The 54,923-nt window shown below is 61.4% G+C and carries 57 protein-coding genes, 1 tRNA gene and 1 other annotated feature (2 of these 59 cut by a window edge); of the genes, 35 read left to right on the plus strand and 23 right to left on the minus strand.

The window, feature by feature from the left end; translation table 11 throughout:
* The 4 genes from AC2CHD_RS17450 to AC2CHD_RS17465 all read left to right on the plus strand — a co-directional run.
* Window positions 1-60, plus strand: partial view of an ElaB/YgaM/YqjD family protein gene (locus tag AC2CHD_RS17450; protein WP_229449754.1) — the 3' portion only. Its footprint begins 279 nt before the window's first position; the window shows 60 of its 339 coding nt (coding positions 280-339); its start codon lies beyond the left edge, outside the window; its stop codon occupies window positions 58-60.
* Between the two features lie 24 nt (window positions 61-84).
* A complete protein-coding gene (locus AC2CHD_RS17455) occupies window positions 85-510 on the plus strand; it encodes a hypothetical protein (RefSeq protein WP_229449755.1) in 426 nt (141 codons plus the stop codon).
* Window positions 511-599: 89 nt separating this feature from the next.
* Window positions 600-794, plus strand: a complete 195-nt coding sequence (locus tag AC2CHD_RS17460) for a hypothetical protein (protein ID WP_484554672.1) — start codon at window positions 600-602, stop codon at window positions 792-794.
* 46 nt (window positions 795-840) lie between these two features.
* Window positions 841-1,350 carry a Dps family protein gene (locus AC2CHD_RS17465; RefSeq protein ID WP_229449757.1) on the plus strand — a complete coding sequence of 170 codons (510 nt, stop codon included), beginning with the start codon at window positions 841-843 and terminating at the stop codon, window positions 1,348-1,350.
* A gap of 54 nt (window positions 1,351-1,404) precedes the next feature.
* Here AC2CHD_RS17465 and AC2CHD_RS17470 read toward each other — a convergent pair whose 3' ends face one another.
* The gene (locus AC2CHD_RS17470) at window positions 1,405-2,322 is read right to left on the minus strand and encodes a diacylglycerol/lipid kinase family protein (protein WP_484554673.1); all 918 of its coding nucleotides are present in this window, start codon (window positions 2,320-2,322) and stop codon (window positions 1,405-1,407) included.
* Window positions 2,323-2,535: 213 nt separating this feature from the next.
* Between AC2CHD_RS17470 and AC2CHD_RS17475 the strand changes: the two genes are divergently transcribed.
* From AC2CHD_RS17475 to AC2CHD_RS17490, 4 genes are all read left to right on the plus strand, one after another.
* On the plus strand, window positions 2,536-3,567 hold the full coding sequence (locus AC2CHD_RS17475) for a PRC-barrel domain-containing protein (RefSeq protein ID WP_229449759.1): 1,032 nt from the start codon (window positions 2,536-2,538) through the stop codon (window positions 3,565-3,567).
* Window positions 3,568-3,739: 172 nt separating this feature from the next.
* Entirely contained in the window at window positions 3,740-4,672 is a 933-nt protein-coding gene (locus AC2CHD_RS17480; RefSeq protein ID WP_484554674.1) for a ring-cleaving dioxygenase, read from the plus strand.
* Between the two features lie 3 nt (window positions 4,673-4,675).
* Window positions 4,676-5,296, plus strand: coding sequence for an alpha/beta hydrolase (locus AC2CHD_RS17485; protein WP_484554675.1), 621 nt, complete (start codon window positions 4,676-4,678; stop codon window positions 5,294-5,296).
* A 2-nt stretch (window positions 5,297-5,298) separates the two neighbouring features.
* Complete coding sequence (locus AC2CHD_RS17490; RefSeq protein ID WP_484554676.1) at window positions 5,299-5,592, plus strand: GNAT family N-acetyltransferase; 294 nt, start codon at window positions 5,299-5,301, stop codon at window positions 5,590-5,592.
* A 123-nt stretch (window positions 5,593-5,715) separates the two neighbouring features.
* On the opposite strand, the gene AC2CHD_RS17495 is transcribed toward AC2CHD_RS17490, so the two are convergent.
* The 5 genes from AC2CHD_RS17495 to ectA all read right to left on the minus strand — a co-directional run bounded on the left by AC2CHD_RS17495 (window position 5,716) and on the right by ectA (window position 10,581).
* A complete protein-coding gene (locus AC2CHD_RS17495; RefSeq protein ID WP_484554677.1) occupies window positions 5,716-7,200 on the minus strand; it encodes an aspartate kinase in 1,485 nt (494 codons plus the stop codon).
* 21 nt (window positions 7,201-7,221) lie between these two features.
* Window positions 7,222-8,157 carry an ectoine hydroxylase gene (thpD, locus tag AC2CHD_RS17500; RefSeq protein WP_484554678.1) on the minus strand — a complete coding sequence of 312 codons (936 nt, stop codon included), beginning with the start codon at window positions 8,155-8,157 and terminating at the stop codon, window positions 7,222-7,224.
* A gap of 87 nt (window positions 8,158-8,244) precedes the next feature.
* On the minus strand, window positions 8,245-8,637 hold the full coding sequence (locus tag AC2CHD_RS17505) for an ectoine synthase (RefSeq protein WP_007010253.1): 393 nt from the start codon (window positions 8,635-8,637) through the stop codon (window positions 8,245-8,247).
* A gap of 5 nt (window positions 8,638-8,642) precedes the next feature.
* A complete protein-coding gene (gene ectB / locus AC2CHD_RS17510; protein ID WP_484554679.1) occupies window positions 8,643-9,932 on the minus strand; it encodes a diaminobutyrate--2-oxoglutarate transaminase in 1,290 nt (429 codons plus the stop codon).
* Between the two features lie 46 nt (window positions 9,933-9,978).
* Entirely contained in the window at window positions 9,979-10,581 is a 603-nt protein-coding gene (gene ectA, locus AC2CHD_RS17515; protein ID WP_484554680.1) for a diaminobutyrate acetyltransferase, read from the minus strand.
* A gap of 220 nt (window positions 10,582-10,801) precedes the next feature.
* On the opposite strand from ectA, the gene AC2CHD_RS17520 reads away from it, so the two are divergent.
* Window positions 10,802-11,278, plus strand: coding sequence for a MarR family winged helix-turn-helix transcriptional regulator (locus AC2CHD_RS17520; protein WP_223021846.1), 477 nt, complete (start codon window positions 10,802-10,804; stop codon window positions 11,276-11,278).
* 8 nt (window positions 11,279-11,286) lie between these two features.
* Here AC2CHD_RS17520 and AC2CHD_RS17525 read toward each other — a convergent pair whose 3' ends face one another.
* The 3 genes from AC2CHD_RS17525 to AC2CHD_RS17535 form a co-directional block, all read right to left on the minus strand.
* Window positions 11,287-13,278: a DUF4139 domain-containing protein gene (locus AC2CHD_RS17525; protein ID WP_484554681.1), complete on the minus strand. Its 1,992-nt coding sequence runs from the start codon at window positions 13,276-13,278 to the stop codon at window positions 11,287-11,289.
* Window positions 13,279-13,472: 194 nt separating this feature from the next.
* Window positions 13,473-13,549 (minus strand) — tRNA-Arg (locus tag AC2CHD_RS17530).
* Between the two features lie 74 nt (window positions 13,550-13,623).
* Window positions 13,624-14,787 (minus strand): M20 aminoacylase family protein, encoded by a 1,164-nt coding sequence (locus AC2CHD_RS17535; protein WP_484554682.1) that lies wholly within the window; start codon window positions 14,785-14,787, stop codon window positions 13,624-13,626.
* A 399-nt stretch (window positions 14,788-15,186) separates the two neighbouring features.
* On the opposite strand from AC2CHD_RS17535, the gene AC2CHD_RS17540 reads away from it, so the two are divergent.
* Together AC2CHD_RS17540 and AC2CHD_RS17545 are read left to right on the plus strand one after the other, a co-directional pair.
* The gene (locus tag AC2CHD_RS17540) at window positions 15,187-16,302 is read left to right on the plus strand and encodes a D-alanyl-D-alanine carboxypeptidase family protein (protein WP_229449769.1); all 1,116 of its coding nucleotides are present in this window, start codon (window positions 15,187-15,189) and stop codon (window positions 16,300-16,302) included.
* Window positions 16,303-16,307: 5 nt separating this feature from the next.
* Entirely contained in the window at window positions 16,308-17,408 is a 1,101-nt protein-coding gene (locus tag AC2CHD_RS17545) for a CobW family GTP-binding protein (RefSeq protein ID WP_484554683.1), read from the plus strand.
* Here the strand turns inward: AC2CHD_RS17545 and AC2CHD_RS17550 are convergent.
* Window positions 17,405-17,635: a sulfurtransferase TusA family protein gene (locus AC2CHD_RS17550; protein WP_484554684.1), complete on the minus strand. Its 231-nt coding sequence runs from the start codon at window positions 17,633-17,635 to the stop codon at window positions 17,405-17,407. The genes AC2CHD_RS17545 and AC2CHD_RS17550 overlap by 4 nt on opposite strands.
* Window positions 17,636-17,637: 2 nt before the next feature.
* Window positions 17,638-18,915 (minus strand): L,D-transpeptidase family protein, encoded by a 1,278-nt coding sequence (locus AC2CHD_RS17555; RefSeq protein ID WP_484554685.1) that lies wholly within the window; start codon window positions 18,913-18,915, stop codon window positions 17,638-17,640.
* A gap of 447 nt (window positions 18,916-19,362) precedes the next feature.
* Between AC2CHD_RS17555 and AC2CHD_RS17560 the strand changes: the two genes are divergently transcribed.
* Genes AC2CHD_RS17560 through AC2CHD_RS17570 form a run of 3 tightly spaced genes read left to right on the plus strand, consistent with a single transcriptional unit; the run spans window position 19,363 to window position 21,538 of the window.
* Window positions 19,363-20,106, plus strand: coding sequence for an amino acid ABC transporter substrate-binding protein (locus AC2CHD_RS17560; RefSeq protein ID WP_484554686.1), 744 nt, complete (start codon window positions 19,363-19,365; stop codon window positions 20,104-20,106).
* Window positions 20,107-20,135: 29 nt separating this feature from the next.
* Entirely contained in the window at window positions 20,136-20,810 is a 675-nt protein-coding gene (locus AC2CHD_RS17565; RefSeq protein WP_229449774.1) for an amino acid ABC transporter permease, read from the plus strand.
* Entirely contained in the window at window positions 20,807-21,538 is a 732-nt protein-coding gene (locus AC2CHD_RS17570) for an amino acid ABC transporter ATP-binding protein (protein WP_484554687.1), read from the plus strand. Before AC2CHD_RS17565 ends, AC2CHD_RS17570 begins: the two co-directional genes overlap by 4 nt.
* 15 nt (window positions 21,539-21,553) lie before the next feature.
* Here AC2CHD_RS17570 and AC2CHD_RS17575 read toward each other — a convergent pair whose 3' ends face one another.
* Both AC2CHD_RS17575 and AC2CHD_RS17580 read right to left on the minus strand, forming a co-directional pair.
* Window positions 21,554-22,210 (minus strand): copper chaperone, encoded by a 657-nt coding sequence (locus AC2CHD_RS17575; protein ID WP_484554688.1) that lies wholly within the window; start codon window positions 22,208-22,210, stop codon window positions 21,554-21,556.
* Window positions 22,197-22,973: a DUF899 domain-containing protein gene (locus tag AC2CHD_RS17580; RefSeq protein ID WP_484554689.1), complete on the minus strand. Its 777-nt coding sequence runs from the start codon at window positions 22,971-22,973 to the stop codon at window positions 22,197-22,199. The genes AC2CHD_RS17575 and AC2CHD_RS17580 overlap by 14 nt, the downstream gene beginning before the upstream one ends.
* Before the next feature lie 111 nt (window positions 22,974-23,084).
* Here AC2CHD_RS17580 and AC2CHD_RS17585 point away from each other — a divergent pair, with 111 nt between their 5' ends.
* Both AC2CHD_RS17585 and AC2CHD_RS17590 read left to right on the plus strand, forming a co-directional pair.
* On the plus strand, window positions 23,085-24,305 hold the full coding sequence (locus AC2CHD_RS17585; RefSeq protein WP_484554690.1) for a helix-turn-helix domain-containing protein: 1,221 nt from the start codon (window positions 23,085-23,087) through the stop codon (window positions 24,303-24,305).
* Between the two features lie 35 nt (window positions 24,306-24,340).
* Complete coding sequence (locus AC2CHD_RS17590; RefSeq protein WP_229449779.1) at window positions 24,341-24,988, plus strand: Vgb family protein; 648 nt, start codon at window positions 24,341-24,343, stop codon at window positions 24,986-24,988.
* Window positions 24,989-24,995: 7 nt separating this feature from the next.
* Here the strand turns inward: AC2CHD_RS17590 and AC2CHD_RS17595 are convergent, their stop codons facing one another.
* The 3 genes from AC2CHD_RS17595 to AC2CHD_RS17605 all read right to left on the minus strand — a co-directional run bounded on the left by AC2CHD_RS17595 (window position 24,996) and on the right by AC2CHD_RS17605 (window position 27,131).
* Complete coding sequence (locus tag AC2CHD_RS17595) at window positions 24,996-25,946, minus strand: acetyl-CoA carboxylase carboxyltransferase subunit alpha (RefSeq protein WP_229449780.1); 951 nt, start codon at window positions 25,944-25,946, stop codon at window positions 24,996-24,998.
* A gap of 100 nt (window positions 25,947-26,046) precedes the next feature.
* Complete coding sequence (locus AC2CHD_RS17600) at window positions 26,047-26,973, minus strand: site-specific tyrosine recombinase XerD (RefSeq protein ID WP_484554749.1); 927 nt, start codon at window positions 26,971-26,973, stop codon at window positions 26,047-26,049.
* Window positions 26,974-26,981: 8 nt separating this feature from the next.
* On the minus strand, window positions 26,982-27,131 hold the full coding sequence (locus AC2CHD_RS17605; RefSeq protein WP_223021831.1) for a histidine kinase: 150 nt from the start codon (window positions 27,129-27,131) through the stop codon (window positions 26,982-26,984).
* Window positions 27,132-27,280: 149 nt separating this feature from the next.
* Here AC2CHD_RS17605 and AC2CHD_RS17610 point away from each other — a divergent pair, with 149 nt between their 5' ends.
* From AC2CHD_RS17610 to AC2CHD_RS17630, 5 genes are all read left to right on the plus strand, one after another.
* Window positions 27,281-27,880, plus strand: a complete 600-nt coding sequence (locus tag AC2CHD_RS17610) for a shikimate kinase (protein WP_484554691.1) — start codon at window positions 27,281-27,283, stop codon at window positions 27,878-27,880.
* Window positions 27,877-29,004, plus strand: a complete 1,128-nt coding sequence (gene aroB, locus AC2CHD_RS17615) for a 3-dehydroquinate synthase (RefSeq protein WP_484554692.1) — start codon at window positions 27,877-27,879, stop codon at window positions 29,002-29,004. The genes AC2CHD_RS17610 and aroB overlap by 4 nt, the downstream gene beginning before the upstream one ends.
* On the plus strand, window positions 29,001-30,266 hold the full coding sequence (locus AC2CHD_RS17620; RefSeq protein WP_229449783.1) for an HlyC/CorC family transporter: 1,266 nt from the start codon (window positions 29,001-29,003) through the stop codon (window positions 30,264-30,266). Before aroB ends, AC2CHD_RS17620 begins: the two co-directional genes overlap by 4 nt.
* Before the next feature lie 125 nt (window positions 30,267-30,391).
* Window positions 30,392-30,631, plus strand: coding sequence for a type II toxin-antitoxin system Phd/YefM family antitoxin (locus tag AC2CHD_RS17625; RefSeq protein ID WP_484554693.1), 240 nt, complete (start codon window positions 30,392-30,394; stop codon window positions 30,629-30,631).
* On the plus strand, window positions 30,613-31,026 hold the full coding sequence (locus tag AC2CHD_RS17630; protein ID WP_484554694.1) for a type II toxin-antitoxin system VapC family toxin: 414 nt from the start codon (window positions 30,613-30,615) through the stop codon (window positions 31,024-31,026). Before AC2CHD_RS17625 ends, AC2CHD_RS17630 begins: the two co-directional genes overlap by 19 nt.
* A 9-nt stretch (window positions 31,027-31,035) precedes the next feature.
* Here AC2CHD_RS17630 and AC2CHD_RS17635 read toward each other — a convergent pair whose 3' ends face one another.
* Window positions 31,036-31,317 carry a BolA family protein gene (locus AC2CHD_RS17635; RefSeq protein ID WP_459440136.1) on the minus strand — a complete coding sequence of 94 codons (282 nt, stop codon included), beginning with the start codon at window positions 31,315-31,317 and terminating at the stop codon, window positions 31,036-31,038.
* Window positions 31,318-31,462: 145 nt separating this feature from the next.
* Between AC2CHD_RS17635 and AC2CHD_RS17640 the strand changes: the two genes are divergently transcribed.
* The 4 genes from AC2CHD_RS17640 (at window position 31,463) to AC2CHD_RS17655 (ending at window position 36,386) form a co-directional block, all read left to right on the plus strand.
* Entirely contained in the window at window positions 31,463-32,080 is a 618-nt protein-coding gene (locus tag AC2CHD_RS17640) for a J domain-containing protein (protein ID WP_229449785.1), read from the plus strand.
* A gap of 126 nt (window positions 32,081-32,206) precedes the next feature.
* Complete coding sequence (gene cobS, locus AC2CHD_RS17645) at window positions 32,207-33,193, plus strand: cobaltochelatase subunit CobS (RefSeq protein ID WP_229449786.1); 987 nt, start codon at window positions 32,207-32,209, stop codon at window positions 33,191-33,193.
* Window positions 33,194-33,223: 30 nt separating this feature from the next.
* A complete protein-coding gene (cobT, locus tag AC2CHD_RS17650; protein WP_484554695.1) occupies window positions 33,224-35,110 on the plus strand; it encodes a cobaltochelatase subunit CobT in 1,887 nt (628 codons plus the stop codon).
* A gap of 301 nt (window positions 35,111-35,411) precedes the next feature.
* The gene (locus tag AC2CHD_RS17655; RefSeq protein WP_484554696.1) at window positions 35,412-36,386 is read left to right on the plus strand and encodes an esterase-like activity of phytase family protein; all 975 of its coding nucleotides are present in this window, start codon (window positions 35,412-35,414) and stop codon (window positions 36,384-36,386) included.
* Window positions 36,387-36,534: 148 nt separating this feature from the next.
* Here the strand turns inward: AC2CHD_RS17655 and AC2CHD_RS17660 are convergent, their stop codons facing one another.
* Both AC2CHD_RS17660 and AC2CHD_RS17665 read right to left on the minus strand, forming a co-directional pair.
* Complete coding sequence (locus tag AC2CHD_RS17660) at window positions 36,535-38,286, minus strand: hydantoinase B/oxoprolinase family protein (RefSeq protein WP_484554697.1); 1,752 nt, start codon at window positions 38,284-38,286, stop codon at window positions 36,535-36,537.
* On the minus strand, window positions 38,283-40,364 hold the full coding sequence (locus tag AC2CHD_RS17665) for a hydantoinase/oxoprolinase family protein (RefSeq protein WP_484554698.1): 2,082 nt from the start codon (window positions 40,362-40,364) through the stop codon (window positions 38,283-38,285). The genes AC2CHD_RS17660 and AC2CHD_RS17665 overlap by 4 nt, the downstream gene beginning before the upstream one ends.
* A 195-nt stretch (window positions 40,365-40,559) precedes the next feature.
* Here AC2CHD_RS17665 and AC2CHD_RS17670 point away from each other — a divergent pair, with 195 nt between their 5' ends.
* The 9 genes from AC2CHD_RS17670 (at window position 40,560) to AC2CHD_RS17710 (ending at window position 50,541) form a co-directional block, all read left to right on the plus strand.
* Complete coding sequence (locus AC2CHD_RS17670; RefSeq protein ID WP_367717437.1) at window positions 40,560-41,387, plus strand: ferredoxin--NADP reductase; 828 nt, start codon at window positions 40,560-40,562, stop codon at window positions 41,385-41,387.
* A 928-nt stretch (window positions 41,388-42,315) separates the two neighbouring features.
* On the plus strand, window positions 42,316-42,648 hold the full coding sequence (locus tag AC2CHD_RS17675) for an ArsR/SmtB family transcription factor (RefSeq protein ID WP_484554699.1): 333 nt from the start codon (window positions 42,316-42,318) through the stop codon (window positions 42,646-42,648).
* Window positions 42,649-42,660: 12 nt separating this feature from the next.
* The gene (locus AC2CHD_RS17680; protein ID WP_484554700.1) at window positions 42,661-43,185 is read left to right on the plus strand and encodes an arsenate reductase ArsC; all 525 of its coding nucleotides are present in this window, start codon (window positions 42,661-42,663) and stop codon (window positions 43,183-43,185) included.
* Window positions 43,182-44,261, plus strand: a complete 1,080-nt coding sequence (gene arsB / locus AC2CHD_RS17685) for an ACR3 family arsenite efflux transporter (RefSeq protein ID WP_484554701.1) — start codon at window positions 43,182-43,184, stop codon at window positions 44,259-44,261. The genes AC2CHD_RS17680 and arsB overlap by 4 nt, the downstream gene beginning before the upstream one ends.
* 11 nt (window positions 44,262-44,272) lie before the next feature.
* A complete protein-coding gene (arsC, locus tag AC2CHD_RS17690; protein WP_484554702.1) occupies window positions 44,273-44,671 on the plus strand; it encodes an arsenate reductase (glutaredoxin) in 399 nt (132 codons plus the stop codon).
* A gap of 165 nt (window positions 44,672-44,836) precedes the next feature.
* Complete coding sequence (locus AC2CHD_RS17695; protein ID WP_484554703.1) at window positions 44,837-46,639, plus strand: DEAD/DEAH box helicase; 1,803 nt, start codon at window positions 44,837-44,839, stop codon at window positions 46,637-46,639.
* 69 nt (window positions 46,640-46,708) lie between these two features.
* Window positions 46,709-46,764, plus strand: a sequence feature (sul1 is cis-regulatory element that is thought to sense ions involved in sulfur or methionine metabolism; They are found in Alphaproteobacteria).
* A gap of 72 nt (window positions 46,765-46,836) precedes the next feature.
* Window positions 46,837-48,321: a SulP family inorganic anion transporter gene (locus AC2CHD_RS17700; protein WP_484554704.1), complete on the plus strand. Its 1,485-nt coding sequence runs from the start codon at window positions 46,837-46,839 to the stop codon at window positions 48,319-48,321.
* Between the two features lie 111 nt (window positions 48,322-48,432).
* Window positions 48,433-49,287, plus strand: coding sequence for a universal stress protein (locus AC2CHD_RS17705; protein WP_484554705.1), 855 nt, complete (start codon window positions 48,433-48,435; stop codon window positions 49,285-49,287).
* An 87-nt stretch (window positions 49,288-49,374) separates the two neighbouring features.
* Window positions 49,375-50,541 (plus strand): diphosphate--fructose-6-phosphate 1-phosphotransferase, encoded by a 1,167-nt coding sequence (locus tag AC2CHD_RS17710; protein WP_484554706.1) that lies wholly within the window; start codon window positions 49,375-49,377, stop codon window positions 50,539-50,541.
* Window positions 50,542-50,592: 51 nt separating this feature from the next.
* Here AC2CHD_RS17710 and AC2CHD_RS17715 read toward each other — a convergent pair whose 3' ends face one another.
* The 4 genes from AC2CHD_RS17715 to AC2CHD_RS17730 all read right to left on the minus strand — a co-directional run bounded on the left by AC2CHD_RS17715 (window position 50,593) and on the right by AC2CHD_RS17730 (window position 54,139).
* Complete coding sequence (locus AC2CHD_RS17715; RefSeq protein ID WP_223021810.1) at window positions 50,593-50,895, minus strand: alkylphosphonate utilization protein; 303 nt, start codon at window positions 50,893-50,895, stop codon at window positions 50,593-50,595.
* Window positions 50,896-51,030: 135 nt separating this feature from the next.
* Entirely contained in the window at window positions 51,031-51,480 is a 450-nt protein-coding gene (locus AC2CHD_RS17720) for a DUF305 domain-containing protein (protein ID WP_484554707.1), read from the minus strand.
* Window positions 51,481-51,620: 140 nt separating this feature from the next.
* Complete coding sequence (locus AC2CHD_RS17725) at window positions 51,621-53,183, minus strand: serine hydrolase (RefSeq protein WP_484554708.1); 1,563 nt, start codon at window positions 53,181-53,183, stop codon at window positions 51,621-51,623.
* A 74-nt stretch (window positions 53,184-53,257) separates the two neighbouring features.
* Window positions 53,258-54,139, minus strand: a complete 882-nt coding sequence (locus tag AC2CHD_RS17730) for a LysR family transcriptional regulator (RefSeq protein WP_484554709.1) — start codon at window positions 54,137-54,139, stop codon at window positions 53,258-53,260.
* 145 nt (window positions 54,140-54,284) lie between these two features.
* Here AC2CHD_RS17730 and AC2CHD_RS17735 point away from each other — a divergent pair, with 145 nt between their 5' ends.
* Window positions 54,285-54,923: the 5' portion of a CoA-acylating methylmalonate-semialdehyde dehydrogenase gene (locus AC2CHD_RS17735; protein ID WP_229449803.1), read on the plus strand. It continues 858 nt past the right edge of the window; the window shows 639 of its 1,497 coding nt (coding positions 1-639); it begins with the start codon at window positions 54,285-54,287; its stop codon lies off the right edge, out of view.

Genomic DNA, 54,923 nt, shown 5'->3' on the forward strand with positions numbered 1-54,923 from the left:
ACCTCGCTTGCGCTGGCCGTCGGAGCCGGGTTTCTCATCGCCCTTGCCACCCGCCGCTAGGCCTTCGCCATGATGGCAAGGCTGTTGGCTTCACTCGCCGCCGGAGAGTTTTCGGGCGTGTTCAAGCGCATGAAAGTCGCAACCGGCTTTTATGCGCTGGCTGCACTGCTTGGCCTTTTCGGCCTCGGCTTTCTGGTGCTGGCCGGGTTCATTGCGGCATCACGGCAATGGGGCGTGATCGAGGCCTCGCTTGGCTTCGGTATTGCTTTCATGGTCATGGCGATCATCGTCCTCGTCGGCCTCAAGGTGTGGAGCCGGATTCAGGCTCGCCGCGCGCGCCGTCGCCGCGTCGCTGATGCAGGCGTGCTTGCCGGCACTGCGGCTCTGACCCTTTTGCCGTCGGTTCTCGCGCGGACGGGACGTCTTGGCGCGGTGGCGCTGCCCGTTCTGGCTGTTCTTGGATATGCGATTTACCGGGAGAATAGCGGTCAGGATCCGGACGACCGTTAACGCAAGGATTTCAGCGCAGCTCCTGCATTTTCATGGAACTCTCCTCTGACCTTGGCATTGATTGAGGCACAGAAACAGGAGCATTGACCATGCCCGAAACCAATCGAAAGACAACGCCGCAGGACGCTCGTCAAGGGCGTCGAGGCTTTCCAGTGCTGATGGTGCTGGTGTGCGGTCTCCTGCTGGCTGCCCTGGTCTGGTGGGGCGTCGAAGTCTACGGCCTGATGCTGGATGAACAGCAGGCTATAGAGCTGCCGGCCGCACAGGATGAACCGACGAGCTGATCTGCCTGATTACCTCGTCAAAACCCTTCAACCAAAGGAGTACCCCATGAGCGATGCTGCTGAAGTTCTCAAACCCAAAACCCATGCCGAGAAGATGGATATCGGCCTGACCGCAGCAGACAGAAAGGAAATTTCTGCCGGGCTTTCGGAGATCCTTGTTGATACCTATAGGCTCCTGATCAAGACACATATCTACCACTGGAACGTGGTGGGGCCGCTTTTCCATTCGATCCATGTGCTGACCGAAGAGCAGTACAACACGCTGTTCGAGGCGACCGACATCATTGCCGAGCGGGTGCGCGCCTTGGGCCATCACGCTCCCATCCTGAGTGGCAAGGGTGTCGACACATCCATTGAGCTTCGCGCCTCCGGTCGCTCGGCGCTGGAAATGGTTCAGGATCTGGTTGAAGACCATGAAGAGGCTGTGCGCAAGATGCGCGAGATCGGTACCAAGGCCGACGAGAAGGGTGACCTTGTCACCGCGGACATGCTGACCGATCGGCTGACCTTCCACGAAAAGGCGCTGTGGATGCTGCGTGCTCTTATCGCGGACTGATAATTTAACCTCCTCCCAAGACTACCCGGCCGGTTCGTTCCGGCCGGTTTTTTGTCAGGAGAGGCTGCTCTCCTGTTTCGGCGCCAGAACGCGCAGCGCCTTCGGATGAAGGACGATCCGTGTTTCTCTCGGCAATGGCCGCAATTCGCCGTCGATGGCGCATTTGAAGCGCTGGGTCCCGGAGCGAACGCGCACCGTCACCTCGCTTGCCTGATGGATCTCCACCTGCTCGTTTTTCCGCCAGCGGCCGATACCCATATTCAGAAAAAAGAGAAGCATCTCGGCGCGGGTCCGCGCGTGGGTTATGTATATGCCCAGTTGGCCGCCGTCAGGGCGGTCGGTGAACGGCAGCCGCTGACCTTCTCCGTAGAGATTGTTGGTTACCGCCAGGTTCGAGGTCGTGGCGAGCATCTTCGTCTCGGGCAGTTCCAACTCGAGCTCCAGCTTCGGGGGGCGAACCATGGTTGCGATTGCCGCGCGCACTGAGGCGAAAATCTTGCCCACTCGGGATCGGAACTCCATGCGTTCGCGCAGGCGGATAAGTTGCGGATGCATACCGATCGACAACTGGTGCACATAAAAAGTGCCATCCGCTTCCGCTATGTCGACACGCCTGATCGAGCCCTGGGCGAGAGCCTGCATGGCCGCCTGCAGGTCTTGCGGAATGCCAAGACTGCGGGCAAAAAGGTTCATCGTGCCGGCGGGGAGGATGGCAAGCGCCTTTTCGGAATGGGCGAGCAGGCCGGCAGCAAGCGAGATCGTGCCATCACCGCCGCCTGCAAGAAGAACATCCGCGTTCTCATCACTGGCCGCCTCTTCCATCATCGACACGATATTCTTGCCGGAGCAAAGCCTGACCTCGATGGAATGGCCGGCTGTTTCGAAAATATCTCTTATCTCTTCCGCAAGCGCGTCCGTGTCGAGAGTTCGGAGTGTTCCTCCGTTGCGGTTGAGAACGGCCAGAACATGCATCGGGGTTTTCCTAAAGGTTTCTCTGCGGTCCGACTTTAAGGGGAGGCGGAAAGAATGGTTCCCGAAAGAAGACTGTCAGAGTGAGAAGAAAATCGCGGAACAAGAATCGGGGCGGCGCGTTCTAAGGGTGCAAACGGCCACACACCAATCCTCCCTGGCAGGTTCGGTTCGGTGCGTGGCCTGTACAGAAACACTGCACACGGAGAGCTTATCATGTTCCGCAACCTTTTGGCGACCACCGCAATTGCAACTCTTGTGGCGACCGGTGCGGTCGCGCAGACGTCGACCACGACGGGAACTGGCGCACCGGCAGCTGCACCCACCGAGCAGCCCACCGAAATGGTGGTGCGCGCTGACGGCCATCTGGCTACCGATCTCATCGGCAAGACCGTTTACAATGGCACCGGCGAAGAGGCCGAGAACATTGGCGAGGTCAATGATCTTGTTCTGGACGAAGAAGGCGAAGTCAGCGCCATTGTCGTCGGCGTGGGCGGCTTCCTCGGCATTGGTCAGAAGGAAGTTGCACTCGAGTATGATCTGGTCGAGTGGGCTGAGCAGGATGGCGAGCGCTGGCTCGTGGTAGAGACGACAGCCGAGGCGCTGGAGGCTCAGGAAGAGTTCGATCGCTCTGCTTATCGTCCGATGCCGGCTGATGCCGATGTGTCGGAGGCAAAGCCTGCGTCCAAGGATGATCTTGCCAAAGCTCCGGCCAAGGCCGACGACAATGCGGAAGAGACCGCTATGGCACCGGCCACCGATGCGGCAAGTGGCGATGAAGCTGTGAAGACCGATGATATGGCTGCAACGCCTGCTCCAGAGGCTGACGATGCTTCCAAGCCCGTCGATCAGGCCGCCGACACGCAGGATCAGGCGACCGACGATACGATGACCGCTGCAATCGACCGTTCCAGCCTTCAGGAAATGCCGGCGAATGAAATTCGCACCGAGGAACTCACGGGCACCACGGTTTACGGCGCCAATGAGGAGAACATCGGTGAAATCGGCGATGTCATCATCTCGCAGGACGGCAAGGTTGATGCCATCATCGTCGACGTCGGCGGCTTCCTCGGCATTGGTGAAAAAGAGGTCGCCATTGGCATGGACAATCTCGCTTTCATGAGCGACGGCAATGGTTCGCTCTACCTCTACACCGAGTTCACCGAGGAAGAGCTGGAACAGCAGCCGGCTTATGACGAGGCGAGCTATGGTGAGCGTCGCGACGAAATGCGGATGCAGGTTCAGTAATCTGCGCTTATCGCATTAGAACGAAGAGCCCCGTGCCAAGCGCGGGGCTCTTTGTTCATGGAGCGTTGACAATCCGTTTGATCGTTACAGCTTTCATCGACGCGTATTTGTCGCCATCTTGGCGTGAGAGGTCGTCGCAAACATGCGGTGGCCAAGTGTGAAAGGAATTGCCATGCTGACCCAGATAGAAGGCATTCACCACATCACTTCCATGGCCCGCGATGCGCTGGCGACGGACCGGTTCCTCACCGATACGCTCGGCCTGCGCCGTGTGAAGAAAACCGTCAATTTCGATGCACCAGATATCTATCATCTCTACTACGCCAATGGCTCCGGGCAGCCGGGGACAGTGATGACCTACTTTCCGTTTCCCAACATCGTTGCCGGGAAACGAGGAGCAGGGGAGGTGGGAACCACCGTTTATTCCGTTCCGAAAGGCAGTCTCGACTACTGGGCGAAACACCTGGAAGCGCAGGGCGTGACCGGGCTTTCGCGCGAGAGCCGTTTCGGCGAAGATCGCCTGCTTTTTGCGGGCGTAAACGGTGATGGCTTTGCCCTGAACGAGATGGAAGGCGATGCGCGTGAACCGTGGAATGGTGCGAAGGTCGACGATGATGCGGCAATTCGCGGCTTTCACTCCGCGTCGCTGGTCCTGCGCGACCGTGGGGGCACGGAAGCGCTTCTTTCGTTCATGGGTTACACACCGCTCGGCGAAGAGAATGGTGTGCTGCGCATGGTTAGGAAGGATGGCAACGGTGCCAACGTGATCGACCTCGAAACCCGGTCCGATGCACCCGTGGCGCGGCAGGGTGCGGGCTCGGTTCATCACATCGCCTTTGCCGTGGCCAATGATGAAGCGCAAATTGCCGTGCGCGAGGAACTGGTGTCACAGGGCTTTCAGATCACGCCGGTCATCGACCGGGATTACTTTCATTCGATCTATTTCCGCGCGCCAGGCGGCGTGTTGTTCGAGATCGCCACCAACGAGCCGGGCTTTGCCAGTGACGAAGACATGGCGCATTTGGGCGAGGCTTTGAAACTGCCCAAACAGCACGCGCATCTGCGTGAGCGGCTCGAAGCGTCACTTCCCAGGATCGGGAACTGAGCCATGACGACCGACCACTACGTCCATCACCTGGCCTCCGCGGGGCCGGGAAAACCGCTCCTGTTCCTCTTCCATGGAACAGGCGGCGACGAGCGTCAGCTCCTGCAGCTGGGTGCGGAGCTGGCGCCCGGAGCCGGCATTGTCGCCCCGCGTGGCGATGTGAGCGAACAGGGTGCGGCGCGCTTCTTCCGGCGCACTGGCGAGGGCGTCTACGACATGGACGATCTGGCGCGGGCGACCGACAGGATGCGTGAATTCATCGCCGCCCATGTGCAGCGGGAAAAGCCCAGCGCGGTGCTCGGTCTGGGCTACTCCAACGGAGCGAACATTCTCGCTTCCGTGACCTTTGCCGCGCCGCAGCTTTTCGATGCTGCCGTGCTGATGCACCCGCTGATCCCGTTTGCGCCGGTCTGGGGCGAGGGTGCAGTGCGGACGCGGTTTCTCGTTACGGCGGGGCGGAAGGATCCAATTTGCCCGGAACGGCTCACCACACGGCTTACGGATTATCTCGAGGATGCCGGTGCAGAGACCGAGATCGAATGGCATGAGGGCGGGCATGAAATACGCCCGAACGAAACCGTGGCGGCGGGGCGTTTTCTGCTGCCGTTTCTTGAGGGAGAGTGAAAATGAGCGTAAGCGAATCCATCGTTGTCGAAGACAATGACACCAAGGGGCGGTATCTTTATCGCGCCGAAGGCCACGAGGCCGAGATGACCTACTCCAAGATCGGAACGAGCCAGATTATCATCGATCACACCGATGTGCCGGACGCCTTTCGCGGGCAGGGAGTCGGCTTGGCGCTTGTCACGCGCGCCGTGGAAGACGCACGCGCCAATGGCATCAAGATCAGGCCGCTGTGCCCGTTTGCCAACGCTCAGTTTCGGCGCCATCCGGAATGGGCCGACGTTCTGGCGCGCTAGAGCAATTCCAGGAAAAGTGGGAACCGGTTTCCGTCCGGAATTGCGAAAAGCAATAAGTTAGAGCGCTTTCGCGATTCAACGAAAAGCGGAAGTGCTCTAGGGTCACGCTGAAGGAAACGGCGTTCAGGCCGCTTCCTTCAACGTTTCCTCCCCCTCCTCGATGAAGGCCCGGTGCAGTGCCTTGACGGCTTTTTCCAGGTCTTCACTGCGGACAAGAAACTGCACATCGACACCGCGTCCGGTCTCCTGCGAGGCAAGCGGCTCCACGCCGGAAGCGTCGAGCGCTTTCAGCCCTTCCAGCATGACGCCGAGCCCGGTGAGATCGCGCCCGATCACAGACACCATGCCTGCGCGACGCGCCGTGATGCGCGCGGCGGGGTAACGTTCTGCGAGATCGCGTTCCACGCGGCGCACGGATTTGAGCGTCGCCTCCAGATGGTGGACGATGGAATTCGCGTTCGAGCTTTTCGAGACGATGCGCACGCGGTGGCGGGTCAGCGATTCCAGGATCGCGGCGTCATAGCCTTTCACGCCAACCATGTCCTGCTCGAAGAGTTCGAGCGAGGTGACCGGCAGGCCGGTGACCATTTCCACGCCTGCCCCATCGGCCGGCTCTGCGTCGATCAGCGTGCCGGGATCTTCCGGCTCGAAAGCATTGGCAACACGCAGCGGCACACCTGCCTGACGCAGTTTCTTTGCCGCCTTCGGGTGGATCGCCTCCATGCCCATATTGGAGAGTTGGTCGGCGACATCGTAATTGGTGCGGCCGATCTTGCGCACATTCTCCGGTCCCACAAGGCGCGGATCGGCGCTCGAAAGGTGGAATTCCTTGTGAATGATCGCTTCGCGCGCGCCGGTCAGTGCCGCGATGGTGGCGAAGGTCACTTCGGAATAGCCGCGGTCGAATTCGCGCATCAGCCCTTCGCGGCATTGCGAGTAGCCGGTGACGATGGGCAGCTCGCGTGAGAGGTTGATCTCGGCAAACGCCTGCTCGATGCGTTCGTTGAGGCTCGGCTGCGTTTCATCGCGCCAGCCGGTTAGGTCGATAAAGCGTGCATTCACGCCCGAGCGACGCAGAAGCAGGGCCAGATTGTTGGCCGAATGCGCTTCACCCAGCGCCGAGAGAAGCTCGCGGATCGTCTGCATGTGCTCGCCGAGCTGGAAATGCCCGTAGGAGCAAAGACGCTGCAGGTCGATCAGGCAGCCGCGCGCACCCTCGATGCGCTCGCGCACAAAGTCGTCGGCGGCGTGCCGGTCGGCGGCCTCGTCAAACATCTCTTCATTGATCGCGTGCATGGCGCGGCTCACAGCGCTCAGCGCCTCCATCCACCCATGTTCGTTGTCGGCATGGGCGAACAATGCATAGACACCGGGTTCGCCTGACTTCTTGTGTTCCAGCAGCTTGTCCGTGATACCGCCGAACGCGGAAACGACGAAGACGCGGTTGTAGAGTGCATCGCCCTTGCGTTTGCCGATCAGGATCGTGTCGAGCAGCTCGCGCGCGCGGCTCATCGATGTGCCGCCGATCTTCTCGACGGTGTGGATGCCTCGTTGTTGCTGGTTGGTGCGGCCCTTTTCGGCCGCACCGCTTTCTAGTCGGTCAGTCATAATGTCCAGTTCGGTTGTGGCTTATGCCAGTTTCCCGGTCTTGATTTCGACGGGGGTGGGTTCGCCGCGCTCGGCGAGAAAATCGGGGCGAGCCTTTTTCGCGCCATAGGGTTCATCAAGCCGGTTCGATACGGCGTTGAACACGAAGAAGGCGTTGGAGCGCGGAAACGGCGTGATATTGCCGTTGGAGCCGTGCATCGTGTTGCAGTCGAACAGCACCAGCGTGCCGGCCTTGCCGGTGGCGGCGGTGATGCCGTGCTCGCTCGCGAGCTTGGTCAGCGCCTCGTGGGAGGGAACACCCACTTCCTGTTTTTTGAGCGAGGATTTGTGGTTGTCGTCGGGCGTTTCGCCGGCACAGGCGATGAACTGTTTGTGCGAACCCGGCATCAGCATGAGCGGGCCGTTCATTGCGTCATTATCGGTCAGAAGCAGCGAGGCGGAGACAGCGCGCATGCGCGGCATGCCATCCTCGGCGTGCCAGGTTTCGAAATCCGAGTGCCAGTAGAATTCCTTGCCGGTGAAACCGGGCTTGTAGTTCAGCCGCGACTGGTGGATGTAGACCTCGTCGCCGAGAAGGAAACGGGCGATGCCTGCAACGCGGCGGTCGCTGGCCAGACGATTGAAGAGGGAGCTCTGCTCGGGCAGCTTGAAGATGGTGCGAACCTCGTCCGAGCCGGGCTCGGTGATCACGCTGCCATCCATCAGATCGCGCTCGCCATTGCGCATGGCGGCGGATTCCGCCTTCAGCGCCTCGACCTCTTCGGCCGTGAAAATGTCTTTGAGGATCAGGAAGCCGTCACGGTCAAACTGGTCGGCCTGCTGTGCTGTCAGGGGCGCATCGGGGCGCCACTGGCTCCAAACGGTTCGATCCTGGCGGGGCAGCCAACGTTCTTCGGGCAGCCTGCTGGGATAGGGATCCTGACTTCTTCGGTCACGTTCCTTCGACATCGCTGTCATGGTCGTTCTCCTTTTCTTTCAGGGTTTTCGCCGTCGGATGCATGAACCTGGCACCCCGATGTTGAAGGGTGCCAGGCTTCGGGAAGGTTATGCATCCTCCAGCGCATAAGAGCCGTCGGCCTGGTGCACTTCCTTGCCAGAAACCGGCGGGTTGAAGGTGCAGGCCATGATCATCGGCTTTTCTGCGTCGGCGCGCAGAATGTGCTTGTCGTGCTTGTCGAGCGCATACATGACGCCCGGCTTGATCTTGTGGACCTCGCCGGTGGCGCAGTCCTCGATGGAGCCCGTGCCGTCGACGCAATAGACGCATTCAAGATGGTTCTTGTAATGCATGTGCAGTTCGGCGCCGGCGTGGATGGTCGTGATGTGGAAGGAAAAGCCCATCTCATCCGACTTCAGGAGAAGACGCACACTGTCCCACCCTTCCGAATGGACGTGACGTTCGGTGTTCTTCGCTTCGTTCAGGTCGCGCACGATCATGTTCGTTACTCCGCTGCGATTTTTGTGTTCTGGGTTGTTTCGGCAACGGCAGACTGAAGGATGTCCAGTCCGCGCGCAAAGGTGTCCTGCTCGATGTTGAGCGGGCAGAGGATTTTCACCACCTCGTCATGCGCGCCGGAGGTCTCAATGATCAGCCCGTCGCGGAAGCAGCGCTTGCAGATGTCGCCTGCCAGCTCGCCTGAGCCCACATCCACGCCCATCATCATGCCGCGGCCCTTCACGCGGGCGTCGGGCAGAAGCGCGGCGATCTCGTTGAGGCGCTTTTCCAAATAGGCACTGCGCTCGGCGATCGTGGCGCGGAACGTGTCATCCGCCCAGAATTTCTCAAGCGCCACCCGCGCGGTGACGAAGGCATGGTTGTTGCCGCGGAAGGTGCCGTTGTGCTCGGCGGGGCCGAACACGTCGTATTTCGGCTTCACCAGAACCGTTGCGAACGGAAGGCCGTAGCCCGACAGCGATTTCGCCATGGTGATGATATCCGGCGAGATACCCATCTCCTCGAAGGAGAAGAAATTGCCGGTGCGGCCGCAGCCGGCCTGAATGTCATCAATGATGAGCAGCGCGCCATGGGCGCGGGCAATCTCGCTCACCCGGCGCACCCATTCGCGCGACGCGGCATTAAGCCCGCCTTCGCCCTGCACGGTTTCGAGCAGGATTGCAGCCGGCTTTTCAACGCCGCTGGAGGGCTCCGAAAGCATGCGGTTCAGAAGATCGGCCGTGTCGATGTCGCCGCCCATCGCACCGTCATAGGGGATGCGCGTTACATGGTTGAGCGGCACGCCGGCGCCGCCGCGATGGTAGCCATTGCCGGTGGCCGCCAGCGCGCCGAGCGTGACGCCGTGGAAGCCGTTGGTGAAGGACACCACATTCTGGCGTCCCGTCACCTTGCGCGCGATCTTGAGTGCCGCCTCGATGGCGTTGGCGCCCGTCGGGCCGGTGAACAGGACACGGTGATCCATGTCGCGCGGGCGCAGAATCAGGCGCTCGAAGGCTTTCAGGAATTCGGCCTTCGCGTCGGTGTGCATGTCGAGCCCGTGCGTGACGCCATCGCGCTCGATATGCTCGATCAGCGCGGCCTTCATGTCCGGGTCGTTGTGACCATAGTTCAGGCTCGAGCAGCCGGCCAGAAAGTCGATGTAATCGCGACCTTCAGCATCTGTCAGGGTCGAGCCGCTGGCCTTTGTGAACACGGTCGAGAAGCTGCGGCAATAGCTGCGCGCTTCCGATTCGCGTCGCGTGAAAATCTGTTTGTCGTCCGTCGTAACGGTCGTCATCTTTTTTCCTTCGGATTGTTCGGTCGTGCGAATTGGGACGCCGCCATCAGGCGGCATCGTCGCTCCGGGCCTCGTCTGCTTTGCGCAGGGACATCCAGTTTCCGCTGACATCGTCGGATGCACCTTCGGCGAACTGGATTGTCACCATATGTTCGGTGGCGTGCTTGCCATCGAAATGCGCATCCTTGCGGAAGTAAGGCTCGTGGCTCAGTTCACCACCGCGCTTGCGGGCGAGCGAGGAAAACAGACCCCAGCTTGCCTTGTTGTCGGAGGTGATGGTGGTCTTGAGCGCCTGCACGTTTTCGCAGGCTTCCCGGTCGAGCAGTGCGGCAAGCAGCTTCTTGCCGACGCCCATGCCCTGGACACTCTTATCCACGGCAACCTGCCAGACGAACAATGTGTCGTCTTCATCGGGCAGAAGATAGGCCGAAACCCAGCCCACCAGCGCTCCATCGCTGGTTCTTTCGGCGGCGATGCATGTGTCGCCGAAATGGTCGCACTGCAACAGATTGCAGTAGAGCGAATTCTCGTCGAGCGGCTCGCAGGACTGGATGAGCCGCCACACATCCGCGCCATCTTCCTTGCGCGGGGGGCGATAGACAATCTCGGGCGATCGCTTGCGTACAAGCTTGATATCAGTGGTGGCCATTGGTCTCCTCATAGCGCGCCGAATATTATGACTATCGAAGGATATTTCAACCGCTGGAAGCCGATTTGGTTCCACACCAAGCGCAAGCCCATGAAATGAATGGGTTTCCGAGGAAAATTTTATTCGCTAATCAAAATATATTTTCTCTGCTATCCATAGATATGCGGAGAGCGGCGGCCGAATATTGCCCTTTTCGGCCAACGAGTTTGGGGATGGCGGCATGGAAGATCGTACCGAAACGAGCCTGATCGCGTTGCGGCGTATTTTGCGTGCAACGGAGCTGAACGCGCGCACGCTTGCCCGGGCGACCGGGCTGACGACACCACAGCTCATCGTGCTTGAAATCGTCGCTGCAGCGGGCCGGGCGACGCCCAAGGATATCTCCGGCAAGGCCGGTGTCGGGCAGGCGACCGCAACGTCGCTGGTCGACAAGCTGGAGGCGCGTGGCCTCGTCACCCGCACGCGCAGCGAGCGCGACAAGCGCGTGGTGTGGGTGGCGCCGACAGAAGAGGGGCGGGCTCTTCTGAAAGCCGCGCCCGATCCGTTGCAGAAGACCTTTTCAGAGCAGTTTCAGGCTCTGCCGGACTGGGAACAGGGCATGATTGTTGCAGCCCTTGAGCGTGTTGGCGCGATGCTCAATGCCGGCGCGCTCGATGCCGCGCCGCTGCTGGATGTCGGCGCGGTCGATCGCAAGTAAATGCGCTTTTAGAGCCTGCTTATGAAAGCCCGGACCTCGCCATTCAGGCGATCCCGCTCCCCTTCGGCCTTCGCTCGTTCCTGATTGAGCGCGGCAATCCGGTTTTCCTGTTCTTCGAGCATGCGCATGTAGCGCTCTGCCAGAGCGCTCTCGCGGGGAACGGAGCTCAGATTGTCGCGAATGCGGGCCTGGTCGCCGGCGGTTCTTTCCAGCGCCTGCTGGACATTCGCCGCGGTGCGCTCTGCCGAGGCGGCATCGCGCTTGAGAACGGCAAGGTCCTTCAGTTTTTTTCCGGTGTCGCTGTCAGTGGCTGAGCCGGCCCACACATAAAGCGCATCTGCGCTTGCGTCGCTAAGAGCGAAGCTTTCCATGCGGCTGCGTTCCATCACGGTCCTTACGGTGGATGATCCGCCAGCTTCCATGGCGGCGCGAAGGCGATAGTGGGTGGGGGTTGCACTATCGAGCGCGGCCGCTTCCATCTGCCATCCATCGCGCCGCGGGTGTTCGATCAGCACTGTACGCTTCGCGTCTGAAGCCCCCTTGATCCTGTAGGTGGTGGTGATCCGTGAAACCGTCGTTGCGCGCAGAACGCCATCGCTGATCGCTACCTTGCCGACAATTTCCTGAGGTGTCGTTTCCGTCGTGATCTCGACCTTGCGGTCGCTGGCGAAGCTTGCCATCCGGCTCTCTCCGGCCGGAATGCCCAGAAGCTGCGCATCGCCCACATACCCACTCGCGCGGTCGTAGACTGTCACGATGCCCGGCGGCAGGCTGGCTTCGGTGCCGTTCTTGAGGAAAACCGCGGCGACGGGATGAATGCCGCCGCTCTCCGGTTGGAAGACCGAAACCCGCTCAGCTTCAATCTCGGCGTCCACGAAAGGCAGGGAAAGGCTTTGCCCTGCGGCAAGGTGGACGGGATTCGGCAAATGGTAGGTGGCGCTTGTGCGACCCTCTTGCGCCTCAATCGGGTTGGTGGGGGGCGAGGGCTCCTGCATCACCATATCGGCCATCGGCGCGGGAGCCGCTGCGCCGTTGAAAGCACGCATATGGCGGGGGGCGGACTCCATCCGAGCCATCTCCATGCCAGCTGCATCGTCCGGTCGTGGCGGCGCGGCGTTGCCGACGGCAACGGGGATGTCCGGGCGTTCGCTCCAATAGCGCTGATGCAGTTTCTGGGCGAGTGTTACCGGGGCGCCGGATGACAGTGTCAGACCGACGCCTTTCCAGTCTTCTCCGGTTGCGTTTTCAATCACCGCCCATGCCTGGAGGCGCGCTGTGTCTTCTCCGTTCGAAATGAGCCGATAGGCTGCTTTCCAAACCGGAGCGGGTACCACATAGGAAATTGCTATATCGCGCTCACCTGTTCCCGAGAGTGTGATCGCGACAGAGCGGATAGCATCCGTTCGCCCACGTCCACTTACCTTCGCTGCTTCGCGCAACCGTTCCTTCAGGGCCTCGTCGAGTATGTCCAGCTTGGTATCCGTACCGAGCTTCAAAAGCTCCAGCGTTCCGTCCGCGGTCATCACGGAGAGCACCCGTTCCACGCGCGGCGTTGTATCACTGTCTGTTTGCTCCGTGCTGACGCCGAGGATCATGCCTTCGACGGTGCGCCCGCCGGACGTGGCGCGCACGGAGATGCCCTGAAGCGCAGCAGCCAGCGCCGGCACGGAACCCAGATCACCGGGGCCGAGAGGAAGGCGGCGAAAGGTCTCTTCGACCGGGGAAAGTCCATCCAGTGTGACGGCATCGATGGTGCCTGCGGGATCTCTCACCACCAGGCTCTTTAAAAAGTCGTCCACCTGATCGAGAGGGATGTCGATGCGCAATGTGCCTTCGCCCTCGATACGGGCGGAACGCCTTATCTCGGCCAAACCGCCAGAAGAAAGCGTGATCGCCCTGATCCGACCGCTGTCCACGATGTCGGCAAAGGCTGATGGAGTAGCCTGCGCAAAGGCAAAGCAGGCGCCGAACAGGGCGGCGCGAGCAAACGTTTGGTTCACATTCCGGGATGGTTTCGCTGACACATCGTCTCTCCACGCTGCCTGGGGAACTCCAGGGTAAAAGCTCGACCCCTATCCCGTTACCAGTGCATCTGGATCGGATCGTGGCGTGATTTGGAAAAGTGCTTGTCGCCGATCGTCTGAGCGGCGGTTCTCGGAAAAGCTCGTCCGCCTTGATTGGACCCTCGAAAAAATGGCGATCCCGACAGGATTCGAACCTGTGACCCTCAGATTAGGAATCTGATGCTCTATCCTGCTGAGCTACGGGACCGCTGAGCCCTCTCATAACGCGATGAGGCCGGTTCGCCAAGATGAAATGGGCCTTGTGCCGAGAGCGTCACGGCATCAGCCCGGCAGGGCTGTTTCTGCCAGCCGCACCCAATAGCTCACCCCATGCGGGATGGCATCATCGTTGAAATCATATTCCGTGTTGTGGAGTGCAGCGCTGTCGCCATTGCCGATGAAGATCAGAGCTCCGGGGCGGGCTTCAAGCATGTAGGAAAAATCCTCACCGCCCATTGTCGGGGTGATGTCGTTGTCCACATTCGCCGCGCCGGCAATCTCACCAGCCACGGCGCTCGCAAAGGCCGTTTCCTCGGCGTGGTTGAACGTCACCGGGTAATTGGAATCATAATCCACCTCCACGGTGGCGCCGTGGGCTGCCGCCACGCCTGCACATATGGCGCGCATCCGGCTTTCGGCATCAACATTCACTTCTTTTTTGAGCGTGCGGACGGTGCCGGCCAGTTCCACTTTGTCCGGAATCACGTTGAAGGCATCACCGGCATGGAATTTGGTGACCGAAACCACCACAGAATCAAGCGGATGGACATTGCGTGAAGCAATGCTCTGCAGTGCTGTGACGATCTGGCTGGCGGCAAGGATGGGGTCGACGACCATATGCGGCATGGCCGCGTGGCCACCGCGTCCCTTCACGGTGATCACGAATTCCGCCGTGGCGGCCATGATAGGCCCCGGCCGGATAGCGAATTGGCCGATCGGCAAACCCGGCAGATTGTGCATTCCGAAGACGCGCTCAATGGCGAAGCGTTCCATCATGCCGTCCTTCACCATCTCGTTGCCGCCGCCGCCACCTTCTTCGGCCGGCTGGAAAATCACCGCGACACGGCCCTTGAAATTGCGTGTTTCACAAAGGTATTTGGCGGCGCCCAGCAGCATCGCGGTATGCCCGTCATGGCCGCATGCGTGCATCTTACCCGGGGATGTGGAAGCCCAGGGCTTGCCCGTCATCTCCGTCATCGGCAAGGCGTCCATATCAGCGCGCAGCCCGATGGTCGGGCCGCTCCCGAGCCTGCCCTGGATAATGCCGACGACGCCCGTCTTGCCGAGGCCTGTTACCACCTCGTCACATCCGAACTCCCGCAGTTTCTCCGTTACAAAACCGGCGGTGCGATGCACATCAAAGAGAAGCTCGGGGTTGCGGTGAATATCACGCCGCCATTCAGTGATTTCTGCCTGCAACTCCGCAGAGCGATTCAAAATCGGCATGTTTTGCTCTTCCCTTCAAATTTTTGCCGGTATTCGGGCCTCTCTGTGGAGCGGGTCTTGCAGCAGTGCCGGAGGGGCCGCGTGCATCCCGCAGTCATCAGTCTGAAGCTGGGAAACAGGTAAGATGTGATTGCGGGCGATTGCAAGCTGATCCGCTTGGGCCAGTTCGGGCTCTTGTGCGCCTCGCCGGTTTCTCCCGTGAGATTCAAGCGGCGGCCCAACGGTTTTTTGCTATAAGTATCGGGTTGGCGTTAAATGGGCCCGGTTTCATCAGCAGGAAACGAACAGGGCTTAAGCTTGGTCGTTGACTGTGCGCTTTGGCGCTTGGGGTCACGATCGGTATACGGGTCAACAAAGGTGCCTGACATTTCAGGCGGACATGAAATTCGGATAATGCGCATGAGTTTCGCAAGATTTGCCGCGCCCGTTGTGGCCGGGGCAGTGATGGGGATGGTTGCGGCAGCTCTGCCGGCGTCGGCAGGGCCGACGATCGTTCTCGATGTCAACAGCGGCAGGGTCCTCTCCCATGAAGACGCTTTCCAACGCTGGTACCCGGCATCGCTGACCAAGTTGATGACGGCCTATGTGGCTTTTGAGGCCGTGCGGGATGGCGAGTTGCAACTCGATTCGCCTGTGACGATCTCCAAGCGCGCAACGCGGGAACCGCCGAGCAAGATGGGCTATCCGGCCGGATCGGTGCTGACTCTCGATAACGCGATCAAGCTGATCATGGTCAAATCCGCCAATGACGTGGCGACGGCTATTGCCGAGAATGTCGGCGGCTCGGTTGGCGCGTTTGCAGAACGCATGAATGCGGCAGCGCGCAAGCTGGGCATGTCCGGCACGCACTACGTCAATCCGCATGGCCTTTTCTCGACCGAGCAATACACAACAGCGCGCGATCTGGCACTTCTCGTGCGGGCCATTCGCACCGAATTTCCGCAGTATGCGCACTATTTTTCGCTGGAGGCCATACGCACCGGGGATAAGGTCTTGCCGAACTATAACTGGCTGATCGGCCGTTTTCCGGGCGCAGATGGCATGAAGACCGGTTATGTGTGCTCGTCCGGCTTCAACCTGGCGGCTACCGCCACACGCAATGGGCGCACGCTTGCGACAATCGTGCTGGGAGCGCCATCCCAGGTGGAGCGTGGCGAGGAAGCGGCCCGTCTGCTTGCGGAAGGGTTCAAGATCCAGGGGGCTGTTTCCCCTTCCATTGCTTCCTTCGCACCTTATGGCGAGGGGCGTGACGTGGCGGTCGACATGCGCCCCGAGGTCTGTTCCGAGGCAGCGGTCAAGGCGCGTTTCGAACGGGGTGACGATGACAACCTGCTGGTGGAGCGCTCGCCTTATCTGACAGCGATGGATCACGAGCCGCGTGCCGTGGCAATCAGCCTCGGCGGCGCAACCGGTCCTGCGCCATCTGTGCCGCGCTATGCCGATGTACCGATCCCGACGCCGCGGCCGGACTACCCGTTCAAAAGTGCCACCGCCGAGACTGCGCAGGGCGGCTGAGACCCATGGCCAACACCATTGCATTGACGCTCGTCACGGGCTTTCTCGGTGCTGGCAAGACCACCTTGATCAATCGGCTCTTGCGCGATCCCGCTCTTTCGGACACTGCCGTTATCATCAACGAGTTCGGTGCTGTGGGCATTGATCACCTGTTGGTGGAAGAGGCTTCAGACGGGATTGTGGAGTTGTCGGATGGTTGTCTCTGCTGCACTGTCCGCGGTGCGCTGGTGGACACCCTCGTCGGGCTCGATGAACGGCTGACGAAGGATCGTGCAGCCGGTCTCAAACGCGTGGTGATCGAAACAACAGGTCTTGCAGACCCAGTGCCGGTCTTGCAGGCGCTTGCCGCGCACCCGGCGCTCGTTGCCCGTTTCAGACTTGATGGTGTGGTTACCCTGGTGGATTGCATGCACGGGCGCGAGACGCTCGAGGCCCACGAGGAGGCACGGCATCAAGTGGCCGTGGCCGACAGGCTCCTGTTGACCAAGACCGATCTGGTTGATGCGGATGCTCTCCGTGGTCTGAAAGCGTATCTGGCGGAGCTAGCGCCAGGCCTCGAACCTTTCTCCGTCGATGAGATGGATGCAGCGGCGCTTATCGATTGCAGCGCGCTCGAAATCGGTTCACGCGCTGCTCCGGTCCTGCGTGAGGCTTCACCCTATCACGACCACCACCATGACCATGACCACGATCACGATCATGAGCATGAGCATGAGCACGGGCATGGGCATAGCGCGGCCTTCGAAACGATCCTGCTGACGCATGACCGTCCCATCAGCGGGCCGGCGCTCGAGAATTTTCTCGACCTGCTGCGCAGTCAGTGCGGGGCGCAGATTCTGCGGCTGAAGGGCATTGTGGAGCTTCGTGGGCAACCCGAGCGTCCGCTCGTTGTGCAAGGGGTGCGCCAGATCCTGCACGCGCCGCGATATTTGGCGGGATGGCCTGACGAGAGACGCGGCGTACGGCTGGTCATCATCGGAACCGGCCTCGATGAAGCCTATGTGAAAGGCCTGTTCGCCGCCTTCATGGGTGAGGCGGCGATCGATACGCCCGACAGAGCCGCCCTTGAGGACAATCCGCTCGCCATAGCCGGGTTCCGTCCTTAGCCGCGTTCCACCAGAAAACGATGACCGTTAGGGGTCGCTTCGGTCTCGACGAGCAGATGCCCGTGCTCGTTGCAAAATGCCGGAATGTCTATGACCGCCAGCGGGTCTGTGGTTTCCAGCCAAAGCCGGTCTCCACTCGGCATGCCTGCAAGGCGCTTGCGCGCTTTCAGAACAGGCAAGGGGCAGTTGAGCCCCTTGAGATCGTATGTCTGCGGTGCGGCTGTCACGATCAGCGGCTGAAGATGTTCTGAATCCGGCGGCGCAGCGAAGTACCCTGGCCGCCGGTGGCCGCCGGAGCCGGGACGGATGCGGTGCGTTCCACGCTTGTGTCTGGCCGCGGTGTCGGGTTCGGCACTGCATCCTCCGCGACCGTTTCCGTTGCGCCGGAAGTGGTGTTGGCTACAGCTTCTTGCTGTTCAGGCTGCGGTGCGGCGGCTTCCAGCGCGGTTTGAAGGCGTGAGGCAGGTTCTGCCGTATAGGCAGAGGCCGTCGCAGCTACAGCGGGTGTGGCTTCCGGTTGAGGCGCCTCGGCGACAGCAGTAGGCGAGGGAATGTTCGGCGGCAGGCGCGAAACCTTCTCGCCCCGGGCGCGGCGCTTGCTCCAGTCAGCCACCAGGCGCGCTTCCTCATGCCCTGCTATGGTCTCGGAGCGCTTCGCCGTCGACTGCGTTTTGAGAGCCTTGTTGAACGCGATGTCGTAAAGCGCCTGATGTTGACGATACGCCGTGAGCAACGATTCAGGCTGGCTCATTGGCGGACACGCGGCCGTCGGGGAAAAGCTCTGTCCGTCCACGGGTTCGCTGTTAAAGACGTAGCGCTTGCCACACACATCGACCTTTGGCGGGATCTTGGTCAGCTCGAAATGATCGTAGCCTTCCTTGAGCATTTTCCAGAAATCGTAGTTCGGGTCGTTTCGGTAGCGGGCCATGTTTTCCGCCGTCATGCGGAAGGGGAATGCCTGCACCTGGAATTCACGTTGCCCACCGTTGAAGGAATCGCGGGCAAACGCGTAAATTTCCGAGATCTGCTCGTCGGTCATCGAGTAGCACCCGGCGGATGAGCAGGCGCCATGCACCATGAGGTGTTTTCCGGTGCGACCGTTTGCCTGGTCATAGGCATTTGGAAAACCGATATTGAAGGCAAGATAATAGCTTGATTTCGGGTTCATCTGGCCGGGGCGGACGGTATAGAAACCTTCCGGCGCCTGGCGGTCGCCCTCGGTGAATTTCGGTCCGAGTTGACCCGACCATTTGCAGATATCGTAGCTGGCGATGATGTCGTAGCGGCCATTGGTCTTGGCTTTCCAGACCTCAAGCTTTCCTTCTTCCTTGAAGATGCGCATCATGACGGGAGAGGTCTTGCTCATCCCCTTGGCCTTCATCGTCTGTACGATGCGCGCCGGTAACTGACGCTCGGCCTTCGGCGCGATGTCTTCAAGTGTTTCGTTGCATGCAGCCAGCGCGAGCGCTGTCGACAGCAAGAAGGCATATTTGATCAGGCGTGTCATGGAATGTTGTCGCGTCCCGCCTATTTGGCCCCCATGCGGAGATTTTAGAATGCCACTCCGCTTATAGAAAATGAACCCTTATGCTTTCGAAAAGATTACCCGGCTCGTTAGGCATTGCAGCCATGCCGTGACCTTTTCGTGGCATTTTGTCGGGCTTTGTGGCCTTTTCGCGGCTTCTAGGCGAGGAACGGTCGACGCGCAAGGGGAGTTTCCTGCTCCTGGAACCGTTCCTGGGGCAGAAAATCGCCATTGAAATGGCGCCCGCATGGCCAATGCATGCTCATAAATCCCGTTCATTTAGTGTGTGATGCTATTATTTTTGCCAATGGTATAAAAAACTGGCTTTTTGAGTTGCGAATATCGTCTGCGTATAGAATTTTTTTCTACATTGCCTATTTGTGCCGCACCAAGCAACACGCAGGCGCAGGGGCGCCGCTGGAGATTACAATGCGCAAACTGGCACTAGCAGCAGCAATTTTTGCCGCCACCGTTTCGGCATCCAACGCAGAAACCATCCGTGTGGGCATGTCGGGTGGCTATTTCCCGTTCACTTTCGTCAAACAGGACAAGCTTCAGGGCTTCGAGGTGGATTTCATCGATGCCGTGGTCAAGGAGACGGGTGACGAGGTGGAATATGTCACGATGAGCTTTTCCGGCCTTGTCGGCGCGCTCGAGTCCGGCCGTATCGACACCATCGCCAACCAGATCACCATCACGCCCGAGCGCGAGGCGAAATTCGCCTTCTCGCAGCCCTATGTGATCGATGGTGCGCAGGTGGTCGTGAAGAAGGGCAATGAGAATGAGATCACCGGACCCGAAAGCCTCAAGGGCCGCTCGGTCGCCGTCAATCTCGGCTCCAATTTCGAGCAGCTTCTGCGCGAACTGCCCTATGCCGACGAGATTGAAATCAAGACCTATGAGAGCAATCTCGAGCAGGATACGGCGCTCGGCCGTGTCGACGCTTTCGTCATGGACCGCGTCAGCGCCAGCCAGGTGATCAAGGAAACGCCGCTGCCGCTGGCGCTCGCCGGCCAGCCCTTCTCCGAGATCCGCAACGCGCTACCGTTCCGCAACGATGATGAAGGCAAGGCGCTGCGCGACCGCGTGGACGCGGCCATCACCACGCTGAAGGAAAACGGCACGCTGACCGAAATTTCGCAGAAATGGTTTGGTACCGACATTACGCAGTAAACGTTTGACGCCAGTGAGAGCCGGGGACGATGAGACCACTTGATCTCGACTATATGCTGGGGCTCGTCCCCGTGCTTCTCAAATATGTGCCGCTGACGCTCGCCATGGCGTCGGTGGCCATGGTTCTTGCGCTGATGCTTGCGTCATTGATGGCCATCGTCCGCGTCATGCGCGTCCCTCTTCTCGATGGGCTCACACAGGTTTTCATCAGCTTCTTTCGCGGCACACCGCTGCTGGTGCAGCTCTTCCTGTTCTATTACGGCCTGCCGCAGGTGTTTTCATTCCTGACAGCCATCAATGGCGTCACCGCGGCCATCATGGGGATCACCCTGCATTTTGCGGCCTATATGGCCGAAAGCATTCGCGCCGCGATCCTCGGGGTTGACCGTTCACAATGGGAAGCGGCGCGCTCCGTCGGCATGACGACAGCGCAGATGATGCGTCGCATCATCCTGCCGCAGGCTGCCCGTATCGCTGCTCCCACGCTCGTCAACTACTTCGTCGACATCATCAAGAGCACCTCGCTTGCCTTCACGCTGGGCGTGACGGAGCTGATGGGCGCTGCCCAGAAGGAAGCCGCCGGCAGCTTTCTCTATTTCGAGGCCTTCATTTTGGTGGCGATCATCTATTGGGTGATTGTCGAGGCGCTTACGGTGGTCCAGCGCCAACTTGAGGCTCGGCTTGGAAAGGCGGTGGCGCGATGATTTCTGTCCGGGGACTCACCAAACGCTTTGGCGACAACACCGTGCTCGACGGCATCGATCTGGACATCCGGTCGGGCGAGCGGGTGGCGATCATCGGACCCTCCGGTACCGGCAAGTCCACTTTGTTGCGCTCGCTCAACTTTCTCGAAAAGCCCGATGAGGGGATGATCACCATTGGCCCGGTAACGGTGGATGCACGCCGGGTCAGGGCCGCAGAAGAACTCGCGCTCAGACGACAAACCTCCTTCGTATTCCAGAATTACGCGCTCTTTGCCAACATGACCGCGCGCGACAACATCGCCGAGGGATTGATCACCGTCCGGGGCTGGGATAAGGCCAGGGCGCACGCCCGCGCCGAGGAGATTCTCGCAACCATCGGTCTCGCCGACAAGGCACAAAGCTACCCGGCGGCACTTTCCGGTGGTCAGCAACAGCGTGTCGGCATAGGCCGCGCCATGGCAGCAGAGGCCGAGATCATGTTGATCGACGAGCCAACCTCGGCGCTCGATCCTGAATGGGTGGACGAGGTGCTGCAATTGCTGAAGCGGGTGGCCGATGCGCGCCAGACGATGCTGATCGTCACGCACGAAATGCAGTTCGCCCGCGACATAGCCGATCGCATCCTGTTCATGGATGGCGGGAAGATCGTCGAACAGGGACCTCCCGAAACGATGTTCACCGATCCGAAGGACCCGCGCACCCGCGCATTTCTGCGCAAGGTGCTTTGACCGGACCGGCTGGTGTCACATGGCCGGCATGAGGCCGGGCACGTGTTCCGGAACGGCGAGGATGGCGAGCCCAAGGGCGATCAGGCACAGGGCCAGGCTCGTGTCGATGGGCTCCCGTGGCGGTATGAGTTTCTGCACGCAGATGATGAGTGTTACCGCCACCATCCAGCCGAGATTCATGACACCGATGGCGATCTGCATTGCCATCAGTCCCACGGTCGCCACGACACAGAAGAGCCCGCATTCAATTCCCGAGGCAATCGGGTCATGGCAGCACCGGCGGGCCTCCTTCTTGACCGGAGTGAGCTCGTAAAGGCCTGCCGCAACCGTCACGATGCCCGCGATAGTGGTGCCATGGGGCTGGTAGACCAGATAGACAGGCAGGCCTATTACCGCCCAGACGATGAGGTAGGCCGCAACGAAGCCCAGAACGGCTGCGCCGGATGCGCCGCCCCGGGCCGTCTTCACGACGGTCGGTGCGATGCCGGGCAACATCATCGCGCCCATCATAGTCACCCACATCGCGATGAAGGCCGGGAACGGTCCGAGTGCGGCGGACGCCCCCATCTGCATAGCTCCCATCCTCTGCGTCATGAAGCCCCAGCAAAGGGCGGCGAGCCCCAGCGTTGCCGCAAGGGCCAGAGCCACGGGCAGCGCCTTAGTATTTGTCATGATGACGCCACCACATGCCGGTTTCGTTGCGTCCCTTAGGCGCGCGGTCGAGCCACTGATACATGCCCCATAGTCCGTCCAGCCCGCGTGAATAGGTGGAGTAGGTGTGGTAGACCACGCCGTCTTCCATCACGAATGCGCTTGCGCCGGGACGTTCGCGCGTGAAGGTGGGCACGTCGGTCCCTGTCATCGCGGCGGTTTGGGCAACGGGGCTGTCGCCGTCCCAGTTTGCCATCGACTTGCCGGCCAGCAGGTTCTTCATCGGAGGTTCGCTGCGGAAATTGTATTCGATGCCTGCGCGCTGCTGTTCTTCCGAGAAGCCGACACCAAAATCCTGATTGAAATCGCTCTTGCCGGAAGAGGCCCAGGGGAAAGACCAGCCCATCCGCTTCCTGAAAGCCAACAGCTTTGAGAGCGGTGCGCGGGATATGGCCATCAGCGTCACATCGTGATTGGCCAGATGAACCACCGAGCCGTCAAATCCGTCTGCAATGGCAGAGCAGGAGGGGCAGCCCATTTCATAGTCCGGGCCAAACATGAAGTGGTAGACGAGAAGCTGCGAACGTCCCTGAAAAAGATCAGCCAGCGAGGCTTCGCCCGTCTCCGTGTCGAAGCGATACTCCTTGTCGATACGCACCCAGGGGAGTTGCTGGCGCTTCTGTGCCAGCACATCGCTGCGTCGGGTGAGCTCTTTTTCTTCCTGCAGAAGCGCCAGCCGCGCTACGCGCCATTCCTCACGTGTGCCGGTCGTGTGTACGGTCATGGTTTTCTCCTTTCCTTGCCGCCTGTCATCCGCGTCTTGTCGGCGGGCGGCTGTCGGCTAGAGTAGGGATCGGTTTTCGGGGGTGAGAGTGACAATCGTGGCGCGATTTAGATGGACGCTCTGATCACGGCAGCAGGCCGAGCCCTGGCGGCAGGCGACCCGCTGGGCGCGCTTAATCGTATTGCGCTGCGCAGTGATGCGCCGGCACTCGCATTGCGTGGCATCGCCATGGCGCAGCTCGGCGATCTGGATCTGGCCAAGGCGCTGTTGCGCCGCGCGGCCCGCGCTTTCAGCCCGCGGGAGCACAGGGCACGGGCGCGCTGTGTCGTGGCGGAAGCCGAGATCGCCCTCGTCTCACGCGATCTGGGCTGGCCGGAGGAGGCGCTTCAACGGGCCCGCAAAACGCTGGAACGGGTGGGCGACACCGTCAACGCCGCCTATGCCCGTTATCTCTCCGCGCGGCATCTCCTGCTGATCGGCCGTCTGGATGAAGCCGAGCACGCGCTTGATGCGCTCGATCTGCGCCTGCTGCCACTGCAGGCACAGGCCGGCTGCGAGATGGTGGTCGCCGGCATCGCCATGCGTCGGGTTGAAGCAAGGAAGGCGCGGGCCGCGTTGGATCGCGCTGCCGCTGCTGCGAGGCAGGCGGGCATCCCCGCACTGGTGAGTGAGGTGGAGACGGCCAAACGGGCGCTGGAGGCGCCTGCTGCCAGGTTGGTGACGAGCAAGCGTGAAACGTTGCTCCAGCTCGATCAGGTGGAGACGCTTCTCGCGGCGAACACGCTGGTGGTCGATGCCTGCCGGCATGTCATTCGCAGTGAAGGAAAACTGATCGGGCTCGAGACGCGGCCGGTTCTCTTCGCCCTTGCACGTGCGCTTGCAGAAGCATGGCCCTCGGATGTGTCTCGCGAGGTGCTGGTGGCAAAAGCGTTCAGAGGCAGGGTTGCGGATGAATCCCACCGTGCGCGTTTGCGGGTCGAGATCGGCAGGTTGCGAGCGCTCCTAGGGCACCATGCACGGCTGCGCGCAACAGATGCGGGCTTTGTTCTGATTGTTCCAGAGGGGCGAGACGTTGCTGTTCTGGCGCAGCCTGTGGAAGACAGCCATGCAGATGTTCTGGCGCTGCTCGCGGATGGAGAGGCCTGGTCCAGCGCAGCGCTTGCACTGGCTTTGGGTGTCAGTTCGCGTACGGTTCAGCGGGCGCTTGAGCGGTTGCGGGAGGAGGAGAAGGTGCGATCCTTCGGGCGCGGTCGCGCCTGCCGCTGGGTCGTGCCAACACTGCCCGGTTTCCCGACAAACTTGTTACTCCCGGCCAAAATCACCGACGGATAGGTTCGGTTCATGATCAATCGGAAAGGAAATGGATCATGACCAGATCAAAAGCAGACATCATCCAGGAACTCGGCCCCTTCCCGGACGTGGAGGCCGTTCACGGCGTCACCCATGACGGACAGAACGTGTGGTTTGCTTCGGGAGACAGGTTGAATGCCGTCGATCCCGGAACAGGCAAGATCGTTCGCTCGATCGAGATGACGGCAATGGCGGGCACGGCTTTCGACGGCACGCACATGTTTCAGATCGCGGAAGACCGGATCCAGAAGATTGATCCGAAAACCGGCTCGGTGCTGGCCAGCATTCCTGCACCGCAGGATGGAGGCAGCTCCGGTCTGGCCTGGGCCGACGGCGCACTTTGGGTCGGGCAGTTCCGTGATCGGAAAATCCACAAGATCGACCCGGAGACGGGAGCGATCCTGCGCACCATCGAATCCAACCGCTTCGTCACGGGTGTTACCTGGGTGGATGGAGAGCTGTGGCACGGCACGTGGGAAGGCGACGAAAATGAACTGCGGCGCATCGACCCCGAAAACGGGGCAGTGCTGACCCAACTGGACATGCCGCCCGGGATGGGCATATCAGGTCTTGAGTCCGACGGCGGCGACCGCTTTTTCTGCGGTGGCGGAAACAGCGGTACCATTCGCGTGGTGCGCAGACCCCAGCGTGCTTCCGCCGCCTGATCGAGGCCTATAAAGTCCGGCCGATGGCAAGGAACTTCTCGCGGCGATGCTCGCGATAGTCCATCTTGCCCTCGGCCATCTCGGCAAATCCCTTCGCGATCTGCTCGCCGGCTGCCGCGATCACCTTGTCTGGTGCCCTGTGCGCGCCCCCGATCGGCTCGGGGATGATGCCGTCGATCACCTTGAGACCCATAAGGTCTTGCGCGGTGATCTTCATGTTGGTTGCCGCGTCTTTCGCCCGGGCAGAGTCGCGCCACAGAATGGAGGCAGCGCCCTCCGGCGAAATCACCGAATAGATGGCGTGCTCCAGCATGTAGACCTGGTTGGCCGTGGCGATGGCAATGGCGCCGCCCGAACCACCTTCGCCGATAATAACAGCGATGTTCGGAACTTTCAGACCAAGGCATTTCGACGTTGATTGGGCAATGGCTTCAGCCTGTCCGCGCTCTTCAGCGCCGATGCCGGGATAGGCACCTGTCGTGTCGACAATGCTGATCAATGGAATGCCAAAACGGTCCGCCAGGTCCATGACACGCACGGCCTTGCGATAGCCTTCAGGCCGGGCCATGCCGAAATTGTGCTTCAGCCGGCTCTGCGTGTCATTGCCCTTTTCCTGGCCGATCACCGCAACGGATTCACCATTGAAGCGTGCAAAGCCGGCAATCACTGCGTTGTCTTCGCCAAAAGCCCGGTCGCCGGCAAGCGGTGTGAAATCGGTAAAGAGGCCGCGTACATAATCAAGGCAGTGCGGACGGTCGGGATGGCGGGCCACCTGTGCCTTCTGCCAAGGCGTCAGGGACCGGTAAATTTCTACCAGTGCATCCTTGGAGCGTTTCTCAAGGCGTGCGATCTCATCGGCGACGTCCACAGCTTCGCCGCTTTCGGCGAGCTTTTTCAGTTCAAGGATCTGGCCTTCGAGATCGGCAACGGGCTTTTCAAAATCGAGATAGTTGTACATTCACTCGCCAAATCGAACACGAGACACTGCGATAGAGGCATCTCTGGGTTGAACACGGCCTGCCGCCGGTAATGTGACGCTCCACATAACGTTCATGAAGCTAATCGGCAAGCGGATGGTGCTTTTGAACCAGCTCGGCAAGGCGTTTTTCAAGCACATGCGTATAGATTTGCGTCGTGGATATGTCCGAATGGCCGAGCAGTTCCTGCACGGCGCGCAGGTCCGCACCATTTTGCAGAAGATGGCTTGCAAAGGCGTGGCGCAGCACATGCGGCGAGATTTTCGCCGTGTCGATGCCCGCCCGCGCCGCGACCGCCTTCAATTCCCGAGCGAAGACCTGGCGTGGCAGGTGGCCGGTTTCCGAACTGGCAGGAAAGAGCCAGGTGCTCTTTGCCCAGGATGGGTTCGCCTTGCGCACCGCGAGCCAGGTTTGCATGGCCGCGCGCGCCTTGCCGGAGAGCGGCACAATGCGTTCCTTGCCGCCCTTGCCGCGAACGGCGAAGAAACGCTCATCCCGAAGCGCCACCGTTACCGGCAGGCTTACGAGTTCGGACACACGAAGGCCCGAGGCATACAGCACCTCAAGCAGCGTGTGGAGCCGCACCGCTCCAACGTGCTCCGGGGTGTGCGGCGCGGCCTCGCGAGCGTCCGTTTCAGCCCGTTCAAGCAGGTTTCCTGTCTCTTCCTCGCTCAGTGTTTTCGGCAGGCCGCGTCCTTTTTTCGGGCTGTCGAGAACTCCCGTCGGGTCATCGCCGCGCAGCCCTTCCGCGTAGAGAAACTGGAAAAACTGTCTGAGAGCAGAGAGCTTGCGGGTCTGGGTCGTAGCCGCAAACCCCTGTGCGGAAAGGGTGCTGAGAAAAGCGCGCAGATCATCCGCGTCGGCATCTTGCAGGGTCCTGCCATCTCTTGCGATGTGCAGGGCGGCGTCCTCCAGGTCACGACGGTAGGAGGCAAGCGTGTTGTCGCTGGCGCCGCGTTCGGCTGCCATCATTTCCAGAAAGGCCTCGATCCGCGCGCCGCTGCCGATCCGCGAAGTCATTGCGATGGATTCAATTTTTCTGCCGGGATCCGCACGCTCATCTCGCCGGTTTGCGGTTCCACGAAGGTCACGAGGGCAACCATGGCACCATATACCAGCCCGGCAAGGACCGCGATGATCATCAATAGCCGAAAAAGCGTCGGCATGCCTTCAGTGCCCCGTTCTATCTTCCCCTACCCAGGCTGTTTATGGGATGCCGCTTCCGCCTTTGCAAGCAAGTATGTGGGGTGCTCGACAGTCAAGCGCTTGACGGATCATGGCTTTTGTGTCGAAACCGGCAGGCAGAGGCGCGAGAATGACAGTCACCGAAAATCTATCCATTCCAGATACAGAAAATCTTGCTCGCCGCCTGGGCAGGCGGTCGCTGGTCTTCGTCGGCCTGATGGGCGCAGGCAAGACGGTGATTGGCCGGCGTGTGGCCGACGTGCTGAAATTGCCGTTCATCGACAGTGATCACGAGATCGAGACGGTCTCACGCATGACAGTGCCGGATCTGTTCGCTGCCTATGGTGAAACCGAGTTTCGTTCGCTGGAGCGCCGGGTGATTGCTCGCCTGCTTAAGAGTGGACCCCGTGTTGTCTCCACCGGCGGCGGGGCGTTTATGAACGCTCAAACGCGCCGGGCCGTCGCGCGCCGGGGTGTCTCGGTCTGGCTGAAAGCTGATCTGCCGACACTGATGGAGCGTGTCGGGCGTCGTTCGAACCGACCTCTTTTGAACAATGATGACCCTGAAGGGGTCATGCGCAATCTCATGGATGAACGCTACCCGCTGTATGCCGAGGCAAATATCGTGGTTCATTCGCGTAACGAGCCCAAGGAAGTCATCGTGGCCGAGGTCATTGCTGCCCTCGATGCCTATCTGCAGGACGAAGGCCGGAAGGACACCCGATCATGAGTGATGTGAATGCTGCGCCCGCCAAGGTGCATGTCTCACTTGGTGCGCGCTCCTATGACATCCTGATTGGACCGGGCTTGCTGAAACAGGCGGGCGCGGAAATTGCCGCCCGCCTTCCTGGTGCGCGCGCAGCGATCGTCACGGACACCAATGTCGCGCAAAGTCATCTGGCCACCCTTCAGCAGAGCCTCGCTGCCGCCGGTGTGGATGCCGCTGCGATCACAGTTGCCCCCGGCGAGCGCTCGAAGAGCTTCGCGACGCTCGAAGAGGTGGTAGCCGGCATTCTCGATGCCCGGCTTGAGCGCGGGGACATTGTCATCCCGCTTGGCGGCGGCGTGGTGGGCGATCTGGCGGGCTTCGCCTCAGGCATCGTGCGGCGCGGCATGCACTTCGTTCAGGCGCCCACATCGCTGCTCGCCCAGGTGGATTCTTCCGTCGGCGGAAAGACCGGCATCAACACGGCCCATGGAAAAAACCTGGTCGGCGTGTTTCACCAGCCGCAGCTCGTCATCGCCGATACGGCCGTGCTCGATACGCTTTCCCCGCGCGAATTCCGGGCAGGCTATGCCGAGGTTGCCAAATACGGTCTGATCGACCGGCCGGAGTTCTTTGGCTGGCTGGAGAAACACTGGCAGGCGGTTTTTGCGGGCGGTCCCGAGCGGGTTGAGGCGATCGCGCAGTCCTGTCAGGCCAAGGCCGATGTGGTGGCCCGCGACGAACTCGAAAAAGGCGATCGGGCGCTGCTCAATCTCGGCCACACATTCGGACACGCGCTGGAGGCAGCGACGGGCTACGACAGTGCGCGGCTTGTGCATGGCGAAGGCGTGGCCATCGGCATGGCGCTGGCGCATCGCTTTTCCGCGCGCCTCAATCTGGCAAGTGTGGATGATGCCGAGCGCGTTGAAGCGCATCTCGCCGCTGTCGGTTTGCCCACACGGCTGTCCGACGTACCTGGCGGCCTGCCTGGTGCCGAACAGCTTTTGTCCTATATCGCGCAGGACAAGAAGGTGTCGCGCGGTGCGCTCACCTTCATTCTCACCCGCGGTGTCGGTCAGTCCTTCGTGGCGAAGGATGTGCCGGCAAGCGAGGTTTTATCCTTTCTTGAGGGAGCTCTTTCGCAATGACACCCGAGATGTGGATCACCGGTGGCATCATTTTAGGCCTGATCGCGCTCTCATTTCTCTTTTCGGGAACCGAGACCGGCATGACCGCCGTTTCGCGCGCCAGGCTTCATACGATGGAAGCAAATGGCGATGCGCGCGCCGGCCTGGTCGATCGCCTGATCCAGCGGCGAGACCGGCTTGTGGGCGCGCTGCTGATCGGCAACAATCTGGTCAACATTCTTGCCTCGGCGCTTACGACCAGCCTGTTCCTGAAGCTCTTCGGAGACGCTGGTGTGCTTTATGCCACCGTCATCATGACAGTGCTTCTGGTCATTTTTGCCGAGATCCTGCCGAAGTCATGGGCGCTCGCAAAGCCCGAGATGTTCGCGCTTACCGTGTCGCCTTTCGCCCGCATCGTGGTGCTTTTGTTCGGCTTTCTCTCGTCGCTTGCCAACGGCATTGTGCGACTTCTGCTGTCGATTTTCGGCGTCGATCTGCAAAGCCGTGAATCGATGCTGTCCGCCCATGAGGAACTGCGCGGCACTGTCGAGGTGCTTCACCGTGAGGGTGCGGTGGTGAAACAGGACCGCGACCGTGTCGGTGGACTGCTCGACCTGCATGAGCTGGAAGTCTCGGACGTCATGATCCACCGCACCAACATGCGTTCGGTCAACGCGGACGAGGCTCCGGAGGTCGTGGTGCACGAAATCCTGCGCAGCCCCTATACCCGCATTCCGATCTGGAAGGGGTCGACAGAAAATATTGTCGGCGTTGTCCACGCCAAGGACCTTCTGCGCGCACTTGGTGATGTGCAGAACGACTACACCAAGATCGATATCGCCAAGGTGGCGTCGAAGCCATGGTTCGTGCCCGACACGACCACGCTTCAGGACCAGCTCAACGCCTTCCTGCGCCGCAAGGCCCACATCGCCATCGTTGTCGACGAATATGGTGAGGTGGAAGGCCTGGTCACGCTCGAAGACATCATCGAGGAAATCGTCGGCGACATTGCCGATGAGCACGATGTGGAAGTGCAGGGCGTCAAGCAGGAGGCCGATGGCTCCATCGTGGTGGAGGGCTCGGTGCCGATTCGTGACCTGAACCGCGCGCTCGATTGGAACCTGCCAGATGAGGAAGCGACGACCATCGCCGGTCTCGTTATCCATGAGACCCAGACGATCCCTGAAGAAAAGCAGGCCTTCACCTTCTTCGGCAAGCGCTTCATCGTCATGAAACGCGACAAGAACCGCATCACGAAGCTGCGGATCAGGCCGCTCGCCTGAGCCCCTGTCTCCAGTTGCCGATCAGCTTTTCCGCTGTGAAACAGGTCAAGCCACGAAATGACCATGGTCATTGCCTATGGTCATTTTTGCTTTTAAATTCGTGTCCGAGATGGCGGAGCAGCAAAATGACAGCTCAGGTGTCCAAATCCCGTTTCAAGGCGCGCGCGCTTGAATATTTTCGGAAAGTCGAGAAGACCGGTGAGCGTCTGATCGTGACCGATCATGGCAAGCCGACACTGGAAATTCGTCCCCTCGAAAAAAACACCGATGCGCAAGAGGCGCTGAAGAGGCTCAAGGGTACGGTGACGTCCTATCAAGGCCCGTTCGATCCCGTGGATGACGGCGAGTGGGACGTACTCGGGTGATTGGTATCGACACCCATGTGCTTGTGTGGTGGGCCAATGGCGATGCCGACAAGCTGAGCGCGGCAGCGATTTCGGCCCTGGATGAAGCGCTGACCAACGGCAAGATAATTGTCTCGTCCATCACGGCGTGGGAGATCGCCATGCTGGTGGCGCGCGGGCGTCTTCGCCTGAGCGAGGATGTCCGTCATTGGCTCGACATTGTCGCCGGATTAAACGCCGTCGAATTCGTGCCGATCGACAACGAGATCGCGGTGCTGAGCACCCGCATTGGCGATGATTTTCACCGCGATCCCGCTGATCGTTTCATTGTGGCCACCTGTCAGAAGTTCGCTGTGCCCCTTGTGACGGCGGATGAAAAGATCAGACGGTATCCGCGTATTGCGACCATCTGGTAAGCTGGTCTCTCACCAGCGCGTCGGCTCGCCCGGCGCTGCCGGTTCGATGGCCAGTGCGTGCACGGGGTCCTTGAGCTCTTCGGCAAGCAGTTCATTGACTGCGCGGTGCCGTTCCACGCGGCTCATCCCGGCAAATGCTTCTGAAACGATACGCACACGAAAATGCGTCTCGCCCGTTCCGTCGAAATGCTCCTGATGACCCGCATGCAGGTGGCTTTCGTTGATGACTGCAAGCCTCTCTGGAGAAAATGCACTGGTCAGCTTGCTTTCTATTGTTGACTGGATGGACAATTCCGTCTCCTCACACCATATGGGGTGCATCCCCAAATTCACGTTCGATTCATGCGCTAGGTCGAACTTTGACCAAAAGTCAATTCTTGTATCCCTGCGCTGAGCGGCCATACTTCCACACTGATTTGGTGACACACAGTCCGATATGAAACCCTACTCGAAATATTTCGAGAAAATTCGAATTCGACCCGATCCTCAGGCGGAGGCAAAATCGCGCGCGCCCCGCTGCCAGTGGGATGGCTGCGATGAGCCTGGCATGCATCGCGCGCCAGTAGGGCGTCACGCGGAGGGGCAGTATTTTCGCTTCTGCGTCGATCACGCGCGGCAATACAACAAGGGTTACAACTATTTCTCTGGTCTCAGCGACACCGAGGTCGCGCGCTACCAGAAGGAGGCGCTGACCGGTCATCGCCCCACCTGGAAGATGGGCGGCAGCAGCGAGACGCGTGCTGCGGCCGATTTCTCGACCTATCGCTCGGGCCGTGCGGCCTATCACAATCGAATGGGCGATCCATTCAATCTGTTCGGCGACAAGCAGGCGGAGCGCAAGCCGCGTGCAAAACGTCTCAAACCGCTTGAGGCCAAGGCGCTTGAAACACTGGGCCTGGGTGCACAAGCCACTAGCGAAGAGATCAAGTCGCGGTATAAGAACCTTGTGAAGCAACACCATCCCGATGCGAATGGTGGCGACCGGGGGTCCGAAGACCGGCTTAGAAGCGTGCTTGAAGCATATCGTCTGTTGAAACAGGCGGGTTTCTGTTAAAGCGCGCGTCTGATAAGACGCCTCGAACGATGTCTGGTAAGACGCGTCAAACGATGTCCGATGAGACGTCCCGGAAAAACAAAACGTTCAAGCGATGCAGGCGAGGGCCTGGCCGCTGGAGGCATGATGAACAAGATTGACCGCGATATCGCCAATTTGCCCGATACGACCGTTTCGGTGAAAGACACGTTCGGCTTCGAGTCCGACATGGTCGTGCCAGCCTATTCAGTAGCCGATTCCCACGTGCCTGACGTCGATCCGGACTATCTGTTCGACAAGCAGACGACGCTCGCCATTCTGGCAGGCTTTGCGCACAATCGCCGGGTCATGGTGTCCGGCTATCACGGCACCGGCAAGTCCACCCATATCGAGCAGGTGGCCGCCCGTCTCAACTGGCCCTGCGTTCGCATCAATCTCGACAGCCATGTCAGCCGTATCGACCTCGTCGGCAAGGACGCCATCGTGGTCAAGGAAGGCAAGCAGGTCACCGAGTTCAAGGACGGCATCCTGCCCTGGGCCTACCAGCACAATGTCGCGCTGGTCTTCGACGAGTACGACGCCGGCCGTCCCGACGTGATGTTCGTCATCCAGCGCGTTCTGGAATCCTCGGGCCGCCTGACCCTGCTCGATCAGAGCCGCGTCATTCGTCCGCATCCCGCCTTCCGCATTTTCGCCACTGCCAACACGGTTGGCCTGGGCGACACGACCGGGCTCTACCACGGCACACAGCAGATCAACCAGGCGCAGATGGACCGCTGGTCCATCGTGACCACGCTCAACTATCTGCCGCATGACGACGAAGTCGCCATCGTTCAGGCCAAGAACAAGCACTTCCAGAACGAGAAGGGCCGCGAGACGATCTCGCGCATGGTGCGCGTTGCCGATTTGACGCGCTCGGCCTTCATGAATGGCGACCTGTCGACGGTCATGAGCCCGCGCACGGTGATCATGTGGGCCGAAAATGCCGAGATCTTCGGCGATGTCGGTTTCGCTTTCCGCTTGACCTTCCTCAACAAATGCGACGAGCTGGAGCGGGCGCTGGTAGCCGAGTTCTACCAGCGCGCCTTCGGCGAGGAACTGCCGGAATCGGCTGCCAACGTCGCGTTGAGCTAACGTCGCGCCAAGGCCGAGAAGAGACGACCCGTGAGCCAGACCAACCGAAAGCCCGGACAGCCCGTCGAAGCGCCGCTCGACCCGTTCAAGCGGGCCACCACCGCCTGCATGCGTGCGGTGGCCGGCGATCACGAGCTTGAGGTCTCCTTCTCTAAGGACAAGCCGTCGCTCACGGGCAGCCGCGCGCGTCTTCCGGACCTGCCCAAGCGGGCGACCGCAGAGGCACTGACGGTCACGCGCGGCATCGGCGATTCCATGGCGCTGCGCCGTGCCTGCCACGACATCGACCTGCATCGCCGCCTTGCGCCGGAAGGCAATGAGGCGCGCGCCATTTATGACGCCGTCGAGCAGGCGCGCGTCGAGGCGATCGGTTCGCGCGCCATGCAGGGCATGGGCGACAACATCGCCGCCATGCTGCAGGACAAATATGAGCGCGCCAACCTCGCCGACGTGACCGAAAGGGCCGATGCGCCGCTTGAGGAGGCCATCGCGCTGATGGTGCGCGAAAAGCTGACGGGCCGCCCGGCACCGAAAAGTGGCGAAAAGCTTGTGGCGCTCTGGCGTGACTGGGTCGAGGACAAGGCGTCAGCCGACATTGAGGCGCTTGCGAGCCAGATCGACGATCAGAACGGGTTTGCCCGTGCCGTGCGCGATCTTCTCTCCTCCATCGACCTTGGCGAGGACCTTGCCGAGGAAGAGCAGACCGAGGAAAGCGAGGAAGACAGCGACGCACCCGAGGCGCAGGAACAGGCCGAGCAGAGCGAAGAGGACGAATCCGGCGGCGAAGAGAGCGAGGGCGAGGAGTCCAGCGGCGAGAGCGAGGACACCGAGACCGGCGAGAGCGAAGCCGGCGACACCACCGCCGACGATGTGTCAGAAGACGACGAGCTCGATTCGGAAACGCCTGGCGAAGCGCGTCGGCCCGACAGCCCGTTCGACCAGGCCGCGCGCGATATCGACTACAAGGTTTTCACCACCGAGTTCGACGAGACCATCGGTGCCGAAGAGCTTTGCGACGAAGAGGAGCTCGACCGCCTGCGCGCGTTCCTCGACAAGCAGCTTGCCAATCTGCAGGGCGTGGTCGGGCGTCTGGCGAACCGGCTGCAGCGCCGCCTGATGGCGCAGCAGAACCGCTCCTGGGACTTCGATCTGGAAGAGGGCGTGCTCGACACGGCGCGTCTGGTGCGCCTTGTGATCGATCCCATGCAGCCGCTCTCCTTCAAGCAGGAGCGCGACACCAATTTTCGCGACACGGTGGTGACGCTGGTGCTCGACAATTCGGGCTCCATGCGCGGCCGACCGATCACGGTGGCCGCCACCTGCGCCGACATTCTGGCCCGCACGCTGGAGCGCTGCGGTGTCCGCGTCGAGATCCTTGGCTTCACCACGCGAGCGTGGAAGGGCGGGCAGGCGCGCGAGAAATGGCTCAAGGAAGGCAAGCCCGCCAATCCCGGCCGTCTGAACGATCTGCGCCACATCATCTACAAGAGCGCCGATGCGCCCTGGCGCCGCGCGCGGCGCAATCTCGGCCTGATGATGCGCGAGGGGCTTTTGAAGGAAAACATCGACGGCGAGGCGCTTCTTTGGGCGCACCAGCGCCTGATGGCGCGGCCCGAGCAGCGCAAGATCATGATGATGATTTCCGATGGCGCGCCGGTCGACGATTCCACCCTGTCGGTCAATCCCGGCAATTATCTGGAGCGGCATCTGCGCGGGGTCATCGACCTGATCGAGACCCGCTCGCCGGTCGAGCTTCTGGCCATCGGCATCGGCCACGACGTCACGCGCTACTACCGCCGCGCCGTCACCATTGTCGATGCCGAGGAACTGGCCGGCGCCATGACCGAGCAGCTAGCCTCGCTGTTCGAGGAAGAGGGCGCGCGCCGCGGCGGCGGCGCGATGCGGCGTGCGGGCTAGAGCGTCTGACCGAAACGCGGAGACCGGTTTTCGGTCATTCCGATGCTCGATCACGCGCGCCGATCGTCCTTTGTGCGCCCAGACTGGCGCACGGCCATCCAATCCGTCTGCTTCTAGGCGCCTGCTTCCTGTCCGGCTCGTGCGATCTTTCGGTATGACAGTACAGGGAGCGCGCCTACACAGCCCTCATGTCGCGCACCTACGCAGCCCTTATGGTGAGCGCCCACACAGCCCTCATGGTGAGCCTGTCGAACCACGGGGGCGGGGCGAAGGGCTGCCGCACAGCCTGCGCCTCTTCCTTGTGGCTCTGGTCTTTGCCCTCTCTGCACCGGCCACAGCCCAGGAACCGGCCATTTCCATGGCGGTCAATGCGGTGCCCATCCGTCATTTTGCCGTCGGTGCTCGCGACACGCGTTTCGGACCGCTGGAGTTTGTCGGCGGTCTGTCCATGACCTCGACGGTCGATCATTTCGGGGCGTTTTCGTCTTTTCGCTTCACCTCGCCTGGCACCGAGTTCATCGGCGTTTCCGACACGGGTTTCTGGTTTTTCGGGACTGTGACCCGGGATGCCGAGGGGCGTCCGTCCGGCTTTGCCGAGTTCTCCATGCAGCCGATGGTGGATGGCGATGGCAATTCCACCCGCGAGAAGTGGACCACCGATGCCGAAGGCATCGCCGTCAAGGGCGAACTGGCGACGGTGAGCTTCGAGCGCGTTCAGCGTATTGCCGAGTTCGAGATCGAGCGCGATGCGATGGGATCTGCCATCCGCGATCTGGACTATCTCGTTCCGCGAGAGGAGTTGCGCAGCAATCGCGGCTTCGAAACCATCGCCTATGCGCCGTCGGGCGGGCGGCTGGACGGGGCGCGTGTCGTTGTTGCCGAGCGCAGCATCGATGAGGACGGCAATTGCTTTGCCGCCATTCTCGAAGGGCCGATGAAAGGCGTCTTCACCGTCGCACGTTCAGAAGGCTTCGACATTACCGATGGCGCGTTTTTGCCCGATGGCGATCTGCTTCTGCTGGAGCGTCGCTTCACCTTCGCCAGCGGTGTGGCCATGCGCATTCGCCGGATCGACGGTGCAACCATCGCGCCGGGCAGGGTAGCCGACGGCCCGGTGCTCTTCACCGCCGGCATGGATCACCAGATCGACAATATGGAAGCGCTCGATGTCTGGCAGCGCGCCGATGGCGCGACCATGGTCGCGCTCATGTCCGACGACAACCACTCGCTGCTGCAGCGCAATCTCTATCTGGAGTTTCGGCTGCTTGGCGAGTGAGTGGGGAGGTTCGGTGCCAGGCGCCCTCGCCCTTCGACAAGCTCAGGATGAGGGCTGTTGATATGCTGGCGTGTTTCAGCAGTTGCTTCGTGCGACGACGCTCAAGTAGCCCTCATCCTGAGCTTGTCGAAGGGCGAGGGCGCCTGGCTCAACCGCCGCGCTTCGCCAGCGTTGCCACTTCGTCCACCGCCTGACCATCCGCGCTCAGCACCACGCCAAACAGCGCCTCGGCCTCGTCCGCCGTGTAATACCCCAGCGCCACATCGCGCAAAACCTTTTCCGGCGCGCGCTTCAGTGGATCGCCATAGCCGCCGCCACCGGGCGTGCCGACATAAACCCGGTCACCGGCTTTCAGCGGAATATCCTGTTCCTTGGAAAGATGCGGCGGCACATGGGCTTTTCCATCGCGCCACACCGTCACCTCGTTCACCCTGCCGTCCCTGCCGCCGAGCACGCCCTGCGGGCCGGTGCGACCGTGATCCATCACGAAGGAGGCGCGGGCGTCGCCGCGCAGAAGCTCCACCTCATAGGAAAGGCCGAATCCGCCGCGATGCTCGCCGGCACCGCCCGAGCCCTCGCGCAGCGCATAGCGCCGATAGAGCACGGGGAAAGCCTGCTCCATCACCTCCACCGGAGGCGATTTCGAAATGCCGATGGTCGAGCAGCCATTGGTCAGCCCGTCATGGTCGGCATTGCCGCCATAACCGCCGCCGGAAATCTGGTACATCACGAAATCGCGGCCGCGCGCCGGGTCATGCCCGCCAAGCGCGAAATTGCCGCTGGAACCGGCAGGCGCTGCAGTCACCTTTTCCGGCAAGGCCTTCACCATCGCCGCGAACACGGCCTCCGCAATGCGCTGCGAGACCTCCGCCGCGCAGCCTGAAACCGGGCGCGGATAGCGCGCGTCGAGAAACGTGCCCTCCGGCCGCTTGATGATCAGCGGCTCGAACGCGCCGGCGCTCAGCGGCACTTCGGGGAAGATGTGGCGCATCGCCAGATAGACGGAGGAAAGCGTTGTGGCGAGCACGCTGTTCATCGGCCCTATGCAGGGCGGGCTCGATCCTTCGAAATCGAAGGTCAGCGTGTCGCCCTTCTTTTCGATGGCAAGCGCGATGGTCAGCGGTTCGTCCACCACGCCGTCGGAATCCACGAAAGCCTTGCCGCGATAGACCCCGTCGGGGATCGGCGCGATCAGCGTGCGCATCTGTGTCGCTGCGCGGGTGCGCAGTTCGGCGATGGCCTGCCGCACGGTCTCGTCACCATAGCGGTCGAGCACCTGCGCCAGCCGCTCGGCACCCACTTCCAGCGCCGCGCCCTGCGCCCGAATATCGCCGATGCGCTGGTCGGCAACGCGGATGTTGGAGCAGATGATCGCGTAGATTTCAGGATCCAGTTCGCCCTTCTTGAAAAGCTTCACCGGCGGCAGGCGCAGCCCTTCCTGCTCCACCGCCGTGGCGGAAGCGGAAAAGCCGCCCGGAACCGCGCCGCCAATGTCCGGCCAGTGGCCGGTGTTGGAGAGCCAGCAGAAGATTTTCCCATCACGCCAGACTGGCATGGCGAAGCGCACATCCATGAGATGTGTGCCGCCGAGATACGGATCGTTGATGATGTAGATGTCGCCGGGTTCGGGTGCAGCCGTCTCGCCGCCCGCAATGCGCTCGATGAGCGTGCGCGTGGAATACTGCATCACGCCGACAAAGACCGGCAGCCCGGCCGAGCCCTGCGCAATCAGCGCGCCATCCTCGGCGGCGTAGATGCCGTCCGAACGGTCGTTGGCTTCCGCAATGACGGGAGAGAAGGCGGCGCGCGAGAAGGTCAGGTCCATCTCGTCGCACACCTGCTGAAGTGCCGCCTGGATCACCGAGAGAGTGATGGCGTCGAGAGAAGAGGTGTTGTTCATCGGCCCGCTCCCACCGTGATGATGATGTTCCCATCGGCATCGGATGCCGCCCGGTCACCGGGTTCGATCACCGTTGTCGTGTCGAGCTGTTCGAGGATCGCCGGCCCATCGATCACCGCATCGAGCGGCAGTTTTTCGCGGGCATAGACCGGTGTGTCGTGCCAGTCCCCGGCAAACCAGACCCGCCGCCGCTCGTTCAGCGCTTCCGCCAGCGTTGCCACACGTCCCGCCGGGTCGATCAGGCTGGCAAGGTCGATATCCGCGCGCACGCCGATCACGGAGGTGTTGAGATTGACGAGATTGGCGCGGATTTCCGGAAGCCGCACCTTGAAGCGCTTGAAATAGGCCTCCTCGAAGAGCGCCTGCAGCGTGTCGCGATCAACCTCGGGGCCGGGCAGCGGCACATTGATGAGATGCGTCTGGCCGACAAACTGCATGTCCGCCGTGTGCACACATTCAATGCGCTCTGGCTGCACTGTCTCTTCCGCGATCAGCGCCTCGCCCTCGGCGCGCTGCTCTTCAAGCACGCTTTTGACCAGCGCCACGTCGAGGCTCGCTACGGGACGATTCACGGTGCGCACGAAATCGTGCCTGAGGTCCGCCACCACGCAGCCGAGCGCATTGGTGATGCCCGGCCGCGCCGGCACCATCACGCGCGGAATGCCCAACTCGCGGGCAAGGGCTGCCGCGTGCAGCGGTCCCGCGCCGCCAAAGGCAAACAGCGCAAAGTCGCGCGGATCGTGCCCCTTGCCGAGCGAAACCATGCGGATCGCGCCCGCCATCTTGATGTTGGCGATCTGCAGCACAGCACCCGCCGCTTCCACGCCGGAAAGCCCGAGACGTCTTCCAAGCCTGTCTGCAAAGATTGCCTCGACATCGGAAACGGAAACCGGGTTGTCGACGGAGAGAAGTTTTTTCGAGTTCAACCGGCCAAGCAGGAGATTGGCATCGGAGATGGTCGGCTCCACGCCGCCACGGCCATAACAGATCGGGCCGGGCTTTGCACCGGCGCTCTGCGGCCCCACTTCCAGGAGCCCCGCATCGTTGACGCGCGCGATCGATCCGCCGCCGGCACCCACCGTGTGCACATCCACCATCGGCACATGTATCGGCATGGCATATTCCACCTCGATCTCGTTGGAGACCGCAGGCCGCGCCCCGCGCACAAGCGCCACATCGGTGGATGTGCCGCCCATATCGTAGGTGATGAGGTTGTCGACGCCCGCCCGCCGCGCGGTAAAGGCTGCCGCCATCACGCCGGAGGCTGGGCCGGACATTACCGTCTTGGCGGCCTCACGGGCCACATGGGCAGCGGAGATCATGCCGCCATTTCCGTTCATCACCAGAAAGTCGCGCGCATAGCCGAGACCCTGCAACTCGTTCGAGAGGCGGGCGATGTAGCGCTCCAGGATCGGCTGCACCGAGGCGTTGACGGCGGCGGTCACGCCGCGCTCGAACTCGCGCGCTTCGGAAAGCAGCGCATGTCCGGTGGTGATGTAATTGTTGGGCCAGAGTTCGGCGGCGATTTCGGCAGCGCGCTTTTCGTGCGCCGGGTTCGCATAGGCATGCAGGAAGTGGATCACCAGTGAAACGCAGCCCTGATCGAGCAGCGCCTTCACCGCCGCGCGCACGCCATCCTCATCGAGCGGTGTGAGCACGTTTCCGGCGGCGTCCATGCGCTCATCCACCTCGAGCCGCAGATTGCGCGGTACCACCGGAGTGAAAGTTCCTGTCATGCCATAGGCCTGTGGCCGTGTGCGCCGCCCAAGCTCGATAATGTCGCGGAAGCCGGCGGTGGTGATCATGCCTGTTCTGGCAAGCTGCCGCTCAAGCACCGCGTTCGTCGTGGTGGTCGTGCCATGCACGATCAGGCCGATCTCGGAGGCCGGAACCTCGGTCTCGCGTATAGCGTTGACCACGCCGAAAGCCTGGTTTTCGATGGTGGTCGGAGTCTTGGCGACCCGCACTCCCCTGTCTGGCCCTTCGCGGGAATCGATCAGGATCAGGTCTGTGAAGGTGCCGCCCACATCGATGCCAACGACCACGGAACCCGAATTGATGCCTTTTTTCTCATTCATGGGTGAAATCCGGAATGTGAAACCTTTGTTGACCCGACCAAATGAAATAGGTGTCGAACGCACGAAACTTGACGTCAAATTCATTTGTATACTAATAATTTCGACAGGCAAGAGCAGCCATTGGTGCCGCGATTTGGATTTGCATCCGAACCAGAAACCGGCTTAGAGACTTCCGACCGAACGAGGACAGTATTCATGGACAGCGCTGCGCTCCGCGAGAACGACGCCGAAAAGACCCCTGAATTCCCGATTCCCGCCGGCTGCTTTGCCGAGCGCGTGACATCGGTGAAACACTACACGGACAATCTCTTTGCCTTCCGCATCACGCGGCCGCAAAGCTTCCGCTTCCGCTCCGGCGAGTTCGTGATGATCGGCCTGCCCAATGCGGAAAAACCGGTCTTCCGGGCCTATTCCATCGCCAGCCCCGCCTGGGATGAGGAGGTGGAGTTCTTCTCCATCAAGGTGCCGGACGGCCCGCTGACCCAGCATCTGCAGAAGATCCAGCCCGGCGACACGGTGCTCATGCGCCAGAAATCCACCGGCACGCTGGTCAACGATGCGCTGACGCCGGCGAAAAACCTCTACATGATCTCCACCGGCACGGGTATTGCGCCCTTCGCGAGCCTGATCCGCGATCCGGAGACCTATGAGAAGTTCGACAACATCATTCTCACCCACACCTGCCGCGACGTCGCCGAGCTCGATTACGGCAAGGAACTGGTGACCGCTCTCAGGGACGATCCGCTGATCGGCGAACTGGTCGAGGGCCGCCTGACCCATTTCACCTCCACCACGCGCGAAACCTCGCCCGTGATGGGCCGCATCACGACGCTGATCGAGAACGGCGAACTCTTCCAGAAGCTCGGCACCGAGCCTTTTGACCGCGAGAATGACCGCGTCATGATCTGCGGCTCCATGGCCATGCTCAAGGATGTGAAGGCGCTGGTGGAGAAGGCGGGCCTCAAGGAAGGCTCCAACGCCGAGCCGGCCGATTTCGTCGTCGAGCGCGCTTTCGTCGGCTGAGGTTGTGTTCAGGGCAGGGCGTCTCGGCCCCGTTGCCATGCGGTCCGGTTGGCGCTTCGCCCGGTCGGGATGAAGCTTCTTCACATGATCGCACCACATCTTTGCCCCTTCGCCTCCTGAACCTGCCGAACGGATAGGGGCTCCCACCCCAGCTCCCTCCTTCGTCATCCTCGGACCTGATCTAAGGATCCATGCCGGAACACCGGGGATAAACCGCAGCCCTTCAAGGCGACACGCAATCTTTCTCACCCGCACGACGTCACCACCGCAAAGGCATGGATCCGATGGTCAAGCCATAGGATGACGAGGGCGTTGAAGCGCTCATCCCATTCATTCCTTTCCGCCCCCTCAGCAGAACGCACGCCAGCACCAAACGCCCCCTTCTCCCCGCGAGCGGGGAGAAGGTGAGGATGAGGGGCAAGCGCCATCAGTGGCCAGGAGACCGACAGAGGTGGAAAAGACCGCAAGGCCCCGCCCGCCCCTCATCCCCCTGCCGGGACCTTCTCCCCGCCGGCGGGGAGAAGGGGGCCGTCATCCCGGAAGCCGCGATCCATTGGAAAAACCCGCAGGAACACGGCTCTGTCCTCGCCCCACCTCCTCAGCAGAACGCACGCCAGCACCAAACGTCCCCTTCTCCCCGCATGCGGGGAGAAGGTGAGGATGAGGGGCGAGCTCCATCAGTGGCCGGGATACCGACAGAGGTGGAAAAGACCGCAAGGCCCCGCCCGCCCCTCATCCCCCTGCCGGGACCTTCTCCCTGCCGGCGGGGAGAAGGAGGCCGTCATCCCGGGCTTGACCCGGGACCCATTGGCAAAATGCGCACGAGCGCAGTCCGGCTTTCATCCAGCCCCGCTCAATCCCTCTTGACGCCATTCCGCAACCATGCAAAAAACACTTTGATACATCGATAAATCCGGATATTTCGATAATGCAGAAAACCGAAGCCATAGACGCACTCGCCGCGCTCGGTCAGGAGACCCGGCTCGATGTGTTCCGCCTGCTCGTCAAGGCCGGGCCGGAGGGGCTGCCGGCGGGTGAGGTCGCGGCGCGGCTGGGTGTCGTGCAAAACACCGCCTCCGCGCATCTCAAGGTTTTGGCACAGTCGGGCATGATCCGCGCCGAGCGGGAAGGGCGCATCATTCGCTACTCCGCCGACATGACCGGCTTCCGCGATCTCCTCGCCTTCCTGATGGAAGATTGCTGCAACGGAAACCCGGATCTCTGCCGTCCCGCCATCGAGGCTGCGACGTGTCACTGCTAGGAGGCGAATGCCATGAGTGATAAATCGTTCAATGTGCTTTTCCTTTGCACCGGAAACTCCGCCCGATCCATCCTCGCCGAAGCTGTTTTGAACCGGGTCGGCGCCGGGCGTTTCAACGCTTATTCAGCGGGCTCCCAGCCCAAGGGTTCGGTGCATCCATTCGCGCTGGAACTGCTCGAACGCATGAATCACGACATCGCCTTTGCCCGATCCAAAGATTGGGCAGAGTTCGCAACGCCGGATGCACCGAAGCTCGATTTCGTCTTCACGCTTTGTGACAGCGCTGCGCAGGAAGCCTGCCCGGTCTGGCCCGGCCAGCCGATGACGGCCCATTGGGGCCTGCCAGACCCGGCAGCGGTGACCGGAACCGAGGCCGAGAAGCACCTCGCCTTTGCCGACACCTATCGCATGCTCAACAACCGCATTTCCATTTTCACGGCGCTGCCGCTCGCCTCGCTCGACCGGCTTTCCCTGCAGCGCCGTCTCGATGACATTGGCCGCACGGCGGCTCCTTCCGAACAGGGACACGTTGCATGACCGACCACATATTGAACCGCGATGAGGCCCCTGCGGGCGGCATCGGCTTCTTCGAAAAATACCTCTCCATCTGGGTGGCGCTGTGCATCATCGCCGGCATCGCCCTTGGCAACCTCATGCCCGGCCTGTTCGGCTTCCTCGCCTCGCTCGAATACGCCTCGGTCAATCTGGTCGTGGCCGTGCTCATCTGGGCCATGGTTTTCCCGATGATGGTCAATGTCGACTTCGCAAGCCTCAGCCATATCGGCGACCGGCCCAAGGGCCTCGTCCTGACGCTCGCCGTCAACTGGCTCATCAAGCCCTTCACCATGGCAGCCCTTGGCGTCCTGTTCTTCGAATATGTCTTTGCGCCATGGATCGAGCCCGCCGATGCACAGCAATACATTGCCGGCCTCATCCTTCTGGGTGCTGCACCCTGCACGGCCATGGTTTTCGTGTGGAGCCAGCTCACCCGGGGCGATGCCACCTACACGCTCGTTCAGGTCTCGCTCAACGATGTGGTGATGATCTTCGCTTTCGCACCCATCGTCGCCCTGCTGCTCGGCGTGACCGACATCGCCGTGCCGTGGGAGACGCTGCTTCTCGCCACCGGCCTTTATGTGGTGATCCCGCTCGTCGCCGGGTTCCTGACCCGCAAATGGCTGACCGGCCGCGCCTCGGGTGCGCAGGCGCGGAAGGCGGTTGCGGATTTCACCGCTTCGCTGAAACCCGTTTCCGTCATCGGGCTTCTGGTCACGGTGGTGCTGCTCTTCGGCTTTCAGGGCCATGTGATTGTCGAACGGCCGATCCTGATCGTGCTGATCGCGGTGCCGCTCCTGATCCAGTCCTATGGCATCTTCTTCCTGACCTATTTCGCCGCCCGCATCTGGAAAGTGCCGTTCAATGTCGCCGCGCCCTGCGCCCTCATCGGCACGTCGAATTTCTTTGAGCTTGCGGTTGCCGTCGCCATCAGCCTGTTCGGCTTGAATTCCGGTGCCGCCCTTGCCACGGTGGTCGGCGTTCTGGTCGAGGTGCCGGTGATGCTGTCGCTGGTGGCCTTTGCAAACCGCACCCGAGACTGGTTCCCGACAAGCTGAGCGAGACAATCATGACCGTCACCATCTATCACAACCCGAAATGCGGCACCTCGCGCAATGTGCTGGCCATGCTCCGCGAAGCCGGTGAAGAGCCGCAGGTGATCGAATATCTCAAGACCCCGCCCGGCCGCGAAAAGCTGGTGTCGCTGATTGCTGCCATGGGCGTGCCGCCCCGCGCGATCCTGCGCCAGAAGGGCACACCCTATGACGAGCTGGGCCTTGGCGAAGACAAATGGAGCGACGATGAACTGATCGACTTCATGGTCGCGCACCCGATCCTGATGAACCGCCCCATCGTGGAAACCCCGCGCGGTACAAAGCTTTGCCGCCCGTCCGAGACCGTGCTGGAGCTACTGCCTGAGGGTGCGGTGAAAGCGTTCACCAAGGAAGACGGCGAGGTGGTGCGGTAGGCGGGAACCTCCGCAGTCACGAAAAGCGGGCTTCCCCGCTGTACATTTGCCTCCGACACGCGTAGTAGGGCGCAAAAGCGTTGGTGAAATCGCCGCGCTGCGCGCCCTCCAGACCATCTGCCACAGACGATCTCACAAAGCGCGCTCATTTCCGAAAGAAGATGAATGACCGAGTTCGAAGGCATTGTGCCAGCGCTTGGCCGGGCGTTGGACAAGCGCGGCTATACCGAATTGACCCAGGTTCAGAAGGCTGTTCTGGAACTGGAACCTGAAGGCGCCGATGCGCTTGTTTCCGCCCAGACCGGCTCCGGCAAGACCGTGGCCTTCGGCATCGCGCTGGCGCCAAGCCTGCTTGATGGCGCGGAAAGCTTTGATCGTGCCGCAGCTCCGCTCGGCCTCGCCGTTGCGCCCACGCGCGAACTGGCGCTTCAGGTCAAGCGCGAGCTGGAATGGCTTTACGCAGAAACCGGCGCCGTGATCGCCTCTTGTGTCGGCGGCATGGACATCCGCACCGAGCGTCGCGCGCTGGAGCGCGGTGCCCATATCGTCGTCGGCACGCCCGGCCGCCTGTGCGACCACATTCGCCGCAACGCGCTCGACATGTCGGATTTGCGCGCCGTCGTGCTGGACGAGGCGGACGAAATGCTCGATCTCGGCTTCCGCGAGGATCTGGAGTTCATTCTGGATGCCGCGCCCGCCGAGCGCCGCACGCTCATGTTTTCGGCAACCGTCTCGCGCACCATCGCCAATCTGGCGAAGAATTATCAGCGCGATGCAGTCCGCATCACCACCGCTGCCGAGCAGAAGCAGCATGGCGACATCGAGTATCGCGGGTTTCTCGCCATTCCGCAGGAGCGCGAAAACGCCATCATCAACGTGCTGCGCTATCATGAGGCGCGCAATGCGCTGGTGTTCTGCAACACGCGCGCCACCGTCAACCATCTGACCGCGCGGTTCAACAATCGCGGCTTCTCGGTCGTGGCGCTATCGGGCGAGCTCAGCCAGAGCGAGCGCACCCATGCGCTGCAGGCCATGCGCGACGGGCGCGCCCGTGTCTGTGTCGCGACGGATGTTGCTGCCCGCGGCATCGACCTGCCCAATCTCGAGCTCGTGGTTCATGCGGATCTGCCAACCAATTCCGAAACGCTGCTGCACCGCTCTGGCCGCACCGGGCGGGCAGGGCGCAAGGGTGTCAGCGCGCTCATCGTCGCGCCCAATGGCCGCCGCCGGGCCGAGCGCCTTCTGCGCGATGCCAAGGTGCGGCTTGAGTGGACCAGCCCGCCGTCCGCCGACGAGGTTCTTCAGCGCGATGACGAACGCCTGATGGCCGACCCGCATCTCGAAGATCCCATTCAGGAAAACGAGGCAGACTTCGTCAAAGCGCTTCTTGAGAAGCACGGGGCCGAACAGATCGCGGCGGCTTTTGTGCGGCTTCACCGCGCAAAACTCTCCGCGCCGGAGGATGTCACGGAAGTGACCATCCAGGATGGTGGCGGCATGCGCGAGGAACGCGCGCCGCGCCGTGAGGAATTCGACGAGAGTGTCTGGTTCTCCCTGTCGGTTGGCCGCAAGCAGAATGCCGAGCCGCGCTGGCTCATCCCGCTTCTGTGCCGTGCCGGCGATATCACCAAGCGCGAGATCGGCGCTATCAAGATGCAGCAGGACGAGACCTTCGTTCAGCTCGATGCCGCCTGTGTTGGCCGTTTCCTCGCGGCCATCGGCCCGCAGGCCGTTCTGGAGCGCAGCATCCGGGTGGTCCAGCTGGAGGGCATCCCCGAATTCGCGTCGCGCAACAGCGGGCCAAAACCCTTCGCCGGCAAGCGCAGGCCGGCCGGCAAGCCGCACCGCAAGGGCGGCGACTGGCGCGACGATGCCAAGCCCTGGGCGAAGAAAGATGGCAAACCCGGCAAGCCGAAATTCGCCAAGCCCGCTGGCGGCAAGAAGAAGGCGCGCAAAAAGCCGGACTGACATGAGCGTCTTCAGGAGACGAACAATGTTGCGCCGCAGCATCATCCGGGTTAAACACCGCGCATCCGCTTAGGACCCGGTGAAACTCCGGGTGGCTCTGCCGGCCGCTGATCCGCCGGCGCAACCTCGATCGTTTCTGTCTTTCCCGGCCGCAGAAGCCTGTCGGCGGTTGGGAGGTCATGTCTCCTGAAGGTTCCATGTTCTCGCTTTCCCATTACCGTGACGAATGGTTCGGCAATATTCGCGCCGATCTCCTTTCCGGCCTCGTGGTCGCGCTTGCGCTCATCCCCGAAGCCATCGCCTTTTCCATCATTGCCGGTGTCGACCCCAAGGTCGGGCTCTACGCCTCCTTCTCCATCGCCGTCATCACCGCCATTGCCGGTGGCCGGCCAGGCATGATTTCGGCGGCGACAGCCGCCACCGCCGTGCTCATGGTCACGCTGGTCAAGGAGCAGGGGCTGCAATATCTGCTCGCCGCCACGGTGCTGGCCGGCCTGTTGCAGATCGGGGCTGGGCTTCTGAGACTTGGCCATCTGATGCGCTTCGTCTCGCGCTCGGTCATGACCGGCTTTGTCAATGCTCTGGCGATCCTGATTTTCATGGCGCAGCTGCCAGAGCTGATCGGCGTGCCGAACCTCACCTATGTGATGGTCGCCGCCGGCCTTGCCATCATTTATCTGTTCCCGCGCCTCACCAAGGCCATCCCGTCGCCGCTCATCTGCATCATCGTGCTCACCACGGTGTCCATCGCCTTTGGCCTCGATGTGCGCACGGTGGGCGACATGGGCGAACTGCCATCCACCTTCCCGGTCTTTCTCCTTCCCGACATTCCGCTCAATCTTGAAACGCTGCAGATCATCCTGCCCTATTCGGCGGCAGTGGCGGCGGTCGGCCTTCTGGAATCGCTCATGACGGCCTCGCTGGTGGATGAGCTCACCGACACGCAGAGCGACAAGAACCAGGAATGCATCGGCCAGGGCCTTGCCAACACAGCCACCGGCTTTATCGGCGGGATGGCCGGCTGCGCCATGATCGGCCAGTCGATGATCAATGTGAAATCCGGCGGGCGCGGGCGTCTTTCCTGTTTCGCAGCCGGTGTTTTCCTGTTGTTCATGATCGTTATTCTGGGCGACTGGGTGCGCCAGATCCCGATGCCCGCACTTGTCGCGATCATGATCATGGTCTCCATCGGCACCTTCTCATGGTCGTCGATCAAGAACCTGCGCGAGCATCCGCTGTCTTCCTCCGTGGTCATGCTGGCCACGGTCGTCTGTGTGGTGGCCACCCACAATCTCGCCATCGGCGTGCTGGTCGGCGTGCTTCTCTCCGGCATCTTTTTCGCCGGCAAGATCGCGCAGATCTTCCGCGTCACCTCCACCCTGTCGGAAGACGGGCGCGAGCGCACCTATCGCGTCGAAGGTCAGCTTTTCTTCGCCTCGGTTGAAGACTTCAACGCCGCCTTCGACTTCAAGGAAGGGCTGGACAAGGTCACCATCGATGTTTCGCGCGCGCATATCTGGGACATTTCCAGTGTTGGCGCATTGGACATGATCGTGCTCAAATTCCGCCGTGACGGTGCCGAGGTGGAGATCATTGGCATGAACGAGGCCAGCGAAACCATCGTCGACAAGCTTGGCATTCACGACAAGCCGGGCGCGCTCGAAAAGCTGATGGGCCACTAGATCGCCGTGCGTCCTTTCGGACGCATAAAGGACGATCTAGATTTTTAATTGAGCATCGGTATTCCCGAAAACCGGATTCCACTTTTCGGCTCGATGCTACAGGGGGTAGAGATGTCAAAGATCACCGCATTCATAGACGGTTCCATCTATGCGCAGAGCGTGTGCGAACACGCGGCGTGGATCGCCGGCAGGCTTGAAGCCTCCGTGGAGCTTCTCCACGTCCTTGGTCGCCGTGAGACGGGCAGCGCCCCGTCCGATCTCTCCGGCAACATCGCCCTTGGCGCGCGGTCATCGCTTCTGAAGGAGCTGTCCGAGCTTGACGAACAGCGCGCGCGCCTTGCCATGAAGCGTGGCCGTGCCATCCTCGAAGATGGCGAGGCTGCCGTGCGTGCCGCCGGTATCGAAAAGGTCTCGGGCCGCATTCGCCATGGCGATGTGGTGGAGACGGTGGCCGAAGTGGAGGAGGATTCCGACCTTCTGGTGATCGGCAAGCGCGGCGAGGCGGCGGATTTTGCAAAACTGCATCTCGGCTCCAATCTGGAGCGCGTGGTGCGGTCGAGCCATCGCCCCGTTTTCGTCGCAAACCGCGCCTTCAAGCCGATCGACAAGGTGCTTGTCGCCTATGATGGTGGCGCAAGCAGCATGAAGGCGGTGGACGCCATGGCACGCTCGCCGCTCTTTGCCGGCCTCTCTGTCAAGCTTCTCACGGTGGGAAGCGACACCAGCGAGGCGCGTAACCGCCTTGCCGATGCAGAAGCCGTGTTGCGCGGCGGTGGCATCGAGGTGGCAAGCGAAGTGCTGCCCGGCCAGCCCGAGACGGTCATCTCCGAGCGCGTCGAGAGCGAGAATTACGGTCTGCTCGTCATGGGCGCCTATGGCCACTCGCGCATCCGCAGCCTGATCATCGGCTCAACCACCGAGACGATGCTGCGCTCGTGCAAAATTCCGGTCATGCTCTTCCGCTAATCTTTCATGCTGGCATGACGGCTCTTTCCAGCGCCGCGCCCGCCATGCCATGAATGGCAGACCCGGATTGCAAGGAAAGAGCGAACCATGGCCGAAACCTTCGTCATCGCCCAGGGCGGCGGTCCCACCGCCGTCATCAATCAGACCGTCGCCGGTGCTGCGCTGGAAGCCATGAAACTCTATCCCGGATGTCAGGTTCTGGGTGCGCTGCATGGCGTGCGCGGTATTCGCGATGGACGTTTCGTCACCCTATCGGATATCTCCGAAACCGAGCTCTTGCGCATCGCTGCCACGCCGAGTGCGGCGCTCGGCTCCACCCGCGACAAGCCGGATGCGGCCTATTGCGAAGAGATCATGAAAGGTCTCAAGGACGTCGGTGCGGATGCCTTCATCAACATTGGCGGCAACGACACCTCCGGCACGCAGGCCATCCTGCGCGATGCTTCCGGCGGTGGCATGACCTTCATGCACGCACCCAAAACCATCGACAATGATCTGATGGAAAACGACCACACACCGGGCTTCATCTCGGCGGGAGAAATGGTGGCCGGAGCCTTCCTGAGCGTCGATCTCGATTTCCGCGCTCTGCCCGGCGTCTATGTCGGCATCGTGATGGGTCGCCATGCGGGCTTTCTCACGGCCGCCGCTGCCGCCTGGGCGCTCGATGAAGAAAGCGGCCCGCACCTCGTCTATGTGCCCGAGCGCGCCTTCGAACGCGCCCGCTTCATCGAGGATGTGAAGGCGACTGTCGCCCGCCATGGGCGCTGCGTCGTGGCCATGTCGGAGGGGGTCTCCGATGCCGATGGGCGCTCGCTCATCGAAACGCTGGTGCCAGCCGAGATGCAGGAGCGTGATGCCCACGGCAATCTCAAACTCTCCGGCAGCGATCTCGGCCAGGCCATCGAGCGCATTCTGGCCGAGGATCTTGCCGGCCAGCGCGCACGCGTCGACACGTTCGGCTATCTGCCGCGCGGCAACATCGCCACGACCAGCGAGACCGACGCGCGCGAGGCTTTCGAAGCCGGTGCTTTCGCTGTCCGTTCAGTGGAAAAGGGCGACGGCTCCGTCGCGCTCCAGTTCGATGGCGAGAAGACGGTGTGCCGTCTGGTCGATCTCGACGCCGTTGCCGGCAAGACGCGCCACATGCCCGGGACCTATCTGAAGCCCGATGAAAACCGTCTGTCAGACGAGGGCCTTGCCTATCTGCACCGCCTCCTGCCGCGCCGCTACGATCCGGCGACGCCCTTCGTGTAAGCCTCGCTTTCGTGGATCGTGTCGCGCTTGCGGTGGTGGGACGTCGAAGGTCTATCGCTTGCGCACGAATTCCGTGCGCAGCACAAGACCCTTGATGCCTTCATGACGGCAGTCGATCTCATCCTTGTTGTCCGTCAGGCGGATCGTTTTGATCACCGTTCCGCGTTTCAGCGTCTGGCCGGCGCCCTTCACTTTCAGGTCCTTGATCAGGGTCACGGAATCGCCGTCCGCCAGCGGATTGCCTTCAGCGTCGACGACCGCGCCGCGCTGCGCCTCAAGCGCTTTCATTTCCGAGGCCGGCATCCATTCGCCGGTTACCTCGTCATACACATAATCGTCATCGCTGTCGGACATATCGCGCCTTTCTGAAGCGGGGTGCCGGGCCTGGGTGCCCAAGCATGTCTCAGACCGGACCCTTACTCCACGCTTGCGATCTTGGCCACTCCCCTGCCTGGCTGGCGACAAAGAACACTCCGGCGGCGCGGCGGATCAGTTCTTCTGCTCCAGATCCTCGATCAAGACCTTCATTTCGTCGATCTCACGCAATTGCGCCTCGATGATGCCATCGGCCAGTTCGCGCACACGCGGGTCGGAGATGTTCGCTCGTCTGCTGGTCAGGATCGCAATGGAATGGTGAGGGATCATGGCCTTCATGTAGTCCACGTCATCCACGGTTGCCTGGCTGCGAACCAGCCAGAGCGAGCCTGCAAAGATGACGGCCGCGCCTGCAACGATGCCAAGATTGACAGCGGAGTTCTGGTACATGCTCCACATGAAGCCCAGCATGATCACCGCCATGGTCGCTCCCATCAACAGCGCCATCCAAGCCCGCGTTTCGCTCCAGAATATATGATCGAGCGCATAGGTGTTGAGATACATCAGACCAAACATGATGACCGTCGACGTTCCGATCATCGCGGCAAAGCGACCATAGGACATGAAACCAGCCTCCGATTGTTAAACCCAATGACGTGTCAACTCATGTCATGGGGTGAGGTTCCGGCTTCGGTCTGGAACACCACGTCCTTTCGATCCGCTGCCGGTCGGCAAGGCCGGGCCTTCACTCACCTTTGAGTGGTCTATCTGCGGATGAAGGTGCCGTCGTCCAGTTGATCGAAATACTCCACGTGCACCTCTTTGGCCTGTTCGCCTTCCATTGAGAACCGAACCGAAGAGATGGAGCCTTCCATGGCGTTCTCGTTCAGCGGGCGAAACACGAACTCATCGCCCGTCCAGTGTTGCAGAGGAAACGTGCTGGGCGTTCCTTCAACTTTCATAAGCAGGCCGCCATTCGCCTTCTCGACAATGAGATTGCCGTAATAATCATTGGCGAACGTGCCGGTATAGTCTTCGAGCTCACGAGCGGGTTTTGCGTCTGCCGGTGCTTTCTGCCCGGCATGTTTGCCGAACGGCTCCAGCATGGGCCCAAAGAGGACCGGATACATGGCCAGCCAGTCGCGCTGGACCGCGCCAAACTGCACGAGGTCCATGAAGCTCATGGAGATGCCTTCAACCAGACCGATCGGCTGTGCGTTGGACAAGACGACAATGCCGATATCAGCGGAAGGGATCATGATGAAGTTGGTTGCCGCACCCAGTGCAAAAGCGCCCGAATGACTGAGCATCACCCGGCCTGCCGGCGAGACGCCCACACCGAACCCATAGCCATAGAAGCCTGCACGTGCGGCGGGTGTGGCGGGGCGACCCGACACGGTTTGCGGGCTCAGTGCCGGCAGGAGTGCCGCTGCATCGACGATCTGTTCGCCCTCATACGCGCCATTGCCGAGCACCATCCGCATCCACTTGGCCATGTCGTTCACGCTGGCGCTGACACCGCCGGCCGGTGATTGCGGATCGGGGTCGCGCTGGAAAAACACTTCCCAGCCATCGCCCCCGCGCATATGATTGTAGGCACGGTTCTCGCGCGCCAGGAAATCGCCCAGCCTCGAGGAGGTGCGCTCCATTCCCAGCGGTTTGTAGATTGCTTCTTCGCTCAGCGTCGCCCAGTCCTTGCCGGCAACACCGGCCACGGCTTCGGCAGCAGCCGTGAGACCAAAATTCGTGTAAGCATATTGCAGTCGAAAAGGGCCGGTTTTTAGGTGCCGGAGCTGTTCGAGAATGACCTTCTGCGGGTAACCAAGATCTTCAAGGTCATCACCGGCATGGTCTGGCAGGCCCGAGCGGTGCGCATAGAGATCGCCGACGGTCAGAAGTGCCGTGCTCTCGGGATTGGAAAGCTTGAACCAGGGCAGGATTTCGGACATGCGCGTGTCCCAGTCCACGAGGCCTTCGCCCACCTGTTTCGCAACCACGGTTGCGCCTACCGGTTTGGAAAGTGATGCGAGCTGGAAGACCGTGTCTGTGTCAACCGCGCCTTCCTCGCCTGCCTTGCGCACGCCATAGCCCTTGGCAAAAAGAACCTCGTCCCTGCGCACCACGGCGACGGCAAGACCTGGAACACCGGTTTCCCGCATGGCGCTTTCGATAATGCCATCCAGCGCTTCGACAGCCTTCTCGATCTGCCCCTCGGGAATGGATATGCCTGCCGTCTGTGCTGGTGGAGGCAGATCGTTGGCCCGGGCGGCTGGCGGCGCTGCGAAAAGGGCCAGCGCGGTTGCGGCTGCGAGAATACGGGGTGCCATCGCGAAGTCTCCAGTGTGAACCGATTGCCCTGACCGTTCTGGAGGCAAGTCTTTAATGAAAGGCGAACATCGCTTCAGCAAAAGAGATGTCGCTCCTTGTCAACGAGTTCGCCAATAAAGGCTGAAGTGACCTGGATGCGTCGCGTTGGTCGCATGGATTCATGGTAGACCGTCCAGTAGCTGCGCCGTATGGGGGCCGCCCAGTCGAGTGCGATCAGATCTCTATGCGCGCGTGCGATGAATGTGTGCAAAATGCCAATGCCGGCACCCGAGCGCACCGCCTCGACCTGCCCCATGGCCGATGAGACGGCGAAGTCGGCTGACCAGTTTTCAGAGATTTCTGCGGCATAGTCGAGCGTGGGGCTGAAGACGAGATCGGGCACATAGCCGACAAGCCGGTGGTGGCGAAGATCGTTTGCGCTCCTGGGCAAATCGTTAGCCTCCGCATAGGCCTTCGAGGCATAGAGCCCCAGCGTGTAGTCCACCAGCTTGGCAGCCACCAGCCGCCCCTCCGTCGGGCGGTCCACCGTCACGGCAATGTCGGCCTCGCGGCGCGACAACGAAAGCGAGCGCGGAACGGGAACGAGCTGGACAGAGAGGCCCGGATGGCGCTCCGTCAGCGCTCCCAGGCGCGAGGCGAGGAATGCAACGCCAAATCCATCCGGAGCGCCGATCCGTACAGTACCGGTCACATCCTCGCTTTCACCTGCGATCTCGGCCCGTGCAGCGATCATGTCGGCTTCCATGCGTTCCGCCGTCGCAAGCAGTTGTTCGCCCGCGGTCGTTAGCTCGGTCCCGGTCGTCAGCCTGTGAAAAAGCTTCGCGCCAATGGCCTCCTCCAGCGCAGCGACCCGGCGCGAGACCGTCGCATGATTGAGTGCCAGTCGCTTCGCTGCTCCAAGAATCTGGCCTGCCCGCGCCACGGCGAGAAACACGCGTACATCGTCCCAGTTCATTCACTGCTCCCGCGTTCGATATTTTTCGCACGCGACATATTATTTCGGCTTTAATTTTCGCACAACGGTTGCTGTTCGCGTCGCGTTGCAAATCCCCGCATGAGTGGTGACAATGACGCCGACTTCATAATCAGGGAGAAGCCTCATGGAGGATTTCGGTCATTTCATTGGCGGCAAGCATGTCGCCGGTACGAGCGGGCGCAGCCAGGACGTCATGCAGCCCATGGATGGAACAGTGCGCTGCAAGGTTGCGCTAGCCAGCGCTGCCGAAGTGCGCGCCGCCGTCGAGAATGCCAAGGCAGCACAGCCCGGCTGGGCAAAGACCAATCCCCAACGCCGCGTGCGCGTGCTCATGAAGTTTCTTGAGCTTGTCCATCGCGACTATGACGAGCTCGCCGAGCTTCTGGCCCGTGAACACGGCAAGACCATTCCCGACGCCAGGGGCGACATTCAACGCGGGCTCGAAGTGGTCGAGGTCTGCATCGGTGCGCCGCACATGATGAAGGGTGAATACACCGAGGGTGCGGGCCCGGGCATCGATGTCTACTCCATGCGCCAGCCGCTCGGCGTTGTTGCCGGGATCACGCCGTTCAACTTCCCGGCCATGATCCCGCTCTGGAAGATTGCGCCGGCGATCGCCTGTGGCAACACCTACGTGTTGAAGCCTTCCGAGCGCGATCCGGGTGTGCCGATGCGCATTGCCGAACTCTTCCTTGAGGCAGGCCTGCCGGAGGGCGTGCTCAACGTCGTCAATGGCGACAAGGAAGCGGTCGATGCGCTTCTC

The organism is Nitratireductor sp. ATLC21 (assembly GCF_057196525.1).

Excerpts from the sequence above, each read along its gene's own strand:
- AC2CHD_RS17460 (WP_484554672.1), top strand. The coding sequence starts at position 600 with ATGCCCGAAACCAATCGAAAGACAACGCCGCAGGACGCTCGTCAAGGG.
- AC2CHD_RS17465 (WP_229449757.1), top strand. The coding sequence starts at position 841 with ATGAGCGATGCTGCTGAAGTTCTCAAACCCAAAACCCATGCCGAGAAG.
- AC2CHD_RS17470 (WP_484554673.1), bottom strand. The coding sequence starts at position 2,322 with ATGCATGTTCTGGCCGTTCTCAACCGCAACGGAGGAACACTCCGAACT.
- AC2CHD_RS17475 (WP_229449759.1), top strand. The coding sequence starts at position 2,536 with ATGTTCCGCAACCTTTTGGCGACCACCGCAATTGCAACTCTTGTGGCG.
- AC2CHD_RS17480 (WP_484554674.1), top strand. The coding sequence starts at position 3,740 with ATGCTGACCCAGATAGAAGGCATTCACCACATCACTTCCATGGCCCGC.
- AC2CHD_RS17485 (WP_484554675.1), top strand. The coding sequence starts at position 4,676 with ATGACGACCGACCACTACGTCCATCACCTGGCCTCCGCGGGGCCGGGA.
- AC2CHD_RS17490 (WP_484554676.1), top strand. The coding sequence starts at position 5,299 with ATGAGCGTAAGCGAATCCATCGTTGTCGAAGACAATGACACCAAGGGG.
- AC2CHD_RS17495 (WP_484554677.1), bottom strand. The coding sequence starts at position 7,200 with ATGACTGACCGACTAGAAAGCGGTGCGGCCGAAAAGGGCCGCACCAAC.
- thpD (WP_484554678.1), bottom strand. The coding sequence starts at position 8,157 with ATGACAGCGATGTCGAAGGAACGTGACCGAAGAAGTCAGGATCCCTAT.
- AC2CHD_RS17505 (WP_007010253.1), bottom strand. The coding sequence starts at position 8,637 with ATGATCGTGCGCGACCTGAACGAAGCGAAGAACACCGAACGTCACGTC.
- ectB (WP_484554679.1), bottom strand. The coding sequence starts at position 9,932 with ATGACGACCGTTACGACGGACGACAAACAGATTTTCACGCGACGCGAA.
- ectA (WP_484554680.1), bottom strand. The coding sequence starts at position 10,581 with ATGGCCACCACTGATATCAAGCTTGTACGCAAGCGATCGCCCGAGATT.
- AC2CHD_RS17520 (WP_223021846.1), top strand. The coding sequence starts at position 10,802 with ATGGAAGATCGTACCGAAACGAGCCTGATCGCGTTGCGGCGTATTTTG.
- AC2CHD_RS17535 (WP_484554682.1), bottom strand. The coding sequence starts at position 14,787 with ATGCCGATTTTGAATCGCTCTGCGGAGTTGCAGGCAGAAATCACTGAA.
- AC2CHD_RS17540 (WP_229449769.1), top strand. The coding sequence starts at position 15,187 with ATGAGTTTCGCAAGATTTGCCGCGCCCGTTGTGGCCGGGGCAGTGATG.
- AC2CHD_RS17545 (WP_484554683.1), top strand. The coding sequence starts at position 16,308 with ATGGCCAACACCATTGCATTGACGCTCGTCACGGGCTTTCTCGGTGCT.
- AC2CHD_RS17555 (WP_484554685.1), bottom strand. The coding sequence starts at position 18,915 with ATGACACGCCTGATCAAATATGCCTTCTTGCTGTCGACAGCGCTCGCG.
- AC2CHD_RS17560 (WP_484554686.1), top strand. The coding sequence starts at position 19,363 with ATGCGCAAACTGGCACTAGCAGCAGCAATTTTTGCCGCCACCGTTTCG.
- AC2CHD_RS17565 (WP_229449774.1), top strand. The coding sequence starts at position 20,136 with ATGAGACCACTTGATCTCGACTATATGCTGGGGCTCGTCCCCGTGCTT.
- AC2CHD_RS17570 (WP_484554687.1), top strand. The coding sequence starts at position 20,807 with ATGATTTCTGTCCGGGGACTCACCAAACGCTTTGGCGACAACACCGTG.
- AC2CHD_RS17575 (WP_484554688.1), bottom strand. The coding sequence starts at position 22,210 with ATGACAAATACTAAGGCGCTGCCCGTGGCTCTGGCCCTTGCGGCAACG.
- AC2CHD_RS17580 (WP_484554689.1), bottom strand. The coding sequence starts at position 22,973 with ATGACCGTACACACGACCGGCACACGTGAGGAATGGCGCGTAGCGCGG.
- AC2CHD_RS17585 (WP_484554690.1), top strand. The coding sequence starts at position 23,085 with ATGGACGCTCTGATCACGGCAGCAGGCCGAGCCCTGGCGGCAGGCGAC.
- AC2CHD_RS17590 (WP_229449779.1), top strand. The coding sequence starts at position 24,341 with ATGACCAGATCAAAAGCAGACATCATCCAGGAACTCGGCCCCTTCCCG.
- AC2CHD_RS17595 (WP_229449780.1), bottom strand. The coding sequence starts at position 25,946 with ATGTACAACTATCTCGATTTTGAAAAGCCCGTTGCCGATCTCGAAGGC.
- AC2CHD_RS17605 (WP_223021831.1), bottom strand. The coding sequence starts at position 27,131 with ATGCCGACGCTTTTTCGGCTATTGATGATCATCGCGGTCCTTGCCGGG.
- AC2CHD_RS17610 (WP_484554691.1), top strand. The coding sequence starts at position 27,281 with ATGACAGTCACCGAAAATCTATCCATTCCAGATACAGAAAATCTTGCT.
- aroB (WP_484554692.1), top strand. The coding sequence starts at position 27,877 with ATGAGTGATGTGAATGCTGCGCCCGCCAAGGTGCATGTCTCACTTGGT.
- AC2CHD_RS17620 (WP_229449783.1), top strand. The coding sequence starts at position 29,001 with ATGACACCCGAGATGTGGATCACCGGTGGCATCATTTTAGGCCTGATC.
- AC2CHD_RS17625 (WP_484554693.1), top strand. The coding sequence starts at position 30,392 with ATGACAGCTCAGGTGTCCAAATCCCGTTTCAAGGCGCGCGCGCTTGAA.
- AC2CHD_RS17640 (WP_229449785.1), top strand. The coding sequence starts at position 31,463 with ATGAAACCCTACTCGAAATATTTCGAGAAAATTCGAATTCGACCCGAT.
- cobS (WP_229449786.1), top strand. The coding sequence starts at position 32,207 with ATGAACAAGATTGACCGCGATATCGCCAATTTGCCCGATACGACCGTT.
- AC2CHD_RS17660 (WP_484554697.1), bottom strand. The coding sequence starts at position 38,286 with ATGAACAACACCTCTTCTCTCGACGCCATCACTCTCTCGGTGATCCAG.
- AC2CHD_RS17665 (WP_484554698.1), bottom strand. The coding sequence starts at position 40,364 with ATGAATGAGAAAAAAGGCATCAATTCGGGTTCCGTGGTCGTTGGCATC.
- AC2CHD_RS17670 (WP_367717437.1), top strand. The coding sequence starts at position 40,560 with ATGGACAGCGCTGCGCTCCGCGAGAACGACGCCGAAAAGACCCCTGAA.
- AC2CHD_RS17675 (WP_484554699.1), top strand. The coding sequence starts at position 42,316 with ATGCAGAAAACCGAAGCCATAGACGCACTCGCCGCGCTCGGTCAGGAG.
- AC2CHD_RS17680 (WP_484554700.1), top strand. The coding sequence starts at position 42,661 with ATGAGTGATAAATCGTTCAATGTGCTTTTCCTTTGCACCGGAAACTCC.
- arsB (WP_484554701.1), top strand. The coding sequence starts at position 43,182 with ATGACCGACCACATATTGAACCGCGATGAGGCCCCTGCGGGCGGCATC.
- arsC (WP_484554702.1), top strand. The coding sequence starts at position 44,273 with ATGACCGTCACCATCTATCACAACCCGAAATGCGGCACCTCGCGCAAT.
- AC2CHD_RS17695 (WP_484554703.1), top strand. The coding sequence starts at position 44,837 with ATGACCGAGTTCGAAGGCATTGTGCCAGCGCTTGGCCGGGCGTTGGAC.
- AC2CHD_RS17700 (WP_484554704.1), top strand. The coding sequence starts at position 46,837 with ATGTTCTCGCTTTCCCATTACCGTGACGAATGGTTCGGCAATATTCGC.
- AC2CHD_RS17705 (WP_484554705.1), top strand. The coding sequence starts at position 48,433 with ATGTCAAAGATCACCGCATTCATAGACGGTTCCATCTATGCGCAGAGC.
- AC2CHD_RS17710 (WP_484554706.1), top strand. The coding sequence starts at position 49,375 with ATGGCCGAAACCTTCGTCATCGCCCAGGGCGGCGGTCCCACCGCCGTC.
- AC2CHD_RS17715 (WP_223021810.1), bottom strand. The coding sequence starts at position 50,895 with ATGTCCGACAGCGATGACGATTATGTGTATGACGAGGTAACCGGCGAA.
- AC2CHD_RS17720 (WP_484554707.1), bottom strand. The coding sequence starts at position 51,480 with ATGTCCTATGGTCGCTTTGCCGCGATGATCGGAACGTCGACGGTCATC.
- AC2CHD_RS17725 (WP_484554708.1), bottom strand. The coding sequence starts at position 53,183 with ATGGCACCCCGTATTCTCGCAGCCGCAACCGCGCTGGCCCTTTTCGCA.
- AC2CHD_RS17730 (WP_484554709.1), bottom strand. The coding sequence starts at position 54,139 with ATGAACTGGGACGATGTACGCGTGTTTCTCGCCGTGGCGCGGGCAGGC.